General features: G+C 60.3%; 53 protein-coding genes, 1 other RNA gene, 1 pseudogene and 1 CRISPR repeat array (2 of these 56 running past the window's edge). Of the genes and pseudogenes, 23 read left to right on the top strand and 32 right to left on the bottom strand.

Going from position 1 to position 56858, the window contains the following annotated elements; all coding sequences use genetic code 11:
- The 8 genes from GZH91_RS13795 to pcnB all read right to left on the bottom strand — a co-directional run.
- Positions 1-50 carry the start of a helix-turn-helix domain-containing protein gene (locus GZH91_RS13795; protein ID WP_147072337.1) on the bottom strand. Its footprint begins 391 nt before the window's first position, so only the first 50 of its 441 coding nucleotides appear in the window; the start codon lies at positions 48-50; the stop codon falls past the left edge of the window.
- A 116-nt stretch (positions 51-166) separates the two neighbouring features.
- Complete coding sequence (locus tag GZH91_RS13790; RefSeq protein ID WP_147072335.1) at positions 167-496, bottom strand: hypothetical protein; 330 nt, start codon at positions 494-496, stop codon at positions 167-169.
- A gap of 384 nt (positions 497-880) precedes the next feature.
- Positions 881-1267, bottom strand: a complete 387-nt coding sequence (panD, locus tag GZH91_RS13785) for an aspartate 1-decarboxylase (RefSeq protein ID WP_147072333.1) — start codon at positions 1265-1267, stop codon at positions 881-883.
- Between the two features lie 46 nt (positions 1268-1313).
- Positions 1314-2153: a pantoate--beta-alanine ligase gene (gene panC, locus GZH91_RS13780; protein WP_147072331.1), complete on the bottom strand. Its 840-nt coding sequence runs from the start codon at positions 2151-2153 to the stop codon at positions 1314-1316.
- A 104-nt stretch (positions 2154-2257) separates the two neighbouring features.
- Positions 2258-3049: a 3-methyl-2-oxobutanoate hydroxymethyltransferase gene (gene panB, locus GZH91_RS13775; RefSeq protein WP_147072329.1), complete on the bottom strand. Its 792-nt coding sequence runs from the start codon at positions 3047-3049 to the stop codon at positions 2258-2260.
- A gap of 9 nt (positions 3050-3058) precedes the next feature.
- The gene (locus GZH91_RS13770; RefSeq protein WP_147072327.1) at positions 3059-3697 is read right to left on the bottom strand and encodes a deoxynucleoside kinase; all 639 of its coding nucleotides are present in this window, start codon (positions 3695-3697) and stop codon (positions 3059-3061) included.
- A 15-nt stretch (positions 3698-3712) separates the two neighbouring features.
- The gene (folK, locus tag GZH91_RS13765) at positions 3713-4249 is read right to left on the bottom strand and encodes a 2-amino-4-hydroxy-6-hydroxymethyldihydropteridine diphosphokinase (protein WP_223264531.1); all 537 of its coding nucleotides are present in this window, start codon (positions 4247-4249) and stop codon (positions 3713-3715) included.
- Positions 4246-5607 (bottom strand): polynucleotide adenylyltransferase PcnB, encoded by a 1362-nt coding sequence (gene pcnB, locus GZH91_RS13760; RefSeq protein WP_147072325.1) that lies wholly within the window; start codon positions 5605-5607, stop codon positions 4246-4248. Before pcnB ends, folK begins: the two co-directional genes overlap by 4 nt.
- A gap of 258 nt (positions 5608-5865) precedes the next feature.
- Here pcnB and GZH91_RS13755 point away from each other — a divergent pair, with 258 nt between their 5' ends.
- The 5 genes from GZH91_RS13755 (at position 5866) to GZH91_RS13735 (ending at position 10659) form a co-directional block, all read left to right on the top strand.
- On the top strand, positions 5866-6276 hold the full coding sequence (locus GZH91_RS13755; protein WP_147072324.1) for a nuclear transport factor 2 family protein: 411 nt from the start codon (positions 5866-5868) through the stop codon (positions 6274-6276).
- Positions 6277-6471: 195 nt separating this feature from the next.
- Positions 6472-7491 carry a hydrolase gene (locus GZH91_RS13750; RefSeq protein ID WP_223264530.1) on the top strand — a complete coding sequence of 340 codons (1020 nt, stop codon included), beginning with the start codon at positions 6472-6474 and terminating at the stop codon, positions 7489-7491.
- 93 nt (positions 7492-7584) lie between these two features.
- Positions 7585-8961 (top strand): phosphomannomutase/phosphoglucomutase, encoded by a 1377-nt coding sequence (locus GZH91_RS13745; RefSeq protein WP_147072323.1) that lies wholly within the window; start codon positions 7585-7587, stop codon positions 8959-8961.
- A 7-nt stretch (positions 8962-8968) separates the two neighbouring features.
- Positions 8969-9520 (top strand): molybdopterin adenylyltransferase, encoded by a 552-nt coding sequence (mog, locus tag GZH91_RS13740; protein ID WP_147072322.1) that lies wholly within the window; start codon positions 8969-8971, stop codon positions 9518-9520.
- Between the two features lie 140 nt (positions 9521-9660).
- Positions 9661-10659: an OmpA family protein gene (locus GZH91_RS13735; RefSeq protein WP_147072320.1), complete on the top strand. Its 999-nt coding sequence runs from the start codon at positions 9661-9663 to the stop codon at positions 10657-10659.
- Positions 10660-10670: 11 nt separating this feature from the next.
- On the opposite strand, the gene GZH91_RS13730 is transcribed toward GZH91_RS13735, so the two are convergent.
- From GZH91_RS13730 to GZH91_RS13715, 4 genes are read right to left on the bottom strand one after another with little or no spacing between them, the layout of a single operon-like run.
- Positions 10671-10877 (bottom strand): hypothetical protein, encoded by a 207-nt coding sequence (locus GZH91_RS13730; protein ID WP_147072318.1) that lies wholly within the window; start codon positions 10875-10877, stop codon positions 10671-10673.
- Positions 10878-10881: 4 nt separating this feature from the next.
- Positions 10882-11436, bottom strand: coding sequence for a CDP-alcohol phosphatidyltransferase family protein (locus GZH91_RS13725; protein ID WP_147072317.1), 555 nt, complete (start codon positions 11434-11436; stop codon positions 10882-10884).
- A 9-nt stretch (positions 11437-11445) separates the two neighbouring features.
- The gene (gene hrpA, locus GZH91_RS13720; protein WP_147072315.1) at positions 11446-15177 is read right to left on the bottom strand and encodes an ATP-dependent RNA helicase HrpA; all 3732 of its coding nucleotides are present in this window, start codon (positions 15175-15177) and stop codon (positions 11446-11448) included.
- Positions 15174-15836, bottom strand: coding sequence for an energy-coupling factor ABC transporter permease (locus GZH91_RS13715; RefSeq protein ID WP_147072313.1), 663 nt, complete (start codon positions 15834-15836; stop codon positions 15174-15176). The genes hrpA and GZH91_RS13715 overlap by 4 nt, the downstream gene beginning before the upstream one ends.
- Positions 15837-15913: 77 nt before the next feature.
- Here GZH91_RS13715 and GZH91_RS13710 point away from each other — a divergent pair, with 77 nt between their 5' ends.
- On the top strand, positions 15914-16582 hold the full coding sequence (locus tag GZH91_RS13710; protein WP_147072311.1) for a histidinol-phosphatase: 669 nt from the start codon (positions 15914-15916) through the stop codon (positions 16580-16582).
- A gap of 103 nt (positions 16583-16685) precedes the next feature.
- On the opposite strand, the gene GZH91_RS13705 is transcribed toward GZH91_RS13710, so the two are convergent.
- The 6 genes from GZH91_RS13705 to glnE form a co-directional block, all read right to left on the bottom strand.
- A complete protein-coding gene (locus tag GZH91_RS13705; protein WP_147072309.1) occupies positions 16686-17705 on the bottom strand; it encodes a substrate-binding domain-containing protein in 1020 nt (339 codons plus the stop codon).
- 329 nt (positions 17706-18034) lie between these two features.
- On the bottom strand, positions 18035-18502 hold the full coding sequence (locus tag GZH91_RS13700) for a YbhB/YbcL family Raf kinase inhibitor-like protein (protein WP_147072307.1): 468 nt from the start codon (positions 18500-18502) through the stop codon (positions 18035-18037).
- Positions 18503-18552: 50 nt separating this feature from the next.
- A complete protein-coding gene (gene queD / locus GZH91_RS13695; RefSeq protein ID WP_147072305.1) occupies positions 18553-18999 on the bottom strand; it encodes a 6-carboxytetrahydropterin synthase QueD in 447 nt (148 codons plus the stop codon).
- Positions 19000-19407: 408 nt separating this feature from the next.
- A complete protein-coding gene (locus GZH91_RS13690; protein ID WP_147072303.1) occupies positions 19408-19614 on the bottom strand; it encodes a zinc-finger domain-containing protein in 207 nt (68 codons plus the stop codon).
- Between the two features lie 10 nt (positions 19615-19624).
- Positions 19625-20545 carry a branched-chain amino acid transaminase gene (locus GZH91_RS13685; RefSeq protein WP_174861838.1) on the bottom strand — a complete coding sequence of 307 codons (921 nt, stop codon included), beginning with the start codon at positions 20543-20545 and terminating at the stop codon, positions 19625-19627.
- Between the two features lie 57 nt (positions 20546-20602).
- Positions 20603-23278 (bottom strand): bifunctional [glutamate--ammonia ligase]-adenylyl-L-tyrosine phosphorylase/[glutamate--ammonia-ligase] adenylyltransferase, encoded by a 2676-nt coding sequence (gene glnE / locus GZH91_RS13680; protein WP_147072301.1) that lies wholly within the window; start codon positions 23276-23278, stop codon positions 20603-20605.
- Positions 23279-23340: 62 nt separating this feature from the next.
- Between glnE and acs the strand changes: the two genes are divergently transcribed.
- The 6 genes and pseudogenes from acs to GZH91_RS13650 all read left to right on the top strand — a co-directional run.
- Positions 23341-25311 (top strand): acetate--CoA ligase, encoded by a 1971-nt coding sequence (gene acs / locus GZH91_RS13675; protein ID WP_147072299.1) that lies wholly within the window; start codon positions 23341-23343, stop codon positions 25309-25311.
- Between the two features lie 212 nt (positions 25312-25523).
- Positions 25524-29327 (top strand): YhdP family protein, encoded by a 3804-nt coding sequence (locus GZH91_RS13670; RefSeq protein ID WP_147072295.1) that lies wholly within the window; start codon positions 25524-25526, stop codon positions 29325-29327.
- Positions 29328-29381: 54 nt separating this feature from the next.
- Complete coding sequence (locus GZH91_RS13665) at positions 29382-30311, top strand: carbon-nitrogen hydrolase family protein (protein WP_371860361.1); 930 nt, start codon at positions 29382-29384, stop codon at positions 30309-30311.
- 57 nt (positions 30312-30368) lie between these two features.
- Positions 30369-31844: a metalloprotease TldD gene (gene tldD / locus GZH91_RS13660; RefSeq protein WP_147072290.1), complete on the top strand. Its 1476-nt coding sequence runs from the start codon at positions 30369-30371 to the stop codon at positions 31842-31844.
- Between the two features lie 193 nt (positions 31845-32037).
- Complete coding sequence (locus GZH91_RS18130; protein WP_147072288.1) at positions 32038-32394, top strand: DUF2934 domain-containing protein; 357 nt, start codon at positions 32038-32040, stop codon at positions 32392-32394.
- Positions 32395-32495: 101 nt separating this feature from the next.
- A pseudogene (locus GZH91_RS13650) lies at positions 32496-33485 on the top strand (3-deoxy-7-phosphoheptulonate synthase); the annotation flags it as partial.
- A 124-nt stretch (positions 33486-33609) separates the two neighbouring features.
- A CRISPR array of direct repeats spans positions 33610-34732; the repeat unit is 37 nt; unit sequence GTTTCAATCCGCGCCCGGCCGCGAGGCCGGGCGATGC.
- Positions 34733-34910: 178 nt separating this feature from the next.
- Here the strand turns inward: GZH91_RS13650 and cas2 are convergent.
- Both cas2 and cas1c read right to left on the bottom strand, forming a co-directional pair.
- Positions 34911-35201 (bottom strand): CRISPR-associated endonuclease Cas2, encoded by a 291-nt coding sequence (cas2, locus tag GZH91_RS13640; RefSeq protein WP_147072286.1) that lies wholly within the window; start codon positions 35199-35201, stop codon positions 34911-34913.
- Positions 35202-35209: 8 nt separating this feature from the next.
- The gene (gene cas1c, locus GZH91_RS13635) at positions 35210-36244 is read right to left on the bottom strand and encodes a type I-C CRISPR-associated endonuclease Cas1c (RefSeq protein WP_147072284.1); all 1035 of its coding nucleotides are present in this window, start codon (positions 36242-36244) and stop codon (positions 35210-35212) included.
- Between the two features lie 47 nt (positions 36245-36291).
- On the opposite strand from cas1c, the gene GZH91_RS13630 reads away from it, so the two are divergent.
- Together GZH91_RS13630 and GZH91_RS13625 are read left to right on the top strand one after the other, a co-directional pair.
- Positions 36292-36609 carry a ribbon-helix-helix protein, CopG family gene (locus GZH91_RS13630; protein WP_147072282.1) on the top strand — a complete coding sequence of 106 codons (318 nt, stop codon included), beginning with the start codon at positions 36292-36294 and terminating at the stop codon, positions 36607-36609.
- Complete coding sequence (locus GZH91_RS13625) at positions 36597-36971, top strand: type II toxin-antitoxin system PemK/MazF family toxin (RefSeq protein WP_147072279.1); 375 nt, start codon at positions 36597-36599, stop codon at positions 36969-36971. Before GZH91_RS13630 ends, GZH91_RS13625 begins: the two co-directional genes overlap by 13 nt.
- Here GZH91_RS13625 and cas4 read toward each other — a convergent pair.
- From cas4 to GZH91_RS13570, 11 genes are all read right to left on the bottom strand, one after another.
- Entirely contained in the window at positions 36955-37581 is a 627-nt protein-coding gene (gene cas4 / locus GZH91_RS13620; RefSeq protein WP_147072277.1) for a CRISPR-associated protein Cas4, read from the bottom strand. The two genes, GZH91_RS13625 and cas4, sit on opposite strands and share 17 nt — an antisense overlap.
- Positions 37582-37824, bottom strand: coding sequence for a type II toxin-antitoxin system HicA family toxin (locus GZH91_RS13615; RefSeq protein WP_147072275.1), 243 nt, complete (start codon positions 37822-37824; stop codon positions 37582-37584).
- Positions 37821-38027, bottom strand: coding sequence for a 2-oxoisovalerate dehydrogenase (locus tag GZH91_RS13610; RefSeq protein WP_124705901.1), 207 nt, complete (start codon positions 38025-38027; stop codon positions 37821-37823). Before GZH91_RS13610 ends, GZH91_RS13615 begins: the two co-directional genes overlap by 4 nt.
- Positions 38028-38109: 82 nt before the next feature.
- Positions 38110-39210 (bottom strand): type I-C CRISPR-associated protein Cas7/Csd2, encoded by a 1101-nt coding sequence (gene cas7c, locus GZH91_RS13605; protein WP_147072272.1) that lies wholly within the window; start codon positions 39208-39210, stop codon positions 38110-38112.
- Positions 39211-39227: 17 nt separating this feature from the next.
- The gene (cas8c, locus tag GZH91_RS13600) at positions 39228-41012 is read right to left on the bottom strand and encodes a type I-C CRISPR-associated protein Cas8c/Csd1 (RefSeq protein ID WP_147072270.1); all 1785 of its coding nucleotides are present in this window, start codon (positions 41010-41012) and stop codon (positions 39228-39230) included.
- Positions 41009-41707 carry a type I-C CRISPR-associated protein Cas5c gene (gene cas5c / locus GZH91_RS13595; protein ID WP_147072268.1) on the bottom strand — a complete coding sequence of 233 codons (699 nt, stop codon included), beginning with the start codon at positions 41705-41707 and terminating at the stop codon, positions 41009-41011. Before cas5c ends, cas8c begins: the two co-directional genes overlap by 4 nt.
- 13 nt (positions 41708-41720) lie before the next feature.
- The gene (locus GZH91_RS13590; protein ID WP_223264529.1) at positions 41721-44009 is read right to left on the bottom strand and encodes a CRISPR-associated endonuclease Cas3''; all 2289 of its coding nucleotides are present in this window, start codon (positions 44007-44009) and stop codon (positions 41721-41723) included.
- A gap of 72 nt (positions 44010-44081) precedes the next feature.
- Complete coding sequence (locus tag GZH91_RS13585) at positions 44082-45047, bottom strand: helix-turn-helix transcriptional regulator (protein ID WP_147072264.1); 966 nt, start codon at positions 45045-45047, stop codon at positions 44082-44084.
- Between the two features lie 53 nt (positions 45048-45100).
- Entirely contained in the window at positions 45101-45520 is a 420-nt protein-coding gene (locus GZH91_RS13580; protein WP_161984277.1) for a type II toxin-antitoxin system VapC family toxin, read from the bottom strand.
- A 1-nt stretch (position 45521) separates the two neighbouring features.
- On the bottom strand, positions 45522-45797 hold the full coding sequence (locus GZH91_RS13575; protein ID WP_147072260.1) for a type II toxin-antitoxin system Phd/YefM family antitoxin: 276 nt from the start codon (positions 45795-45797) through the stop codon (positions 45522-45524).
- A 132-nt stretch (positions 45798-45929) separates the two neighbouring features.
- Positions 45930-47894 carry an APC family permease gene (locus GZH91_RS13570; protein ID WP_147072455.1) on the bottom strand — a complete coding sequence of 655 codons (1965 nt, stop codon included), beginning with the start codon at positions 47892-47894 and terminating at the stop codon, positions 45930-45932.
- Between the two features lie 83 nt (positions 47895-47977).
- Here GZH91_RS13570 and ffs point away from each other — a divergent pair.
- From ffs to recR, 5 genes are all read left to right on the top strand, one after another.
- Positions 47978-48076: signal recognition particle sRNA small type (gene ffs / locus GZH91_RS13565), an RNA gene on the top strand.
- A gap of 58 nt (positions 48077-48134) precedes the next feature.
- Positions 48135-48671 carry an acyloxyacyl hydrolase gene (locus tag GZH91_RS13560; RefSeq protein WP_147072259.1) on the top strand — a complete coding sequence of 179 codons (537 nt, stop codon included), beginning with the start codon at positions 48135-48137 and terminating at the stop codon, positions 48669-48671.
- The gene (dnaX, locus tag GZH91_RS13555; RefSeq protein ID WP_147072256.1) at positions 48604-50349 is read left to right on the top strand and encodes a DNA polymerase III subunit gamma/tau; all 1746 of its coding nucleotides are present in this window, start codon (positions 48604-48606) and stop codon (positions 50347-50349) included. The genes GZH91_RS13560 and dnaX overlap by 68 nt, the downstream gene beginning before the upstream one ends.
- A gap of 4 nt (positions 50350-50353) precedes the next feature.
- On the top strand, positions 50354-50677 hold the full coding sequence (locus tag GZH91_RS13550; protein WP_198415494.1) for a YbaB/EbfC family nucleoid-associated protein: 324 nt from the start codon (positions 50354-50356) through the stop codon (positions 50675-50677).
- Positions 50678-50907: 230 nt separating this feature from the next.
- Positions 50908-51507, top strand: coding sequence for a recombination mediator RecR (recR, locus tag GZH91_RS13545; RefSeq protein WP_147072252.1), 600 nt, complete (start codon positions 50908-50910; stop codon positions 51505-51507).
- Positions 51508-51617: 110 nt separating this feature from the next.
- Here recR and GZH91_RS13540 read toward each other — a convergent pair whose 3' ends face one another.
- Entirely contained in the window at positions 51618-51896 is a 279-nt protein-coding gene (locus GZH91_RS13540) for a hypothetical protein (RefSeq protein WP_147072250.1), read from the bottom strand.
- A 195-nt stretch (positions 51897-52091) separates the two neighbouring features.
- Here GZH91_RS13540 and GZH91_RS13535 point away from each other — a divergent pair, with 195 nt between their 5' ends.
- From GZH91_RS13535 to GZH91_RS13520, 4 genes are all read left to right on the top strand, one after another.
- Complete coding sequence (locus tag GZH91_RS13535; RefSeq protein ID WP_147072247.1) at positions 52092-52565, top strand: chemotaxis protein CheW; 474 nt, start codon at positions 52092-52094, stop codon at positions 52563-52565.
- 193 nt (positions 52566-52758) lie between these two features.
- Positions 52759-54624: a methyl-accepting chemotaxis protein gene (locus tag GZH91_RS13530; protein WP_408646860.1), complete on the top strand. Its 1866-nt coding sequence runs from the start codon at positions 52759-52761 to the stop codon at positions 54622-54624.
- Between the two features lie 544 nt (positions 54625-55168).
- Positions 55169-56545 (top strand): adenylosuccinate lyase, encoded by a 1377-nt coding sequence (gene purB / locus GZH91_RS13525; RefSeq protein WP_147072246.1) that lies wholly within the window; start codon positions 55169-55171, stop codon positions 56543-56545.
- Positions 56546-56602: 57 nt separating this feature from the next.
- On the top strand, positions 56603-56858 hold the 5' portion of the coding sequence (locus GZH91_RS13520) for a thioredoxin family protein (RefSeq protein WP_147072244.1). 602 nt of this gene lie beyond the right edge of the window; the window shows 256 of its 858 coding nt (coding positions 1-256); the start codon lies at positions 56603-56605; its stop codon lies beyond the right edge, outside the window.

Raw genomic sequence — 56858 nt, 5'->3', positions numbered from 1 at the left:
CCTATACCTTGTTCGGGTGGGACATAAGCTTGTTTATTGTCATTAGTCATATGGTGTCATATAGCGTCAATTGGTGTGCTGTGACCTTGTTATCACCGCGTCAATACTTGTCTTGCAGGGTATCACGGGTGCTTGCTCATGGTGAAGGGCGCGGAAAATTTGCACATTAAAACATTAGCGTTGCGGCCAGCTCATTGTTGACCGAAACAGAACATTGTTTCTTGTGTGCGTAATATTTGGTTAGGCAATTCGCGGAAATAATGTACCCCTGATACTCTCCAGAAAAACCGCCATCGCCAGTCCATGTTGATACTTTACCTTTTGCTGCTGGCTGGCCGTTGACGAAGATGATGACTTCACCTGTGACTTCATTCCATTCGCCACTGATTTGCATAGGTGCTCCAGCGTAGTTCGCCGGTCTGTAGCCCTGGACTTGAGAGGGTGTTGCACAGGCTGCCAGGGTTGCTGTCAACAGCAAAATTGCAATTTTCTTCATGGAAAGCCTTTTTGTTTTATTGAGAGAATTCTTCAATGGTACCTGTAGTCGTGCAGGATGCGGGGAATTTGCCCCGGCGTTTAGTCTGAAATTTTCCTTTCCGTCCGATGATTTTCCATAGCTGGAGAAGCTTCGTTTTTAGGGAATAATCCTTCTACAATCCTGAATTACCCCCCACAGGCAGTGGGTTAGGGGGCGTGTACGGATTTGCTTTTGTGGAAGTTTATCTTGCTATGCTGATGATTTCTAGCTGAATGGGCTGAGACTCAAAATCCGCTGCTGGTAATAGTGTGGGGGTTCGAGTTCCCCTCCAGGCGCGGGGGGTAGCGACAAAATGAAAAAGCCAGCTCACAAGCTGGCTTTTTCATTGGTAGCGCCGTTTTGTCAGGCCTGTGCGGCCTGCACCGGGATATGGCTGCGGCTGGCGATGATGCGATTGTGCTCGTCCACATACACCAGTTGCGGGGCGAACTTTTGCAGCTCGATTTCGTTGTACACCGCGTAGCTGGCGATAATCAGCAGGTCGCCGGGCTTGGCCTTGTGCGCGGCGGCGCCGTTGACGGAAATGGTGCCGGAATCGCGCTCGGCACGAATCGCATAGGTAGTGAAGCGTTCACCGTTGGTGACGTTGTAGATGTCAATTTGCTGGTATTCGCGAATGTCGGCGGCTTCCAGCAGGGTGTCGTCGATGGCGCAGGAACCCTCGTAATGCAGCTCGGATTGGGTGACACGCACCCGGTGCAACTTGGATTTCAGCATGGTTCTTTGCATGGTCTCGCCCTGGCTCGGGGAACGAATATCAGGCCGCCATTATAAACTATAAAGTTTCTGCGACGCCGACTTCGACATTGTCGATCAGCCGTGTGGTGCCCAGATGCGCGGCGGCGAGTACGACGAAGCCGGTGTCGCCGGGCTCCGGCAAGGTGAGCGCGGGGCGACGAATGGCAATGTAATCCACGCGCCAGCCATGAACGGCGAGGGTGGCGGTCGCAGCCAGCTCCAGCGCTGCGAAATCACGCTCCCCGGCCGCCAGCCGGTTGCGAATTGCACTCAGTGTTTGATACAGACGCGGTGCCTCGGCGCGTTCCGCTTCATTCAGAAAGCCGTTGCGCGACGACAGCGCCAGCCCGTCGGCGGCGCGCACGGTCGCGCCTGCCACGATGTCCACCGGTACATTCAAATCCGCGACCATGCCGCGAATAATCGCCAGCTGCTGATAGTCTTTTTGTCCGAACAGTGCCACACGCGGCTGCGCAATGTTGAACAGCTTGAATACGATGGTCGCCACGCCGCGGAAATGCCCGGGGCGGAATGCGCCGCACAGTTCATTAGCCAGCGCGGGCGGCTCGACGTGATAGCTTTGCGGGTGCGGGAACAGTTCTTCGGTATCGGGAGCAAAAACCACATCGGCACCGGCCTCGCGTAATAGCTCGCAATCGTGAGCCAGCGTGCGCGGGTAGCGCGAAAAATCCTCGTTGGCGCCGAATTGCAGCGGATTCACAAAGATGCTGACAGCCACCCGGGCAGCATGCTGCCGCGCCAGGCGCACCAGGGCGAGGTGGCCTGCATGCAGATTGCCCATGGTGGGGACGAGGGCCAGGTCGGCGTGGTCGGCGCGCCAGCGGCGCAGGTCTGCGATCGTGTGGATGATTTGCATGGGTTTTAAAACCAAATCCGATTGCCGCAGAGATCACCGAGGACGCCGAGTGAAGCCCGGTTTGCTCGGTGACCTCTGCGCCCTCTGTGGCGGCTTTCAGGCCGTCAGAAACAATGTTCCGGTGCCGGGAATTGACCGCTTTTGACCGCTTGTACGTAAGCATTTACCGCAGCCTGAATACTGTCTGCGCCTTCCATGAAATTTTTCACAAAGCGCGTCCGCTTGCCTGGGGTGATACCGAGCATGTCGTGCAGTACCAGCACCTGGGCGGAACAGTCCGGGCCGGCGCCGATGCCGATGGTGGGTACATGCAGGGTTCCGGTGACCGCCTTGGCGAGCGCCGCCGGGACCGCCTCCATCAATACCATGCACGCTCCCGCCTGCTCAAGTGCCTGCGCATCAGCCAGCAACTGTTGCGCGGCGCTGTCGGTTTTCCCCTGCACCTTGTAGCCGCCCAGCGCGTTGACCGATTGCGGCAGCAGGCCGAGATGCGCGCACACCGGAATGCCGCGCGCGCTGAGAAATGCCACTGTTTCCACCATTACCGCGCCGCCTTCGAGCTTGACGCAATGTGCGCCTGCGGCCATCAATGCGGCTGCGGATCGTAGCGCCTGTGCAGGGCTGGCCTGATAGCTGCCGAACGGCAGGTCGGCAATGATGAAGCTGTGCGTCGCGCCGCGCGCCACGGCAGCGGTGTGGTAGGCCATGTCATGCAGGCTCACCGGCAGCGTGGAGTGCTGGCCTTGCAGCACCATGCCCAGCGAATCGCCGACCAGCAGGATATCCACGCCGGCGGCTTCCAGCAGAGTGGCAAAGGTGGCGTCGTAACAGGTCAGCACGGCGAGTTTTTCGCCCTGGGCTGCGCGCTGTTGCAAGGTGGTCAGGGTCGTCTTCATGGTGTGATTTTATACCGCCCGGTTAAAAAATTCGCGATTGCCGCGCATGGCCTGGATCTGCTGCATGAGCAGCGCAAAGTCCGCGTCGCTTTGCACAAAATTGAGGTGCTCGCAGTTGACGATAAACAGCGGCGCAGCGGTGTAGCTGTAAAAATAGCGGGTGTAGCTGTCGGCCAGCCGGCGCAGGTAATCCGTCGAGATGCTGCGCTCGTAGTCAATGCCGCGCCCGAGCACGCGCGCCTGCAGAATATCCGGCCGGGCCTGCAGGTAAATCACCAGGTCGGGCACCGGCGCCCTGGGCTGGAGTTCATCGTAGATTTTCTGGTACAGGCGAAACTCGTCGTCATCCAGATTCAGACGCGCAAACAGCAAATCCTTGTCCAGCAAAAAATCTGCCACGGTGTTGTGGCGAAACAGGTCGGACTGTTGCAGGTCTTGCACCTGGCCGCTGCGCTGGAACAGGAAAAACAGCTGGGTGGCCAGTGCGTGGCGCTTGGGATCCTGGTAAAAGCGCGGCAAAAAGGGGTTCTCACCCGCGTTTTCCAGCAGCAAGTCCGCGCGTATATGGTCGGCGATACGTCGCGCCAGGCTGGTTTTGCCTGCGCCTATCGGGCCTTCAACGGCGATATAGCGGTATTTTTCCAGCATTTGTCATTGTCTTTTTTAGGCGGTCCTGGTTTGATTGGTCCAGCTATCGGCCACCTGCGTTAGGCCATGCCCGGCCACGCCTGGCAGGTAATAGGCGGCGGCCTGCAGACCGGGAATCACCATGTCTGGCGCGATTTCCAGCAGCGGCACCAGCACGAAGGCGCGCTCGTGCATGCGCGGATGCGGCAGGGTCAGCCCGGTATCGTGACATTGCAGCGCGGCATAGCTCAATACGTCCAGATCAATCACGCGCGGCGCATTGCGGAAGGTGCGTTCGCGCCCGAATGCATGCTCGATGTCAAGCAGCGCATCGAGCAACTGGTGCGGCGCGAGGCTGGTTTCGATCTGCGCCACGGCGTTGATGAAGTCGGGCTGGTCGGCATGGCCCACCGCCGCATTCAGGTACAACGAAGAGCGCGCCAGCAGCCGGGTGTGAGGCAGCCCGGCAATGGCGTCCAGCGCTGCCAGCACCTGGCCGGCGGGGTCGGCCAGGTTGCTGCCGAGGGCGACAAAGGCATGCGCGGGCAGGGTGGAGGGCATGCATGTGTTCATGTCCCGGCAGCCGGTTCCGCACCGGCAACTAGCGGTTTTTTGCTGTGCCTGCGACGGCGTCTGGGCGCGCCCTGGGTCTCGGGCAGGAGCATGGCGGCGCGGGTTTCTTCCGAGGCATCCTGGAAGATGGTCCACCAGTCGGCCAGTTCCTGCGCCACTTCGCCGCTCTGCGCGCGCAGCAGCAAAAAATCATAGCCGGCGCGGAAGCGTGGGTGTGGCAACAGGCGGTAGGGACGGCTGCCCGAGCGCTGTTCGAAGCGCGCCTGCAGGCTCCAGATTTCTTTCATCATGCCATCCAGACGGCGCGGTACGGCCAGGCGTTCGCGCTGGCGGTCGAGTACGGCATCCATCGCTTCGAACAGCGCAGGCGCGGGTTTTCCGCCCGCAGCGACACGCGCCTTGTAGTCGCTTTGCAGTTCATGCCAGAGTAAGGTGGCAAACAGGAACGCGGGTGATACCGGTTTGCCCGCCTGCACGCGCAGGTCGGTATTGTGCAGGGCAGCCGTGATAAAGCGCTCGCCCTCGGGCTGTTCCAGGATGGTATCCAGCAACGGCAACATGCCGTGGTGCAGTCCTTCGGCACGCAGCTGGTGGACGCCGCGCAAGGCGTGGCCGGACAGCAGCAGCTTGAGCATTTCGTCGAACAGGCGCGACGGCGGCACGTTTTCCAGCAGGCCTGCCAGTTCCGCCACCGGCGCGCGCGTGGCTTCATCAATCCTGAACTCCAGCTTGGCGGCAAAGCGCGCCGCACGCAGCATGCGCACCGGGTCTTCACGGTAGCGCGTGGCGGCGTCGCCGATCATGCGCAGCGTCTTGCGCTCGATGTCGGCGACGCCGCCGCGATAGTCCCAGATTTCCTGGCTGGTGGGGTCGTAATACAAGGCGTTGACAGTGAAATCACGGCGCTCGGCATCGTCTTCCTGGCTGCCGAACACGTTGTCGCGCACAATGCGGCCGGTTGCATCGGTGGCGCGGTCATCATCGTCTTCCGTCACCAGCCCGTTGGAGCGGAATGTGGATACCTCGATGGTATCCGCCCCGCACATCACATGCACCAGCCGAAAGCGCCGTCCGATAATGCGCGAGCGCCGGAACAGCGCGCGCACCTGTTCCGGGGTGGCGTTGGTGGCCACGTCAAAATCCTTGGGGGCCTTGCCCAGCAGCAAATCGCGCACCGCGCCACCGACGAGGAATGCAGCAAAGCCGCCCTGTTGCAGGGTATCGGTCACCTTCAGCGCGCACGGCAGAACGCGCTCGCGGCTCAGGCCATGTTGCGCGAGCGGGATTTTTTGCAGGCGGGATTTTTTGGCGGCAGCGGACTTTTTGCCGAACACGCGCTGGATCAGGCGGGCGATCATTGAATCGCCAGGAACAGGCCGAAAAATGGGAGGGTAGTAAATGAGGTCATGTCAGAGAGAGAGCGCAACAATCCAAAGCGCGGATTATACACCGAGTCACATTGGCTGATGCCCGCGCTGGGAAGGCGTGCATGGCAAATCAGGCAGCGCGGGTGTGCCGGGCCAGTGACGCCTGACGAGTGCGTATAACTGACAAATCGGCTAACATCGTTTCCCCGTGACCGTGGTTAGTGCCGCTTTTTTAACGCTCAGGAAAATATGTACCCTACTGTTGAACTTGCCGAAATCGCTTTTTATCAGGCCTTTGAAGACGCCAGCGTGGAGGCCATGATGGCCGTCTGGTCGGGCACGGCAGTGATCAGCTGCATCCATCCCACCGGGCCGGCGTTGCTGGGAATAGATGCGATACGCGCGAGCTGGCAACAGATTTTTGCCGGTGGCAGCGGGGTCACGCTGCAGGTCAATGTGCTGCGCGAATACGCCAGCACCACTCAGGTGGTGCATCTGGTCGAGGAGCATCTGACCGTGGCCGGCAACACGGCGCAACAAGGGCATGTGCTCGCCACCAATGTGTATCAGCTGGAGGATGACGGCTGGCGCATGGTGTCGCATCACGGCGCACCTGCGCCGCGTCCCCAGCAAACGGACAAGGCGCCGACCTTGCACTGAGTCATGCGGTGTCAGTCCAGGCGCTGAATTGCGCCGTATCGACAGGATGGTTGGCATTCACTCCACCCGCCATAGTGCGCTTTGATATACTGGCGACAATGAATCAGGAAACGATCTCTCCCGCATCGAAACCGGCTGCCTGCTGTTTATGTGTGGCGCACGTCCTGCCCGCATGCGCGCCCGGCATTGACGTGAATGCGTTGTCTCCGTGTGTTTCTGGTTGCAGCCAGGCTGCTGTGCGCAATGCCGGCCCGCGCTGCTGAATATCAGGCGCCTGCCTGGTTGCCCGGCGGCGACCTGCAAACCGTCTACCCATACTTTTTTGCCCCCGTTCCCAAAGTGGATTATCGGCGTGAACGCTGGGAACTGCCGGATGGCGATTTCCTTGATCTCGACTGGGTGGGCGAGGTGGCGGATGCGCCGCTGGTGGTGTTGTTTCATGGCCTGGAAGGCAATTCCCGCGGGTTTTATGCGCTGGTCTTGATGAATGCAGTCAAACAATGCGGCTGGCGTGGGGTCGTGGTGCATTTTCGCGGCTGCTCGGGCGAACCGAACCGTCTGCCGCGCGCCTATTTTGCTGGCGATAGCGCGGAGATTGATTACATTCTCAAGCGTCTGAAACAGAATAACGGCCACGCTGCGCTGTATGCCACCGGCGTGTCATTGGGAGGGAATGCCCTGCTCAAATGGCTAGGTGAAGAGGGCGAAAATGCCACGGCGGTGATCAATCGCGCGGCAGCAATCTCCGCGCCGGTGGATCTTACTAGCACCGGCCATAACCTGGACAAAGGGTTTAACCGCTATACCTATACTGCGAAATTTTTAAGCACGCTCAAGCAAACCGCCCTGCAAAAACTTGACGCCTATCCGGCCTTGTATGAGCGCAAAAAAGTCGAGGCCATTTCCTCGCTGTATGAATTCGATGATCTGGTGACTGCGCCGCTGCATGGCTACAAGGGTGCAGACGATTACTGGCGACGTGCATCCAGCAAACCGGGGTTGATTCATGTGCGTGTGTCCACCTTGCTCATCAATGCGCGTAACGACCCATTCATGCCCGGTTCGGCACTGCCCCGGGCAGATGAAGTTTCCTCTGCGATCACCCTGGATTTCCCTGCGCAGGGCGGTCATGTAGGATTTCTCGAAGGGCCTTTCCCCGGCAATGTGAACTGGCTGCCGCAGCGTGTGCTGGGTTTTTTTGAGAACGGCCAGTGACAACTGCGCCACAAAGGTAGAATAGTCTGACTGCTGCAAAACAAAATTTCTTGCCGCGCGCACTTTTCCATTTTCCCGTTATCAGGAATTCCAATGACCCCATTCCCCAAAGAAATTTTCAAGGCTTACGATGTTCGCGGCATTGTTGGTAAAACGCTCACCCCGCAGATCGTCGAAGCCATCGGCCACGCGATTGGCTCGGAAGCGGTTGCGCGTCGCCAGACCGCCATCTGTATTGGCCGCGACGGGCGCTTGTCCGGCCCGGAACTGGCAGCGGCGCTGGCGCGCGGCATTCAGAAGGCAGGCATCGACGTGATCGATCTGGGCATGGTGGCAACGCCGATGACCTATTTCGCGGCCTATCAGCTCGACACCCATTGCGCCGTGATGGTCACCGGCAGTCACAACCCACCCGACTACAACGGCCTGAAAATGGTATTGGGCGGCGAGACCCTGTCGGGCGACACGATCCAGGCACTGCGACGGCGCCTGGAGAACAACGACCTCGTCCAGGGTGGCGGCAGTTACAGCCAGCACAACATCGCCCCGGCCTATCTGGACCGCATCGTCGCTGACATCAAGCTGGCGCGCCCGATGAAAATCATCGTCGACGCCGGCAATGGCGTGCCCGGCGCGTTCGGCCCGGAGCTGTATCGCCGCCTCGGCTGCACCGTGGAGGAGATGTTCTGTGACGTGGACGGCACCTTTCCCAACCACCATCCCGACCCCTCCCAGCCGAAAAATCTGGCGGATCTGATCGCCCGGCTGAAAACCGGCGACGCGGAAATCGGTCTCGCCTTCGACGGCGACGGCGACCGCTTGGGCGTGGTCACCAAGGACGGCAGCATCATCTTCCCGGATCGTCAGTTGATGCTGTTCGCCGATGATGTATTGAGCCGTAATCCGGATGCCGAGATCATCTTCGACGTGAAATCCACGCGCAAGCTGTTCGACTGGATCCGCGCGCGGGGTGGCCGTCCGCTGCTGTGGAAAACCGGTCACAGTTTCATCAAGGCTAAAATGAAGGAAACCGGCGCGCTGCTGGCGGGGGAGATGTCCGGTCATATCTTCTTCAAGGAGCGCTGGTACGGCTTCGACGATGGCCTCTATGCCGGCGCGCGGCTGCTGGAATACCTGAGCAAACAGGCCGATATCAACACGACACTGCACGGTCTGCCGGACACCGTGAACACTCCGGAACTCAATATCACCATGGCCGAAGGCGAACATTACGCGCTGATGGACAGGCTGCAAAAGAGCGCCCGTTTCCCCGATGCCCGCGAAATCATCACCCTGGACGGCCTGCGCGTGGAATACGCCGACGGCTTCGGCCTGGCGCGACCCTCCAACACCACGCCGGTGATCGTGTTGCGCTTTGAGGCGGATACCCAGGCAGGCATGGAGCGCATCCAGGCTGATTTCCGGCGTGTGCTGCACCAGGCGGCACCCGCGCTGGCGTTGCCGTTCTGAGGTGCTTATGGACGCTATTCATATCGGCCTTGTTTCCGTCTCCGACCGTGCCTCCAGCGGCGTGTATGAGGACAGGGGCATTCCTGCCCTGAAGGAATGGCTGGAGCTTGCACTGCTGAACCCGTGCAGCTTCGATGCCCGGCTTATCCCCGACGAACAACCGCTGATCGAGGCGACATTGAAAGAATTGGCTGATCAATGTGGTTGCGCGCTCATCCTCACCACCGGCGGCACCGGCCCGGCGCCACGCGATGTGACACCGGAAGCCACGCGCGCCGTGGCGGACAGGGAGTTGCCCGGCTTTGGCGAGGCGATGCGCGCGGTGAGCCTGAAATACGTGCCCACGGCCATCCTGTCGCGCCAGGTCGGGGTGACACGTGGCGGCAGTCTGATTCTGAATTTGCCCGGTCAGCCCAAGGCGATCAAGGAAACGCTGGATGGGGTATTTGCCGCTGTGCCCTACTGTGTGGATCTCATCGGTGGGCCCTACATGGAAACCCGGGAAGACATAGTCAAAGCTTTCCGTCCGAAGAGTGGCCAAAAAACAACACCTGGATGAGAGATACCCTATCTTCCCGGCCGGATTAACGATTTAGCCTGCAGACACATAGAACAAATGTGCTAAATTAACCATTGCTGTTATTACTAACAAGCAGTCCCGATTGAGAATTTCGTATCAAAATTTAAAAGGAGAGCAGTATGTCCCGCACCATTCGTACCCTGGTGGCGCTATCTTGCGCCGTAGTTGCAGGCCAGGCACTGGCCGCCGAACTGGATACGCGTTTGTATCTGACCCCGTCTGTCAACTTCACCGTTACCGATAGTGACTGGTACAAGAAGAAAGGAATCGACAACGATTTCGGCTTCGGTCTGGGTGTCGGTAAAGCGATCAGCCAGAGCTGGAACCTGGAACTGAACAGCAACTACGCCGAGTACAACATTCATAATTCGGCTGGCACCGTCAAGAACACCGGATTGGGTGTGGATGCGCTGTACTTCTTCAACCGTAATCCCGGCTTCTCTCCCTATGCGCTGGTTGGCGTGGGCGGCGTACAGACCCGTGCTCCGGGCATTTCCGAAACCAACTGGTCAGCTAACGCAGGCCTGGGCGCCATGAAGTGGATCAACGACATTGCCGTGCGCGGCGATGTGCGTTACCGCTATATCGATGGCGTGGGCGGGGTCAATCCGGGCGACTGGATTGCCACGGCCGGCCTGGTTATTCCTCTGGGCGCGAAACCGCTACCGCCGGCACCTAAGGAAGAGCCAGCTCCCCAGCCTGCACCGGCTCCCGAACCCGTCCCCGCTCCTGCCCCTGCGCCTGTGGAACAGCCAGCCATTGAGCGTCCCGCACCGCAGACCAAGATTATCCTGGAAGGTACGCACTTCGCTTTTGACAAAGCGACCCTGCTCCCCAGCGGCAAGGCCAAGCTGGATAAAGATGCGGAAATGTTGAACACCTATCCGGATATCAATGTGGACATTAATGGCTACACAGACAGCATCGGCACCCAGAAATACAATCTGGGCCTGTCCAAGCGTCGCGCCACAACCGTCAAAAAATATCTGGAAAGCAAGGGTGTTGCTGCCAGCCGTATGACAACCAAATGGTTTGGCAAGAAGAATCCAATCGCCAGCAATAAGACTGCCGCCGGTCGCGCCGAGAATCGCCGCGTGGAAATCATCATCCTCAACTAATCGGTTGCAGGTCATTTGAAGCCGGGTGGCGCAAGCCACCCGGCTTTTTTACCGCCTGAAGAAGGGATGCCCCACGCTGCAAACAGCATACCAACCTGTTTCAGCAGTCCGCCATGGTGATCGGCAACATCGCGTTTCAGGCCGCGTTCGGGCAATGTGTCGTACGCGTCGAATCCAGCCTGCGCCAGGGCAAAGTAAATTCCTGCAAATACTGCCATGCAGTCATAGCGCTGCCGCCCTGCGTCCCCACAACCACACATACTGCGCGCCAGAGGTCAGTGCGGTGACCAGCACCAGGCCGAACAGCCATTCCAGCCACGCCGCCAGCGGTAAAATTGCCGCCGCATCGGCGATGACCAGGCCAGCGAGCGCAAATTCCAGCAAGGTGTGGAATTTACCCAGCCAGGTGGGCGCGACCTCCAGATGCCCGGCACGGTGCCGATAGGCCAGCGCGCCGCCGATGATCACCGCATCGCGCAACACAATGGCGCCGAGCAGCCAGCCCGGCAACAGCGCCAGCCACACCAGCACGGCCAGCGTGGACAGCAGCATGAGCTTGTCGGCAATGGGGTCGAGGGTTGCTCCCAGCTCGGTGCGCTGGTCAAGGACGCGTGCAAGAAAGCCGTCCAGCGCGTCGCTCAGCGCAGCCGCGATGAACACCCACAGCGCCCAGTCGTAATAGCCCACGGTCAGCAGCCGTACCACCACCGGTACCAGTACCAGGCGCAGCAGGGTGAGGCTGTTGGGAATATTCAGTTGCCGGGCAATCGGGTGCATTGGACCTCCTCAGTGCAATACATTCTCCCATAGTTTCTGCAGGCGCTTAACCGATACCGGCTGCGGGGTTTTCAGTTCCTGCGCGAACAGTGAAATGCGCAGTTCCTCCAGTTGCCAGCGGAATTCGTCCAGCGCAGGGTCGTCGATAGCGGCCTTGCGCTGCTTGTCGAGGCGCGCGCGGTATTGAGTGGTGAGAGAAATGAGTGCAGTGGTGTGGCGCTGGTCGTGTTCCAGCCGTGCGGGCAGCTTGGACAGGCGCACATTGATGCCCTTGAGATAACGCGGCAGATGCTGGAGGCGCGTCCAGGGGGTCGTGCTGATAAAGCCCGCGTAGACCAGATGCGACAATTGATCCTGAATGTCCTTCACGACGTGCGGCCACGGCGCCTTGAGCTTGCCCTGAATCTGGGTGTACTCGTCCAGCACCTGTCCCACCGTGCGGGAGAGGGCATCCGCCACCGCCTTGAGTCGCGCCCGTGCCTTGGACAATTGCGCCTCGAACTGCGGTGGCGTGCGCGGCAGTTCGTCATCGCCCAGGCACGCCCGTTCGGCGATGGCGCGGATGAGCTCCTCGCGCAAACTGTCGGCATCGCCCAGGCTGCGGTAGGCCAGCGCCAGCCGGGTAAAGTCGGGCAGGTTCTTTTCCAGGAACCTGAATTGCTCGGTCAGGGTGAGGCGGAACAGGCGCGTCAGTCCGACACGGTGCGCGCGCTCTGCCGCCTGGCGCGTATCGAACAGCCGCAGCGCCACGCTGTCCTTGTCGTCGGCGAGGGCAGGGTAGCCGGTAACCGCTTGCCCGGCGCGGTCGAAGCGCAGTTCTTCCGGGACGTCGCCGAATTCCCAGCGCTTGAAACCGGTTTTTTCAAACGTCGTATCCTGCGCGCGGAAGGTCAGTTGCGCGGCTTCGCCCAGTTGCTTGCGCAGCGCGATCAAATCGCGCCCGGATGCCAGCTCGCGGCCATTGCCGTCGATCACGCGGAAATTGGCGCGGAGATGTGGGGGCGGCGCATCCGTCCAGTCCGCCGGGCTCACTTTCAAACTGCTGCGGCGGGTTAACGCATCGGCCAGCGCTTCGGTCAGTGCTCGGGTCGGGGCCAGTGTTTCCATCAACGCCGTGACGCTGTCCGGCACCGGCACGAATACGCGGCGCAGCTGCTTGGGCAGCGCCTTCACATACCAGGTGAGTTTTTCGCGCAACATGCCCGGCACCAGCCAGTCGAAGTGCCAGCCCGGCACGGTATTGAGCAGCGCCAATGGTATGGTTACCGTCATGCCGTCGAGCGGATGACCGGGCTCGAAGCGATAGCTCAGCGGTAACGCGATGGCGTCGATGGTGAGCAGCTGCGGAAACCAGTCCTCGGTCACCGACTCCGCACCGTGGCGCATCAGGTCGTCGCGGGAAAGGTACAACAGACGCGGGTTGGCGCGCTCCGCGTCGCGCCGCCATTGGTCGAAACCGCTGCCGTTGACGATCCCGGCCGGGATGCGCGCATCGAAAAACGCGAACAGGCGCTCCTCGTCCACCAGCACATCCTGGCGCCGCGCCTTGTGCTCCAGCTCGACGATTTCCTCGATGAGCTGGCCGTTGTGAGCGAAGAACGGCGCGCGCGTGTCATACTCTCCCGCCACCAGCGCGCTGCGGATGAAGATGCGGCGGCTCTCCACCGGGTCGATGCTGCCGTAATGCACGCTGCGCCGGGGCACGATGGTCAGGCCGAACAGCTGAACCTGCTCGAAGGCCGACACCTGGGCGGTTTTCCTCTGCCAGTGCGGGTCGAAATAATTGCGTTTCAACAAGTGCGCGGCGACGGATTCCAGCCACTCGGGCTCGATCCTGGCGACGGTGCGGGCGTACAGTCGTGTGGTTTCGGTGAGTTCTGCCGCCATCACCCATTTGGGCGATTTTTTCGCCAACGCGGAACCGGGGTGGATATGGAACTTGATGCCGCGCGCACCCTGGTAGCCGCCTTCGTCCATTTTCACGCCGATATTGCCGAGGAAACCGGCCAGCAGCGCCTGATGGATGGCCTCGTATTTGGCGGCTTCCTCGTTGATGCGCAGTCCCATCTCCCTGGCCATGCTGGCAAGCTGGCCGTGCACTTCGCGCCACTCGCGCAGGCGCTGCGGATTGAGGAAGTGCTCACGGCACTGGTCAATCAGCTTGCGGTTGGATTTCTTGTGTTTCAACGCCTCATCGTAAAACTGCCACAGCTTGAGGATGCCGATGAAATCGGAATGCTCATCGGCAAACGCCTTGTGGCGGTCGTCGGCGGCGCCGGATTGTGCCGGCGGACGCTCGCGCGGATCCTGCACCGACAGCGCGGCGCAGATCACCAGCGCTTCGGCGAGGCAACCCGACTGTTGCGCGGCGAGCAGCACGCGGCCGATTTTGGGGTCGAGCGGCAGCCTGGCCAGCTGTCTGCCGATCGGCGTGAGTCGGCGCTGGTCAGTGACGGCGTTGAGCTCTTCCAGTAACTGGTAGCCATCGGCAATCAGGCGCGGCGCGGGTGCGTCCAGAAACGGGAAATCCGCTGGTTCCCCCAGGCGCAATGCGGACATGCGCAGGATCACTCCGGCCAGCGAAGTGCGCAGGATTTCCGGGTCGGTGTACGCCGGGCGCGCGCTGTACTCGAGTTCCGAATACAGCCGGATGCACACCCCGGCCGCGACCCGCCCGCAGCGCCCGGCGCGCTGGTTGGCGGAAGCCTGCGACACCGGCTCGACCTGCAGCTGATCCACCTTGGTGCGCGGCGAATAGCGCAGCAGACGAACCAGGCCGGGGTCGATCACATAGCGGATGCCGGGCACGGTGAGCGAGGTTTCCGCCACGTTGGTGGCCAACACGATGCGGCGTGCGTTGCCGGGCTGGAAAATGCGCTGCTGCTCCTGCACCGACAGGCGGGCGAACAGCGGCAGGATTTCGGTGTGCGGCGGATGATGCTTGCGCAGCGCCTCGGCGAGGTCGCGGATCTCGCGCTCGCCGGGCAGGAAGATGAGGATGTCGCCTTCGCCCAGCCGCGCCAGTTCGTCGGTGGCGTCGAGGATGGCCTGGGTGTGGCGCTCCGCGTCGGTGTCGCGTACCTTGGCACCCTCTGCCGCGCGTTGCGGTGCTTCGACCGGACGGTAGCGGATTTCCACCGGGTAGGTGCGCCCGGATACCTCGATCACCGGCGCGCCGCCAAAATGCCTGGAAAAGCGCTGCGCATCAATCGTGGCCGAGGTAATGATGACTTTCAGTTCCGGCCGCCGTGCCATCAGCTGGCGCAGGTAGCCGAGCAGGAAATCGATGTTCAGGCTGCGTTCGTGCGCCTCGTCGATGATGATGGTGTCGTAGGCGCGCAGGTCGCGGTCACTGCTGGTTTCCGCCAGCAGCATGCCGTCGGTGAGCACCTTGATCACGGTGTCATTGCGCACCTGGTCGGTGAAGCGCACCTTGTAGCCGACGCCTTCGCCCAGGTTCGTGCCCAGTTCCTGCGCCAGCCGCGCCGCCACCGTGCGCGCGGCAATGCGGCGCGGCTGGGTACAGGCGATGCGGCCGCTGATGCCGCGCCCCGCTTCGAGACAGATTTTAGGGAGTTGCGTGGTCTTGCCCGAGCCGGTGGCGCCGCACACAATCACTGCCTGATGGGTGCGGATGGCCGCAGCGATTTCAGCGTGGTGCGCCGATACCGGCAGCGCCTCTGGATAGGTGAGGGCGGCCGGCTGCCAGAACCGGGGCGCGGCGGTGTCAGGCTGCTTCACTTGCGGTCAATATAGTGTCTGTCGTCAAAGGTGGCGACCCAGTGCGGGCGGTACACCACCAGTACGGTAATGATCATGCCGGTGGTCATCGCCTCCGACCAGGCCATCAGCAGATAATAGGGCAGGTAATTACCCAGCAGATAATCGAGCGGATACGCCCCCGCCAGCACCAGCGTCCAGCTCGCGGCAAAGCCCATCACCGCGATTGTCACGCCGGCGCCGAAGAAAGCATTGAAAAACACATAGATAAAAAAATGATTGGGCAGTTTGCTGTCCACCAGCCGGTAAATCCACCAGCTCACCGTTACCGGCAATACCACCATGAGCAGGCCATTCAGCGCAAACGCCTGCCAGGCGCCGTCCCAGGCGGTGGACAGCACCAGCGTCAGGGTCAGTGCGAGGATGGCAAACCAGGGGCCAAACAACAGCGTGAGCGCGGTGGCGCCCAGCAGATGCAGATTCAGCCCGGGATGGATACTGGCCTTGATCTGCCAGAATGCCAGCACGGCCACGCTTGCCCCCAGCACCAGGTTGAAAATGCCGGGTTTTTTGAGCACACTCCAGGGCGCAGCGAACAGCGCCCTGGCCAGCACCGCAGCAAATAACAGCAGCGAAATGAGCAACCAGGATTGCGGAATCAGGGCATTGGTGAGGTTCATCTGGAGTGGTCAGGCAGGGCGCAGTGAGCAAGCGATTTTACGCTATACTCGGGCGGGTTAAAATCCTGGAGCGCATTATGAAACTCATCCTGTTCGATCTCGACAATACCCTGCTGGCCGGGGATTCGGACTTCGAGTGGGCGCAATTCCTGATCGAGCGCGGCGTGCTGGACCGCGAACTGTACGCGGCGCGCAATCAGGCGTTTTACGAGCAATACCGGGCGGGGACGCTGGATATCCACGAATTCCTCGATTTCCAGTTAAAGCCGTTATCGCGTCACCCGCGCGTCCAGCTCGACGCCTGGCACACCGACTACATGCAGCAAAAAATCCTGCCTCTGATGACCCCGGCCGCGCAGGCGCTGGTCGGGCGCGCGCTGGCCGATGCCGAACTCGTTGCGATCATTACTGCCACCAATAGTTTCGTCACCGCACCCATTGCACGCGCTTTCGGCATTTCGCATCTGATCGCCACCGAGCCTGAGCAGGTGGACGGCAATTACACCGGCCGTGTGGCAGGAACGCCCAGCTTCCGTGAAGGCAAGATCGTGCGCCTGCATGAATGGCTGGGCAGCCTCGGCAAAGCCCTGGACGACTTTGACCAGAGCTGGTTTTACAGCGATTCGCTGAACGACCTGCCGCTACTCAATCTGGTTACCCATCCGGTGGCTGTGGATCCCGATGCCACCTTGCACGAGCACGCCATTCAATGTGGCTGGCCGGTCATCAGCCTGCGTGGGGAGTAGGCTGGCAAGAGGTGGTGGCTTTTGTTGGTGCAGCAGGCAGTGAGGAGGGGGCTGGGCAACTCCCTCGAAAACCGGAGAGCCGCCCAGGTTCTTTCAGGCTGCGTTACTGAATTGCGCGTACCGCGAGTTCTTCTTTTGAGGCTTTGATGAAGCCGAACTGGGCGTAGGCTTCCTGGGCTGCCGGTGTTCCCAGGAATTTAAGATATTGCGCCGCTGCCTTGCCATGCGGCGCACCGGGGACATCGCCGGCCAGATAATTGACTTCGTTTTTCATGCTGTCTTTTTCGGGGAGATTCACGACCCCCACAGGCAGGTGGTGCGTAACGGCATTCTGATATTCGGTTGCCCAGACGACACCCACATCCACTTTACCGGCCTTGATGCCGTCCGGAATTTCCCGGTGGTGCACAGCGGTGAAGTACACATTAGGTGCGCCGTAGCAGGATTGGCACTCTTTGCCGTCGGAGAGCTTGTCCCACAGTCCATTGTTTTGCAGCACTTGTTTTGCATAAAACTTCATGATCCCCTCGGTGACCGGGTTAGGCAGCATGACTTGCAGTTCGGGACGCCCCAGGTCGGCGATACCCTTGATGTGTTTGGGGTTGCCCTTGGCCACCATCAGAACCAGCTGGTTATGCATGTAGGTCACATAATCCTTGCCCTTGCCGGCTTCCTTGAGCTTTTTCATTGAACCCATGTCGACCATGCCGAATACGTCAGGGGTCATGGCATATTCCTTGTCCTTATACACCCAGCCGCCCTTCAGGACTGCATTCATGACCTTTCCGGGCGGCATCGTGATGACCCCGACCACATCCTTGTGGTGCTTCTGGAAGGCGTGTACGACCGCTTCCATGGCAAAGAACTGGTTTCCTGCCAGCCAAATATTGAATCCCGTTTTTCCGGCCTGCATCAATTCCAGGGCCTCTTCGCCCTTGACGACCTTGCCGTCAGGGTAGAACACGCGCAGATCTTCGTCCTTGTTGGCTGGAATGGGTTCGAGTTTCTGTGCAGCCGGATTTGTCTGGGCCGGTGCCTCGGCATCCGGCGCGGCAGACGCCGCGTAAGCGCCCAGGCTGAATACGGGGATCACGAATGCGGCAAGTAATTTGCTCAGTTGCATATTTTTTCTCCTTGTGAATTTGAGTTTAATAATTTTATTACCCCGAAACACCGAGGCGAATGGGGGCGCGCAGGTGGCAAGCTGTCGCAGCGTAAGACGATTGGTTCCCGTCAACACCAAGCGGCGGATTAAGGGTACCAGAGTTTCAAAAACGAGTGTACCGCGCGTGAGAAGCGCCGGCCTTCCTCATCATTGAACAGGATTGAGCGTCGATGACAGGGATGTTTTCCCCAGACGCTAATTACTTTTGGCTCATTCCCAAAATGACCTTCCCAATGGGGTGATGCGCCAGCACTTCCCGCTTGCCTGGTCTCCCGCATCAGCCCATATCAGTGGCGCTGGTACAAGCCGATGAGCTCGGTCTGCGCCAGGATGTGACCCTGCATCGCTTTTTCCAGTGCGGCCTTGCTTGGCCGGTCGAGATTGGGCAGCACCACATCCAGGGCGTAAAGCTTGTGGAAATAGCGATGGCGCCCGATGGGCGGGCACGGGCCACCGTAGCCGGTGCGCTTCCAGTCGTTGATTCCCTCCAGAGTGCCGGCCGGCAGCGCCGTGACCCCTTCCGCAAGCCCGCTGCTGGTCGGCGGCAGATTGTAGAGCAGCCAATGCACCCAGGTCCGTTGCGGGGCAGCCGGATCGGGGGCGTCAGGGTCGTCAACGATGAGTACCAGACTCTTCGCGCCGACCGGCACCCCAGCCCATGCCAGCGGCGGCGAGGTGTCCGTAGCGTCGCAAGTGTAGTGTTCGGGGATGGCACCATGGTGTGCGAATGCGGTTGAAGTCATGGTCATGCCCATTTCCGTGTCTCCTTGGAAGCTGAACCGCTCGCTGGCTGGTCGCTGCCGGACTATTCCGGTTGCCTGCAATCCGCCCAGTTGTTGGGCGTTTCATAGATGCGCACTTGTTTCAGGCGCAGCTGGTTGCCATAAGTATCCCGGTAAGCGGGATCGAGAATGTCGAAAGCGATGTGCGCGAGATTTTCAACCGTCGGCACAAGCTCGAGAATAATGGTTTTGTGATCCGTTAAGGTTGCCAGAAAGTCGCACACCGGCTTGTCGCCGCGATACGCCAGGAATGCATGATCCCATGCGTCCACCAGTTGCTCCCTGGCGATGCGTTTGACATCGGAGAAGTCCATCACCATGCCCTGTTCGGATTGCCCTTCGGCAGTAATGATGTCGCCGGACAGCGTGATTTCAATCGCGTAGCGATGCCCGTGCAAATGTTTGCACTGGCTGGCGTGGTTGGGGATGCGATGCCCGGCATCGAATTCCAGGCGGCGGGTGATGAGCATGCTGGTCGTGATCGAATGAAGGAACGCGGAGTATATCTTGTCAGGGTTCGGCTGAACCTGTCACCATAGGCGCACTTGCAGAGAGCGTCAACCGGCTGTATCCGCTTCCGCAACGGGCGATAGGAGGCTGGAATGAACCTGCCCAGGCCCATTGCTGCACGGATGGCGATGCCCAGACATGGGCGGGAGACAAAAACGCCCTCATCAGCAACGCAGGCAGCGTTTTCTTCCCCACGCCAGTGAGTGTCACGCTGCCGTAATCGATGTCCAATACTCGAAGTTCAAGCGCATGATTAACAACAAATTTCAGTCGATTTCGCCGTTATTGTTTTCTGGCCCGGATAAGCAACCCGGCATTCTGTAACGCGCCGCGCCACCCGTCCCGGCGGCGCATCGCTGTTCGGCAGGCTAATGCCCATGCGCCACCGCACCGCCCTTGAGTATGTACATGGTGCCGCAGTACGGGCACAGCGCTTCGCCTTTTACCTCGACCGGCAGGAACACGCGCGGGTGCGAGTCCCACGCGATCATGCCGGGGGTCGGGCAATGCAGCGGCAGGTCGTCGGCGGTGACTTCGATGATGCGCTGGGTGTTTTCGTGTTGCACTTGAGCCATGATTTATCCCTTAAATGTAGCTGAGCCAGCCGGCGTGTTTGGGGTCTTTGCCGGTAACGCAGTCGAAGTACATTTTTTGCAGCTGCGCGGTAATCGGGCCGCGCGCGCCGGTGCCGATGGTGCGGTTGTCGAGTTCGCGGATCGGCGTGACTTCGGCGGCGGTGCCGGTGAAAAAGGCTTCGTCGGCGCTGTACATCTCGTCGCGGGTGATGCGTTTTTCCACCACCTGCAGGCCGATTTCGCCAGCGAGCTGGACGATGGTGTCGCGCGTGATGCCTTCCAGCGCGCTGGTCAGGTCGGGCGTGATGAGCTTGCCGTTGCGCACGATGAACACGTTCTCGCCCGAGCCTTCGGCGACGAAGCCGTCCACGTCGAGCAGCAGGGCTTCCTGGTAGCCGTCCTGGGCGGCTTCCTGGTGGGCGAGGATGGAGTTCATGTAGTTGCCGTTGGCCTTGGCCTTGCACATGGCGATGTTGACGTGGTGGCGCGCAAACGAGGAGGTTTTCACGCGGATGCCGCGCTCCAGCGCCTCTGCGCCCATGTAGGCGCCCCAGGTCCAGGCGGCGACGATGACGTGGGTGGACAGGGTCTTGGCGGAAATGCCCATGGCCTCTGCGCCGTAGAACGCCATTGGGCGGATGTAGGCAGATTCGAGCTGGTTGTCGCGCACCGCGGCGAGCTGGGCAGCGCTAATCGCGGCTTTGTCGAACGGCATTTTCATGCCGAGGATGTGGGCCGAGCGGAACAGGCGGTCGGTGTGCTCCTGCAGGCGGAAGATCGCGGTGCCCTGGTCGGTGTTGTAGGCGCGCACGCCTTCGAATACGCCCATGCCGTAGTGCAGGGTGTGGGTGAGGACGTGGGTGGTGGCGTCGCGCCAGGGCACCATTTTGCCGTCGTACCAGATAAAACCATCGCGGTCGGCCATTGACATTGCAGCAACTCCAGAGACTTGTAAAAGCGAAATTGTAACCGATTCGGGGCGCGGCGGTTATCCGAACAGCGTGCGCCAGAGCCGTCTGACCGCCGCTGCATGGCCGGCAACCTGCATCGGCTCGATGCGCGCGGTTTGTATGCCGTGCAGGCGCAACGCGTGCTGGAGCCGGCGCAATTCGCGGTAAGCGCTGCGCACCGCTTCAGCGTCGCTGGCCGGGATCAGTTCCAGCTCGGCGGCGAGCCTGAGCAACGCGATGTTGCCGCTGTTGCGGGTGAGTTCGCGGTGGCGTGCGGCGTGGGCGAGCACCAGGTATTGCACCATGAATTCCACGTCCACAATGCCGCCGGCGTCGTGCTTGAGGTCGAACAGATCACTGTGATTGGGATGGCCGGCATGCATTTTCTGGCGCATGGCGAGCACGTCTTCGCGCAGTCTGGCGGGGTCGCGCGGCTGGGTGAGGATGTCGCAGCGGATGCGCTCGAACGCGGCCCCTACGGCGGCGTCGCCCGCCACGTAGCGGGCGCGGGTCAGCGCCTGATGTTCCCAGGTCCAGGCGTGGCTGTGCTGGTATTGGCTGAATGCCTCGACGCTGCTGACCAGCAGACCCGACGTGCCGTCCGGGCGCAGGCGCAGGTCGGTTTCGTAGAGTACGCCGGCGGCGGTGGTGCTGCCCAGCCAGGTGTTGATGCGCTGGGCCAGGCGCGCATAGTGCTCGGCGGCTGCGGGCGCGGGGTCCTCGTAGAGGAACACCAGGTCGAGGTCGGAGGCATAGCCCATCTCGCGCCCGCCCAGCTTGCCGTAGCCGATGACGGCAAAGCGTGGCGTATCGCGGTGGCGATTGCGCACGCCTGCCCACGCCAGCGGCAGGGTGGCTGAAAGAATCAGCGCGGCGAGGTCGGAGAGATGGTCGGACAAGGTCTCCAGCGCCAGCACGCCGGCCAGGTCCTGCGCCAGCAGGTGAAAGGTGACGCGCTGGCGGAACTGGCGCATGGCGTCCATCTGGCGCTCGGTATCGCCGCAGTGGGTATGCATCAGCGCTTGCAGCTCGTCGCCCAGTGCCGGCCAATCCGGGGTGGCGTAAAGCTGGCGGGTGTCGAGCAGCTCATCCAGCAGCATCGGGTTGCGCGCCAGATACTGCGCTGCCCACGGGCTGGCCGCGCACAGCCTGGCGACGCGCTGCAGGGTGGCGGGGTATTCGACCAGCAGCGCCAGGTAGGAGTCGCGCCGCGCCACGGTTTCCAGCAGGTCGAGGATACGCGCCAGCGTGGCATCGGGCGGATTGCAGCTGGCGGCGACCTCGATCAGCGCCGGCATCAGCGTGTCAAAGCGCGCACGATTGCTGGCGGGCAGCGTGGTGTAGCGGATGCTGGTGCGGATCTGGCGCAGGCGGTTGCAGACTTCGGCGGGGGCCGTGTAGCCAAGCCCGGCCAGGGTCGCCAGCGCATCGGCGTGTTCCAGCGCGCCCTGCCACAGCCCGGCCAGCGGGTGGCTGCCGCTGTCCGCCTGCGGGGCGGCGAATACCTGGTCGAAATGGCGCGACACCTGGGTGCGATGGGCGTTGAGCGCGGCCAGAAAAGCCGGGTAATCGGTGAACCCCATGCTGGTTGCGATGCGCGTCCGGTCATCGGGCTGCGTGGGCAGCATCTGGGTTTGCGCGTCGTCGAGGTATTGCAGGCGGTGCTCCAGATTGCGCAAAAAAACATAAGCCGCCTGCAACTCGGCCACGGCGTTTTCCGGCAACAGGCCGCGCGCCGCCAGCAGCGGCAGCACCGCCAGCAGCGAGCGGGTTTGCAGCACAGCCACCTGTCCGCCGCGGATGAGCTGGAATACCTGCGCGGTAAACTCGATCTCGCGGATGCCGCCCGGCCCCAGCTTGATGTTGTCGGCGCGGTCGCGGCGGATGACTTCGCGGCGGATCTGCACGTGCAGTTCGCGCATCGCGGCAAAGGCATTGAAGTCCAGATACTTGCGGAACACGAACGGGCGGATGATCTGGTCGAGCTCTGCCAGCCGGGTGCCGGTCAGCGCGCGGCCCTTGATCCACGCGTAGCGCTCCCACTCGCGGCCGTGGGCCACGAGATAATCCTCCAGCGCGGCATAGCTCATCGCCAGCGGCCCGGCGTCGCCCCACGGGCGCAGGCGCATGTCCACGCGGAACACGAAGCCGTCGGCGGTGAGGTCGGAAATCGCCAGGCCGAGCTTTTTGCCGAGCAGGACAAAAAATTCGTGGTGGGAGACGGGCTTGGCGCCGGTGGTTTCGCCCTGTTCCGGGTAGAGGTAGATGAGGTCGATGTCCGACGAGACATTCAGTTCGCGCCCGCCCAGCTTGCCCATGCCCACTACCACCAGTTGCATGTCGCTGCCATCCGGATTTTTGGGCATGCCGTGTTTCTGCGCCAGCCAGGTGCTGTGGTGGGCGAGGGCGCAACGCAGGGTGGTTTCGGCCAGATCGGTGCAAGTGCCCATGACTTCAGACAGGTCCGCCAACCCGCCAAGATCGCGCACAATCAGCCGTGCCATCACCGCCTGGCGCAGTTTGCGCAGCGCCGTTTTGAGCATGGCCTCGTCGCCGGGCGCGGCGGCTTGCAACTGTGCCTGCATGGCGTCCGCGCCGAATGGCTGCGCAAGTCCGCTGGCTAGGCTGTCGACGAATTGCGCATCCGCTGCCAGCAGACGCGCCAAATAACGTGAATGAGAGGCGGCGCGTTCAATCAAGTGATGTGCTGGCATGGTGCGCTTCGGGTTAAAATGGTTTTTGGTAATACGTACCAGAATATATTCAGGAGTCCTGCATGGCCAATATCGAATCCGTTTTGCAAGAAACACGCGTTTTTCCGCCTTCTGCCGCATTCCAGGCGCAGGCCAACGTATCAGGCATGGCGAGCCATCAGGCCTTGACTGCGCGCGCGGCAGCGGATTACGAGGGCTTCTGGGCGGACATGGCACGCGCTGGCATCAGCTGGAAAAAAGATTTCAGCAAAATCCTGGATGAATCCAATGCGCCATTCTACAAGTGGTTCTATGACGGCGAGTTGAATGTTTCCTACAACTGTCTCGACCGCCACCTGCCAGAAAAAGCCGACAAGACCGCGCTGATTTTCGAGGCCGACGACGGTGCGGTGAGACGTGTCACTTACCAGGCACTGTACAACCAGGTGTGCGCCTTCGCCAATGGCCTGAAATCACGCGGTGTGCAAAAGGGTGACCGCGTCATCATCTATATGCCGATGGGCGTGGAAGCAGTGGTGGCGATGCAGGCCTGCGCGCGCATCGGTGCGATCCATTCGGTGGTGTTCGGCGGCTTTTCCGCCAAGTCGCTGCACGAGCGCATTCGCGATGCGGGCGCCAGGCTGGTCGTGACTGCTGACGGCAGTATCCGGGGCGGCAAGATGTTGCCGCTGAAATCGGCGGTGGATGCGGCGATTGCGCTGGGTGACTGCGAGTGCGTGGAAGCGGTCGTGGTGTACCGGCGCAGCGGTGACGATACCGCATGGAACGCCGCTCGCGACATCTGGTGGCACGATCTGGTGAACGGCATGGCGCAAACCTGCGAACCGGAATGGGTCAATGCCGAACACCCGCTGTTCATTCTCTACACTTCCGGCTCCACCGGCCATCCCAAGGGGGTGCAGCATTCCTCCGGCGGTTATCTGCTGGGCGCGATCCTGTCGATGCAGTGGGTGTTCGACGCCAGGCCGGACACCGATGTGTTCTGGTGTACCGCCGACGTGGGCTGGATTACCGGCCACAGCTACGTGGTTTATGGCCCGCTGGCACTGGGTATGACCGAGGTGATCTTCGAAGGCGTGCCGACCTACCCCGACGCCGGGCGCTTCTGGAAAATGATCCAGGATCACCAGGTCACCACGTTCTACACCGCACCCACGGCGATTCGTTCGCTGATCAAGCTGGGCAGTGATTTGCCCAGACAATATGATCTCTCCAGCCTGCGCCTGCTGGGCACGGTGGGCGAACCGATCAACCCGGAAGCATGGATGTGGTATTACGAGGCCGTTGGCCAAAGCCGCTGCCCGATTGCCGACACCTGGTGGCAGACCGAAACCGGCTCGCACATGATCGCACCGTTACCCGGCGCGGTGGCGACCAAGCCCGGCTCGTGCACCCTGCCGCTGCCCGGTATCATGGCTGATGTGGTGGACGAGCACGGCGGCAGCGTGCCGCTGGGGCAGGGCGGCTACCTGGTGATCAAGCGCCCGTTCCCGTCGCTGTTGCGTAGCTTGTGGGGCGACCCGGAGCGCTTCCGGAAAACCTATTTTCCCGCAGAACTGGGCGGCAAGACTTATCTCGCCGGGGATTCCGCCCACCGTGATGCCGACGGCTATTACTGGATCATGGGGCGCATCGACGATGTGCTGAACGTGTCCGGCCATCGCCTCGGCACCATGGAAATCGAATCCGCGCTGGCGGCCAATCCGCGGGTGGCGGAAGCCGCCGTGGTGGGCAAGCCGCATGACATCAAGGGCGAGGCAGTGGTGGCCTTCGTGGTGCTCAAGGGTGCACGCGCCAGCGGTGACGAGGCGAAAAAAATTGTCGCGGAGCTGCGCGACTGGGTGGGCAAGGAGATCGGCCCCATCGCCAAGCCGGACGAAATCCGCTTTGGCGACAATCTGCCCAAGACCCGCTCCGGCAAGATCATGCGCCGCCTGTTGCGCGCGATAGCCAGGGGCGAGGAAATCACCCAGGACGTGTCTACGCTGGAGAATCCGGCGATACTGGAACAGCTCAAAGAAGCGGTGCGGTGAATTAGCGAGCTTGCAAATCAGCCGGCATGGCGCCAATAGAAAAGGCAAACGGGGACAGGATTGACAGGATTCTTTGCAGGATTGACAGGATTACACCCAAAATTTTGCCCGGTTCCGGTTTGGCCCTGTCAATCTTGAGAAATCTTGTTGATCCTGCCACCTTGGCCGTTTCCTGGTTGAGGTAGTGGCATGACGGTATTGGGTATTTCAGCATGATTGCATTTAGCCGCCGCTGGATCAGACGCAGCGTTGACTACGTGGTACTGCCGCTGGCGTTGGTGGTCGTGGTGCTGGTTCTGCTGCTGCGCTTGTGGATCTTGCCGGACATCGACCGCTGGCGTGATGACATCGCCGCGTCCATCAGCCACAGCGCCGGACAACGCGTCACGCTGGGCGAGATCAACGCCAACTGGCAAGGCCTGCATCCACACCTGCGCATCCGCGACATTCGCGTATTTGGTGCGGATGGGCGCCCGGTACTGTTTCTGGCCGATGTGCGCGCGACGCTGTCGTGGACATCGCTGCTGCATGGCGAACTGCGCCTGGCCGTGCTCACCATGGACGATGTGGCGCTCACCATCCGGCGCGACATGCAGGGCATCCATGTTGCGGGCATTCTGCTCAACCAGTCTGATTCATCCGGCGGGTTTGGCGACTGGCTGCTGGCACAGCGGCATATCCAGGTCAATCATGCCACGCTGGCATGGAACGACGAGCGCCGCGGTGCGCCGTACCTGGTGGCGCGCGATGTCAACCTGACGCTGCAAAATCGTGGCCACCGGCACCGTTTCCGCCTGACCGCCATCCCTCCCGAACAGCTTGCCCAGCCGCTCGATATACGGGGCGATTTTAGCGGGCGCAGCCTGGATGATCTGGCCAGTTGGCATGGTCAGGTCTACGCCCGTGTGGATCGTACCGATCTCGGCCAGTGGCGCCAGTGGCTGACCTTGCCTTATGCCATCAGCCAGGGTTACGGCGGCCTGCGTATGTGGCTGGATGTTGCCAGCAGGCAAGTCATTGCGGCAACGGTGGATGCTTCCCTGCGCCAGGTGTCGGTACGGTTCGCAGCGGATTTGCCGGTGCTGCGGCTGGCGGATGTGTCCGGGCGCGGCTTATGGAAACGGCTGGGGCCGGCACAGTCGTTTGCCGTCAAACAACTGAGTTTGCGTACGGCGAATTTTGTTTATGTGGCGCCGTTCGACCTCACGCTGCGGCTGGATCCGGCCAACGCAATCCAGCCGGGCAGCGGTCGTATTGACACTAACAGCGTGCAACTCGACCGGTTAGCCGCATTGGCGCCCTACCTGCCGCTGGATGCGGTGCAGCGCCGGCGCCTGGCGGATTTGCAACCGCGCGGCCAACTGGAAAAATTCACCCTGGCCTGGAGCGGCAACGCCGACCAGCCGCTCGATTACCAGATCAAGGGCCGTTTTACCCGGCTCGGCTGGCAAGCGCAGGGTAACTTGCCGGGTGCCGCGGGTTTGTCCGGCAATATTGACGCAACGCGTAGCAACGGCACGCTGGCGCTCACCAGCAGCGGCGTGATGCTGGCGCTGCCGCGCGTGCTGTTCGAACCGGACGTGGCACTCACGACCCTGACAGCACGAATGAACTGGCGCGCAACCCAGGCCGGCTATCTCATCAAGCTGACCGAGGCCTCGTTTGCCAATCCGGATCTGGCCGGCAGTGCATTTGGCGAGTACCAGTTGCAAGCCGGTCGGCGTGGTGTGATTGATCTGACCGGGCGACTGAGCCGCGCCAATGTCGCCAGCGCTTACCACTATCTGCCGCTGGTGGTGAAAGATCCTACCTACCAGTGGGTGCGTAGCGCGCTGCTGGCCGGGCAGGGCGGCGCGGCCAGCATTCGTCTGCAGGGCGATCTGTCACGCTTTCCGTTCCGCAAGGCGGGTGATGGGGTATTCGAAATCAGTACCCCGATCAGCAACGGCGTGCTGCAATACGCTGCAGGCTGGCCACGTATCGAGGGTATCCAGGCGCAGTTGAAATTCACCGGCACGCGCATGGAGATCAGCTCCGATGCCGCGACAATTTATGGCGCTGCACTGCGCCGGGTGAGCGCGGTTATCCCCGATCTGGTTGATCCCGACGAAATACTTGAAGTCAAAGGCGAGGCAGCCGGGCCGCTGGCCGAGTTGGTGCGTTTTGCCAATACCAGCCCGCTTGCCGCCAAACTCGACAATGTGACTGACAATCTGCGCACCACCGGCAACAGCCGGCTGGGGCTGGACCTGAAACTGCCGCTGCGGCGCGCGCATCACGCCACCCTGGTGGGCGATATCCGCTTCCTCGGCAATACCCTGATCCCGGCGCACGGCCTGCCCACGCTGGAAAACGTGCAGGGGCGGCTGAGTTTTACCGATACCGGCATTAGCGCGCAGAGCATCAGCGCGCGGCTGTTGGGAGGGGCGGCCACCCTGTCTGCTGTCACCCAGCCTGGCGGCGTGACCCGGCTGCTGGTGGATGGGCGCATGACTGCTGCCGGGCTGCGTCCTTATCTGGGCACGGCGCTGGCGGGCCACCTGAGTGGCATGGCGGACTGGCATGCGCGCGTGGATTTGCACCAGATGCAGGCGCAGGCCGATTTTGAATCGAACCTGGTGGGCATGGCATCGGACTTGCCCCCCCCGTTTGCCAAGGCGGCGGCGGATAGCCAGCCGCTGCGCGTGAAAAAAAGCCTGCGCGGCGCGGATGAATCCCTGCTGGCGATTCATTATGGCCAGGTGGCTTCGGCGTTGCTGTTGCAAAAACAGAAAGACGGTGAACCGGTCATTGAGCGCGGCACGTTGCGCTTCGGCGGCGAGGCGGTACTGCCGGAGGAGAGCGGGCTGTGGATTACGGGCTCCTTGCTGCTGTCCGACCTGGATCTCTGGCGCAATGAACTGACGGCGGCAGGAAACGGCGCGATCGGGCTGCCGCCGTTGGCCGGGGTCAACCTCAGTTTCCGCACCCTGGATCTGTTCGGTCGCCGCTTTCAGGATATCAATATCAACGCCCGCAACCAGGCCGGCACGTGGCGTGCCAACGTAGCCGGGCGGGGTGTCAACGGCGATGTGACGTGGCAAGCTGCGGATAGCCGGGCGGGCCAGCCGCAGGACAGACTCGGCGCCCATTTCAAAACCCTGGCCATTCCCGCTGCGCTGCCTGTACAGGGCGTAAAATCCTCACCGAGCGGCAGCCTGCCCGCGCTGGATATCAGCGTGGACAACCTGCAGCTGGGAAACCGCCCGCTGGGTCGGCTGAGTGTCAGCGCCACGCCGCTGGACAGCGGTCTCAATTTTGAATCCATCCGCCTCACTCAGCCGGACAGCACTTTGACCATGCAGGGTATCTGGAATCCTGACCGCATCCCGCAGACCCGGGCCAAAATCCATCTGGAGGTGAATGACGTGGGCAGGTTTCTCGCACGTTTTGATCACCCTGGCCTGGTCAAACGCGGCCAGGCAACGCTGGATGGCGAAGGTGAATGGAATGGCACACCGGCGGATATCGCCATTCCCTCGCTGTCCGGCACGTTTGCATTGAAGGCCAGCAGCGGCCAGTTTGCCAAGGTGGACCCCGGCATCGGCAAGCTGCTGGGGGTGCTCAGCCTGCAGGCGTTGCCGCGTCGCATCGGGCTGGATTTCCGTGATGTGTTTAGCGACGGGTTCGCCTTCGATGAGATTTCCGGTACCATGAGGTTGAGTCGTGGCGTGGTATACAGTGACGATTTCCGCATGCAGGGCCCTTCTGCCAAGGTGCGCATGAGTGGTATGGTGGATATCAATGCCGAGACCCAGCAGTTGCGCGTGGCCGTATCCCCCAAACTGAGCGAGAGCGTGGCGCTGGCAGGCACCCTGATCGGCGGTCCGTTCGTCGGCCTGGGCGCGCTGGCGGTGCAAAAGCTGCTCAAGGACCCCTTCGGTCAGGCCGCCACGTTTGAATACAGCGTCACCGGTGCGTGGACTGATCCGGTGGTCAAACGGGTTGCACGCATTGCCGGGGGCGGCGAGCCATGACCCCGGGCCAGAATAGATTGAGCCGTCTGCATAGATGGCAGCATGGAGAAAATCGTGAGCGATAAAACTAGCAAATCCCCATCCAGTTTTGCCAAACCCAAAAGCCGTACTACTGTGGCCAAGCCGGCACGCGCACCCGCGCCCGGTGTGATCCGCATGGCTGCCATCCAGATGGCATCCGGTCCCAATGTCAGTGCCAACCTGGCGGAAGCCGAGCGGCTGGTCGCGTTAGCCGTGGCAGGCGGTGCAAAACTGGTGGTGCTGCCCGAGTTTTTTGCCATTATGGGCAACAAGGACACCGATAAAGTCGCAGCACGCGAGGAAGAGGGCAAGGGCCCCATCCAGAAATTCCTTGCCAGCGCCGCCAAAAAACACAAAATATGGCTGGTAGGCGGCTCCGTGCCGCTGGCCTGCGACAATCCCAAAAAGGTTCGCAACAGCTGTCTGGTGTACGACGACAAGGGCAAGCTGGTGGCGCGCTACGACAAGATTCACCTGTTTGGTCTCGACCTGGGTGTCGAACACTACCAGGAAGAAAAGACCATCGAACCCGGTGATCAGATTGTGGTGCTGGACTCGCCGTTTGGACGCATCGGGCTGTCCGTCTGCTACGACCTGCGCTTCCCCGAGCTATACCGCGCCATGCCCAATGTGGACATCATCCTGGTGCCGTCGGCATTTACCGCCACCACTGGCAAGGCACACTTCGAGACCCTGGTGCGTGCGCGCGCCATTGAGAATCTGGCCTACGTCATCGCCCCGGCGCAAGGTGGCTATCATTTGTCCGGGCGCGAAACCCATGGCGATACCATGATCGTTGACCCTTGGGGGGTGGTGCTGGACCGCCTGCCGCGTGGTTCGGGCGTGGTCATGGCCGGCATCAATCCGGCCTATCAGGCGAGCCTGAGAAAAAGCCTCCCCGCATTGAAACACCGCACCCTCGATTGCAGTCATATCCAGATCAAGGACAAGGCGATTAAATAGCTTGAACGCCGGCGCTTCGTCGCCATCTAACCCGCATTCACTTCACAGGCTTATCCCATGACGACTTCCACACTCACCGGCGTACTCATCCCCAACCCGGAGATGCTGTTCCAGACCGCGCATGAAACCCTGCTGGTGCCCAACCAGCTCGAGGCCAGCCAGCTCGATGGCGTGTTCGGGCGGCTCATGGATCATCACGTGGATTACGCCGACCTGTATTTTCAATATACCCGCTCCGAGGGCTGGAGCCTGGAAGAAGGGCAGGTCAAATCCGGCAGCTTCAATATCGAGCAGGGCGTGGGGGTGCGTGCGGTATCCGGCGAGAAAACCGCGTTTGCCTATTCCGACGACATCAGCCAGCCAGCCTTGCTCGCCGCCGCCGAAGCCACGCGCGCCATTGCCAGGAGCGGCGCGGTGCGCAAGCCCCATGCGGTGGCGCGTGGCGGCGGTCATGCCTTGTATCAGCCGCTGGATCCGCTCACCACGCTGAAAGACGCAGAAAAAGTCGCCCTGCTGGAAAAGCTGGAGCGCTATGCGCGCGCCATCGATAGCCGGGTCACGCAAGTCATGGCGAGCCTGGCGTCGGAATATGACGTGGTGCTGATTGCGCGCTCCGATGGCCACCAGGCTGCCGATGTGCGTCCGCTGGTGCGGCTGTCGTTGCAGGTGATTACCGAGCAGGATGGACGTCGCGAGCAGGGCTCGGCAGGCGGTGGCGGGCGTTTCGGGTATGACTATTTCAGCGATGCCATGCTGAAAAAATACGCTGAACAGGCGGTGCATCAGGCGCTCACCAATCTGGCCGCCAGGCCTGCTCCGGCGGGCAGCATGACGGTGGTGCTGGGTGCGGGCTGGCCGGGCATTTTGCTGCACGAGGCGATCGGCCACGGCCTGGAAGGCGACTTCAACCGCAAGGGCAGTTCGGCGTTTGCCGGGCGGGTGGGCGAGCGCGTCGCGGCCACCGGCGTGACGGTGGTGGACGACGGTACCCTGATGAACCGGCGCGGCTCGCTCAACGTCGACGACGAAGGCAACCTCACCCAGTGCACCACGCTGATCGAAAACGGCGTGCTCAAGGGCTATATGCAGGACACGCTCAACGCGCGCCTGATGGGAGTGCCGATTACCGGCAATGCGCGGCGCGAATCCTTCGCCCATATTCCGATGCCGCGCATGACCAACACCTACATGCTCAACGGCGACAAAGACCCCGAGGAGATCATCGCCTCGGTCAAGCACGGTCTGTATGCGGTGAATTTCGGCGGCGGGCAGGTGGATATCACCAGCGGCAAATTCGTGTTTTCCGCCGCCGAAGCCTACATGATCGAGGATGGCAAAATCACTTATCCGGTGAAAGGTGCTACCCTGATCGGTAATGGTCCCGATGTGCTCACCCGTGTCTCCATGATCGGCAACGACATGGCGCTCGACCCCGGTGTTGGTACCTGCGGCAAGGAAGGCCAGAGCGTGCCGGTGGGCGTCGGTCAGCCAACCTTGCGCATCGATGGTTTGACTGTGGGTGGAACCGCCTGACGCGCACAAACCGTGCATTGATGCACGGGCATGGTGCGGCCCGGAGCCCGCCAGACAGGCATGCAGTGGTAACGGCGCCATGGCGCAACCTGGTATGCTAATTGCAGCTGCACAGCGAGTTCAGGGTTGTTTTTTTAATCTGACTGTCAAACACAGTCTGTAAGCTCCCAGCCTAGTTAACCGGAGAATATTCATGGCCGAGTCCAAAGCAAAATCCAAGGCGTCAGGCAAACCAGTATCCGCTGTTGCCGAAACCAAACCCAAAGCCAAAACAGCGCAGCCCGCGGCCGGCAAAGCCGCCGCCCAGTCTGCGGTGGCCGCCAAGCCCAAAGTGGCCAAGCCCAAAGTGGCGGCACCTGGCGCGAACGAACCGGCTGCCAAACGCAGTGTGAAGCTATCCAATCCCGCTGTCAGCGCCGAGCAGCGCTATCGCATGATTGCAGAAGCAGCCTACTACATCGCCGAGCGCCGCAATTTTGCGCCGGGGGATGCGGCTGCCGACTGGGCGCAGGCCGAAGTGCAGATTGTCGCCCTGCTGAATAAAAAGTAGGCTTCCGCATACGACCGAAAAAACCGAATCGAGGCGAGACGGCTAATCCACCTGGCCGGGTTAGGCTACAATCGTGCTTTTATCTGAATGGCGTGTAAAGCATGATCCTCATCCTCACTCCCAATACCCACCCGGACAGCCCTGCCTACCAGCAGTTGATGGGTTACCTGGACAAGTTGCCGGGCATTCAATATCGCGTGCATCAGGAACAGGGCGCGACACAACTGCTCACTGAAATTTATCTGATCGGTAGCACCGCCGGGCTGGCGATGGACTACATGCAAAGCCTGCCGGGGGTGGAACGCGCGGTGCGGGTATCCGAAGAATACCGCGTGCTGGGGCGCCATCAGGCCAACGATCCGCGCCCCAGCCATTTTGAATACAACGGGGTGCGCTTCGGTCAGGACAACCTCAATGTATTCGCCGGGCTGTGCGCGGTAGATACCCCCGAGCACGTCGAACAAATGATGAAGGTATTGCGCGACAACGGCCAGGTATGCACGCGCATGGGCGCCTACAAGCCGCGCACCAATCCCTACGCGTTCCAGGGGCACGGCAAGGACTGCCTGCCTTACGTATTCGAGCTGGCCGGCAAATACGGCATCAAGGTCATCGCCATGGAGATCACCCATGAATCGCACATGGCCGAGATTTTTGAAGCACTGCACCAGACCGGCGACCCCACCGGCGTGATGCTGCAGATCGGTACGCGCAACACCCAAAACTTCGAACTGCTCAAAATTGTCGGACGCCAGCAGCGCTTCCCGGTGCTCCTCAAGCGCGGCTTCGGCATTACCCTGGACGAATCGCTCAATGCCGCCGAATACCTGGCCAGCGAAGGCAACCGCAAGGTCGTGTTCGGCCTGCGCGGGATGAAAACCAATATGGGTGACCCGCACCGCAACATGGTGGACTTTGCCCACGTGCCGGTGGTCAAGCGCCTGACCCGGATGCCGGTGTGCATTGATCCCTCGCACTCGGTCGGCACCCGCGCAGCCGGACCGGACGGCATGCTCGACATCAGTCATGTTGTAGCGCAAGGCGTCATCGCCGGTGCCAACATGGTTCTGGTGGACTTCCACCCCGCACCCGCCACCGCGCTGGTGGACGGACCGCAGGCATTGACGCTGCCGGAACTGCCGTACTTCCTGGAAGACGTGGCGATCGCGCGTGAGGCGTATGAGAAACGCCTGGCGTTACGGAAAAAATACCCGAGTACCTGACCGCGCCCGGCCGCGAGGCCGGGCGATGCGCTTTGGCAAGGTGCTAATCGGTGCTACCCATGGCGTTTCAATCCGCGCCCGGCCGCGAGGCCGGGCGATGCCAAGCTACCGCAAGGCATCCATTTGGATCATGCTGTTTCAATCCGCGCCCGGCCGCGAGGCCGGGCGATGCTAAGCGGCTTGATTTTATCCAGCAAGAAATTGTTGTTTCAATCCGCGCCCGGCCGCGAGGCCGGGCGATGCTCGCGCTTCGCAGATTGACGGAACGTCCCATTATGCGTTTCAATCCGCGCCCGGCCGCGAGGCCGGGCGATGCGTCCATCGGGATAGTGTAACTGGCACCCATGACCGAGTTTCAATCCGCGCCCGGCCGCGAGGCCGGGCGATGCGCGGCGATGGACAGGCGGCACGGCGATGAACCGGTGTTTCAATCCGCGCCCGGCCGCGAGGCCGGGCGATGCCTCATCGTAGCGGCTGGCTGTGTAAGGCAGGTTAGGTTTCAATCCGCGCCCGGCCGCGAGGCCGGGCGATGCCAGCGGGATACCCGACCTTAAGCTGCCATGGGCCGTTTCAATCCGCGCCCGGCCGCGAGGCCGGGCGATGCAATTTTGCCGTGCAACGCTCTATAACCTGCGTCGTGTTTCAATCCGCGCCCGGCCGCGAGGCCGGGCGATGCCGCTGCGGTCAGGGTATTGCCGACGCTACCGGTATGTTTCAATCCGCGCCCGGCCGCGAGGCCGGGCGATGCCCCGGGCTTTTTGCATTTCGATCTCCTCCGCCAGTTGTTTCAATCCGCGCCCGGCCGCGAGGCCGGGCGATGCCCGCGGCGAGGATGTCGGGCGCGACCACAGCGGCCGGTTTCAATCCGCGCCCGGCCGCGAGGCCGGGCGATGCCCGCAGCATGACAGCCGAATCCTTGCCACCAGAAAACGTTTCAATCCGCGCCCGGCCGCGAGGCCGGGCGATGCCCGCAATCGCCCACTGGATCATGAATCCCACCATGGAGTTTCAATCCGCGCCCGGCCGCGAGGCCGGGCGATGCCCCGCAGCACAACCAGCAACAACAGGATCGCACCATGTTTCAATCCGCGCCCGGCCGCGAGGCCGGGCGATGCCCCCTACTCACGCAACGTATCGCTACGTAAGAAGATTCCTGTATTTTCCCGCGAACCTGCTCCAGAAAGCCACTGGTTTTGGCTCATGGATTTTGTTCTGCGTGAAAATGCTTTATCGGTCATCAAGTTGGTTCCTGCGCGAAAGCCTCGGGTATTGGTCATTGATAGGGGTTCGCGCTCAGGCAATGAGCGGTCCTTCAAAGTCCACCGAGCGGAAGCAGCCATGTTGTTTGACCCGCACTTCCACCGGTTCGGTGATGCGGTAGAAACGCAGATTATCCTGTGTCTCGTCGATTTCGGCGAGCAGTGTGCGCTCCAGTTGTTCAAACTGCATTTCGTTGACGGTGCATTCGAACACGGATTTCTGTACGCGCTGCCCCATTTTTTCGCAGGCTTTTGCAACCCGTCTTAGTCGCTTGCGTCCGGCCGCCGTTTCGGTGGAGACGTCATAGGTGACGATGATGAGCATGCGGTTTCCTATTTTGCCTGATAAGGCAGGTAGCCTTCCATCTCGCCCCGTATGGTACGCGCGATGAAACGTGCCTGGATGAAGGGTAGCAGGCCGATGGGGATTTTGTTTTCGGTGAGCGGATGGGTGATTTCTTCCTGTTTGCGCTCCTGCCAGGCGGTGACGACAGTGCGGCGGCCTTTGTCACCCAGCATGACGGCGCCGCCTTCGCGTTCGTCAAAATCGGCGGCGTTGATTTGTCCGCGATTGATTAGGGTGAGCGCCAGCCGGTCGGCAAGTATCGAGCGGAATTCTTCCTGCAAATCGAGTGCTAACGCGGCACGACCGGGGCGCACGGCGTGGAGAAAACCGAGTTGCGCATCCAGTCCGGCGGCCTCAACGGCGGAGCGGCAGTCGTTCATGAGCATGGCGTAGAGAAATGAGAGCAAGGCATTGAAACGATCCAGGGGCGGACGGCGGCTACGCCCATTGAGGGCAAACGATGGCCGAGCCAGGGGTTTGACAATGAGGTTGAGGGCAGCGAAGTAGCCGCGCGCGGCCTCGCCTTCCACGCCGCGCAGTTCGTCCATGGTGTTGGCAACGGCCGCTGCGCGCAGTGAGGCGGCGAGGTTGTCGGCGCTGCGCGTGAGCGTGGCGGCTTCATCCGGGTCAGCGGCTTCGCGCGCGCCGCGTTGCAGGTTGGTGCGGCTGTTTTTGAGTTTGCCCGCGACCACGGCACGCGCAACCCCCAGGGCGAAAGCGGGCTCCGAGGCTTTGCTGTGATGCGCCTGGCGCAACAGGATGTTGCCGGAGACCGGGCCTTCGAGCCGCGCCTTGAAACGGCCTGAATCATCCAGCAGCACCAGCGATTTGCCTTCATCCGCCAAGCGGTGCATGAGCGCGGGCGAGACCATGACATTACCGAAACAGACCACCCCGCCCAGGTGATGCAGCGGCACCTGGAGCTTTTTCTCCCGTTCCACGTCGATGCGCAGGGTGGCGTTTTCCAGATGCGCGTAGGCATGAGGGGTCATAACGTAGAGTGTGTTTTGAATTGTATGCATTTTTGTATTACAATATGAAATACGAATTGCACTTCACAGGAGATGACATGGCGACCCTGACTTTACGCTTGCCGGATAATCTGGACCGGCAATTAACCGCACTGGCGGCGCAGACCCACCAGAACCGTTCCGAGCTGGCGCGCACGGCATTGGAGAAATTTTTGCGCGAACTGGAGCAGGAGCAGTTGCTGGCCGAGATGGTTGAGGCTGCCCGATTTCTGGCCACCAATCCGGAAGCGCGCGCCGAGAGCATTGCCATAGCGGAAGAGTTTTTGCCCTTGGACAATGAGGCACTCGATATCGCCGAAGGCCGTAAGCCCGGCGACCCATGGCCTGAGGAACTTGGCGAGAAGTGGTGGAAATAATGCGGCGCGGAGAAATCTGGCTGGCCAGACTCAACCCAAACACTGGCGCGGAAGCCGGGAAGGTGCGCCCAGTGCTGATCCTGCTCAACGATGCGCTGCTGGCCACAGGTATGAGCCCGGTGCTGTGCATTCCACTGACCAGCAAGCTGTACAAAAATTTGGCGGGGTTGCGCATTGCCATTGCGCCGCGCGGGCTTCTGCTCAAACCGTGTTATGCCATGCCGGAACAGGCGCGTGCGCTGGACCGGAATCGCTTTGGTGAAGGCTCGCTCGCCACGTTGACGAACGCGGAAATGGCCCAGGTCGAAAAACTTTTTATCGCCGCCTGCGGCATGGCGCAATACCTTATCCCGCAGCACTGAACAATTCCTCACGCAAGCGCTCCAATCTGCCCCGTTCCGCCAGCGCCTCAGGCTGGCAAATCTCTTTCAGCGAACACTCCCGGCAGCGGGCATCGTTCACCGGCGGCGGAAGCTTGCCCGAGGCCAGCATGGCGCGAATGGCGTTGGCGGTTTCCTCCACCAGTTGCTTGAGTTCCGGTGTGATGGACACCTCCCGCCGCCGGTGGCTGGTAGCGTGAAAAATCGCGCCTTTGGGCACGGGGCGGTTCAGCATTTCTTCCAGACAAATCGCTTGCGCGGCGAGCTGTATGTCGTCGTGCAACTTCTGCCGTTTGGCTCCATGCTTGAACTCGACTGGGTACACACTGTCGTCCGGGTGAAACTCAACCAGATCGGCCTTGCCAATCAGATTGAGCCGATCACACCACACGGGCAACGCGCGCTCTACCCGCACGCCGGATTTGATCTCATAACCCGGCGTATCAACAAGATGGTGCACGGCCTGCCCGCGCGCCGTGTGTACATTGTCCTCGAACGCCTGTTCCAGATGAATCAGCCCGCACTGGCGCGGGCAGTAGATCCAGTGTTGCAGGGCGGAGAGGGCGACAATTTCGTCTGCAGAATTTGCCACTCAATCAAACAATCGTTGGATGAGTTCATCGCGCGTGAGGCCGTGATGCGCGGCTACGCTGGCGAGAATGGAGGCGAGCGTACCTAGCCTGAGCGGGTCGTGATTGGGGATGGTGATGTGATGCTCGCCACGAACGGTGCTAGTCAGCCGCATGTGACTGCCTGTCTGGCGTGTGACGCAGTATCCCATTCGCTCAAGGCGTTTGACCAGATCCGCCCCGGAGAGATCACGCGGCACTCTCATGCCGTCAGCACTTCTTCACGGGTGATGTGCAGGCGGATCAGGCCGGGCAATTTTCCTTCGTCAAAGTGGCAATGCACCGCGTCGCGGACCTGGGCGTGCAGGCTGGGTAGATCGTCGGCCTCGGTCACAATATCCACGCCAACAGCACGTGCGACATACCCGCCTTCCGGTGCTTCTTCAACAATGAAATGGATTTCGCTCATGGATACTGTCCTCCAATGACAAAGATAGCGTCTAGTATCGCCTATCCCACAGATAAAAAATATTGACCTTGAGCCGGGCTTTTCAACACTTTTGGAGCAGCGCCACACCGGATGGCATTTCCGTTTCGTCCACACTCACCTCGTAATCTTCGAAGCCACGCGGCACATCTTTGGTTTTATTGACTTTAATGCGGTCGAATAGCTTGTGTGCAGCTTCGTTGCCGAGGTGACTTTCGTGCTTGAACACGTAAAGCCCTCGCGTCGCCATCTCGCCCCGTGCTGCGGAATGGTCGTGCTCGAACATATTTTTCAGCGCCTCCCAGAGCAGTTCAAGGTCGCTCTCATCGAACTTCGTTTGGCCCGCCAAGTGAGCGGAGACGAAGCCGTGGGTGCGGTATAGGCCGTAGGGCACGGTGAACTTACGGCCCATGGTGCGGTTGTCACCACCCTGTTTTTCGGCCTCCGCCTCGGTGGCTACGGCGCAACGGGTAATGGAGTGCTCTAGTGTGACAATGGGGTCGATGGAACGGGCAAAGGTGATCTGAACCGGGCCACGCACTTGGCCGCAATTCGGTGCGGTCTTCAGTGACAGGACGGCGCCGAAGGTGCGGATGTCGTAGAAGTCTTGGCACATTTGTACACGCCCTTTCTCTGACTCTTCCTGTTTCGGTTTGCGCGCCGTGACATTCTTGAGCACCTTGCTGATGAAATTCTTCAATGGCTTGGCGGGGTTGATGTCTTTCAGCCACTTCTGGGCTTCTTTCTTGTCCAACGTGGCTCCGGATAGATTGAGGATGGAGCGCCCCTCTTCGTCGGTGTCGATTTCCATGCCTTCCGGCAGGGTCAGTGCTTCAAACTGTTCGGCTAAGTCATCGGGAATCAGTTCGGTGGCGTCTTGACCCAAGCTGATGCCAAGTTTCTCAAAGGCGGCGAAGTGGGCGCGCCCTAATACAGCTTTCTCTTTGATGTAGATATCGAAACCGGTTTCGTAAGTGCCATCCTCTTTGCATTTAGTAATACCTACGAAATTTCTGATCTTCCGCTTGATAGACACATCGGTAATCAAGCCTTGCCCGGTCTCGGTATCCAGTCGCGGCAGATTGCCTGCGTCCGGGTCACCATTCGGGTTGCCGTCCTTCACATCAAACAACAGGACAAAGTCGTAACGATTATGGATGCTCATTGTTCGCTCCCTTCGGTTTAGGATTTGGTAAATAGGTCTTGACGCTGTTGGTAGTAACCAATGACGAACCGGCCTTGGTCCGCCAAGGACAGAATGGGGCGGAAGCCCAACTGACCGTCGATACCGTCGTTGCAGATCGTTTGGATCAGCTTGTCCCGTGTGACGTAGAGACCCGGTTTCTCCTTCCGCAACTTGGTCATGTGGTGCTGATTGCGCCGCATGAGGGTAGGAAAGACCGCTGATGGCGTGCTGGAGGCGGAGCCGAAATAGCTGTCCCGGATGGTGGTGTTGAGGCCGGGGTTGGCTTCAGCCTGCACTTTCTCCAGTACGGCGAACAGGCGCCCCAGCCGGTATCCGCTGTTGATGTTGCTCTCGTCGAGTGACATGGTGATCTTCCTTTCCTGATCTGGGTTGGCATTGCGGGTTTGACGGTTGAGCCACGCCTTAATAAGCGCGGCGCGGGCGTAGGGAACGTGATCCCGGTGCTTCCCGGTTTTCTCATCTTTCTTCGCCTGTTCGGCATGGATGCGGCGTAGCGCGGCCTGCAACAAGGTCTGCGGATAAGACGTGCCATCCAGGATGGCCTTCATGAAGTCGCCAGCCAGCTTAGGCGGCAGCTTGTCGAGATCGCCCAAGGGGCTGACGGCGAGAAGTAGGGCTTTGAGGGACAGGAACGGGCGTTCCACATACTGAGGCCGGACAATTTCCAAGTCTTCGAAGTGTTGGCGGATGTGACCAGCCAGATCGCCCACTGTGGCGACGTGCCAGAAGCGGACAGCGATTCGAGCGGCGTTGGGAGCGAGACCCAAGACGTAGAAGCGGGTGCCATCATCGTAAATCGCGGGGGTTCCGGCCAAGGTTGCTTCAAGCAGTTCTTTGACGGCGTTCGTCCCTTGGTCTGGGTTGTCCTGTGGTGGCTCGTCGAAAAACTGCGAGAGGAGCGACTCCATCTTGTTGTCTTCTGCCGCCCAGAATACGGTGGAGGCATCACCGATCTGGATGCGCTGCTTCGATACGAGCAAGTGATTGAGTGCCGTGGTGTACGCAAAGGCTGCGCGCTTACCAACGGGAGCGTTTGAGCCTTGTTCGCGGGCGAATGAATTAAAAGCCGAAAGGTTAAACGAAACAATATTGGCACCGCTGGTTTGCGCACCCCATACCCCCTTGATGGGAGGATGCAGGCGTTCGACGACATCGGAATTGCCGGTGATTAAACAGATTCGTGTCTCACCTTTGTCTTCAGTTGACTGCCCGACAGAAGCCAGAATACCCGAAGCGCTGCACACAGGGCTTTCTGCTCCAGTCAGCTTGAAACTGACATTAGCGCCCGTTGCACTAACCTGTGGCCAAAGAGGGTCGGCCAGGACATGCGTGAAATTGCCACTAGATAGAAACGCCAGCACGGCGGCGACCTCTGGAGTGGATTTAACTTCACTTGGCAACTGCTCGATTTCTGTTCTGAAAGCAGAGCACATGTCTCCGAGGCGCTCCCGATAGTGCTTTTCCTTACCCTTCTTTCGCTGCTCTTCGAGCTTCTTGGAGTCGGGCTGCCCTATGACATATTCGACGTTCCCCCAAAGTAAATTGGCTGCTACGTTGACGGATTTCTTCACTCCTTGAGGAACGAGAAAAGCGTTCCCGCGCTTACGCTTACCCTCCCCCTGTCGGGTGTCTTCAATATGGAGAAAAGCCCCGTCAGGTTTCAGCACAAACAGGAATGGTAGCTCCTTCCTTTCGATGCCGTCGCCGGGCAAGCTGTCCCGCTTGCGTCCATAATATTCATGCAACGACTGAAGGATCATCGACGCACCTCCACGTCTTCCAAGTCAATGATGCCGCTCTTCATCTCCGCCCGGAAGAAGCCGGGCCTCATGGCATCGGCGAAGTCTATGTCGTGGAGCATCCAGCCCAGGCTGGGGCTATCCGAAATGGGCGGTTCGGCCAGCGAGGCAGCGGCGGCATCGTCCACCAGTTCGAAATGGGCAGAGAACTCCCGACAGCCGAGATAGGGTTGCCAGAAACATTGGCCTTTTTTGGCTCGACGCTGGAACATGGAGAGATATTTAGCCGGGTGTTCCGGCTGACTTTCCTCCGGTTCCGCCGGGAAGCGGCCCCGCAATTCCGGGTAGTGGTGGACATGCTTGGAACCGTCCACGACTTCAAATTGAGCATGAAGGCGATAGGCCACGTCACGCAGGAACAGGCCGGCGCGTTGCTGGCGATGTTCCTCAATGTAGAGACCCCGGTCGCCTTGGCCATTGTCCGCCGACGCTACCTTGCCAATCTCGTTGCGGCGCACCGAGATCCACTTGATGGGTTTGAGGACTTCAATCTTTGTGACCGTCCAGCGGATTTCTGGCTTCCACAGTATGGCCTCGAACACGGCGCGGGCGGCGGAAGGGGTAATCACGTCATAAGAGACACGCTCGACTTTCATCTCCGGTCTGGTGAAGCAGGCGAAGTCGCCCCAGACTTTGAGGCAGAGGGTTTTAGGCATCGTTATCCTTCCTTCAAAAGACGTAGTTTCCTGGTGCTACCGCGACATTGCCAGCGCACCCCAAAAAGCCAAAGGTCTCATCGTAGAGCAAATCGTTGGCTTGGGCGTAGAGGCCGGGCAGAACCTCTTCCACGTCGTGCTGGGCGATAAGCCGGTCGAGGCAATTCCGATGCACGTTGACGCTGTAGCGTTGCAGCTTGCGCATGAGCCAGCGGTCAGGGCCATCTGCTTTCAATTTGTTCAGCCATTTTTCCGCTTCGCCCCAGCGCACAATCACTGGCGCGCCATCGTCCGGAATGAGGTGGAATTTTTCAGCGGCGGTGCGAAAGCTGATCTCCATGCCCTTACCCGGCATGAGCAAGTTGAGAATGCCTTCCTTGTCCATGCTGTTGATCGAAGCAAACCACAGCCGGAAATAGTGTTCGAATAGTTTAGGAGTGAGCGCTGGGTTCGGGTCAAGGCTTAACAATTCCTTCGTGGCATTTTCTCCTTTGAGAAGCAGACTGGACGGAGCCGGTTCGGGCGGCACGAAAACATGAACCGCGCCTTTCACCTCATCCTCACCACGCATGAGCTGCCCTTCCCGGTTGCAGCGGCCCGCCGCTTGAGCGATGGAGTCCAGCCCGGCCAGCGCCCGGAATACCACTGGAAAATCCACATCCACCCCGGCCTCGATGAGTTGGGTACTGACCACGCGGAGCGGGCAGACAGGCAAACCTGCTTTTGCTCGTTCCCGGTTGGCCTCCAGCCGAATGCGGATTTCCTCGATTCGCGCGGCGCGGTGGGCGCCGCACAGGTCGGTAGAGAGGTAGAGGGAATCCGGTAGCCGTTTGGCTAGTTCTCGGGCGTGAGTCTTGCGGTTGACGATGGCAAGCGTTTGATCGTGGCAGGTGACACGCTCGGCGAGTTCGTCCCATGTTGTCGTGACACTCGTATCCGGCCAATGCACTTTGACCCGATCCAGACCCTGGTAAAGATTGTTGGCGTCTTGCACGTGGGAACCACCCTGCATCAGCTCGCGCACATCGGGCAAGCCCGCGAAGAATTGGCCGTTGATCTCGCGCGGCTGGAAGGCGGGTTGTGTGGCGGTGCATAACACGAAGGTGATGCCGTAATACTTGCTCAGGGTGCGGATAGAGGCGAGACAAGGCTCCAGGAACTCGGGCGGCAGGAGTTGCGCCTCGTCCAGGATGACCACCGAGTCCACTAGGTTGTGCAGCTTGCGGCAACGGGATGTGCGTGCCGCGAACAGGGATTCGAACAACTGCACGTTAGTGGTGACGATGAGCGGCGCGTCCCAGTTTTCCGATGCTAACCGGCTGCGGGCAGATTCCTTGTCCGGGTCGAGGTTGCTGTGATGCTCGACCACATCTTCGCCGAAGATGCCACGGAACACGTCTGCTGTCTGTTCGATAATGGATAGGTAAGGGATAGCGTAGATCACCCGCCGCTTCTTGTGCTCTTTCGCGTGATGCAGAGCGAAGGCGAGAGCCGATAGGGTTTTGCCGCCGCCAGTGGGGACGGTGAGGGAATAAAGACCATTACCGCGTTCTTCAACCGCGCGCTCAATGCACTGGTGCAGGACATCTGCACGAATTCGATTAACGGCAGTTGGTATAGCGGCAGCGGCGAGCCGCTCCATGTGTGCTCTGAAACGCGCAAGTAGATTATCGATGTTCGGGTAGGCAGCGCGCGCATCCGCCTTGCCCGAGTTCATGTAGTTCTCGGTATCGAGGAAGTCCGCGTCCACCAAGCTGGAAAACAACATGCGCAGCCACAGGTGCAGATCAGCGGTACCGCCCTTAAGGCGGCTGCTTGGACGCTGACCGCGTAGGATGGCTTCTGGTGGTTGCTGACCCAACGACTCCTTTAGAAAACCTTTCTTGCGTGCATCCTCTAACCGTTGGAATAGGCTAGCGTTATCGCCATTCCAGTCCGGTAGTCCGGCGTGGTGGCCTGCGATGAGATAGGCCAGCAGTCGGCCTGCACCCTCGCCCAATTCATCCACGGCATGTACGGCCCCTGCCGTGGAGTGGTCAACCCTTCCGGCGCTTTCGATGTGCGCATTTTCCTTCTCGTATCCGCTGGCATTTCGGATGTAGCTCTGAAATGCCGGACGGTACTTGCCCAAGTCATGCCACAACCCTGCAAGATGCGCCCAGTCCTCCGCACCAAATTTACGGGCATGACAAGCGGCTAGCGCCGCCACGCCAGCCAGGTGGTTAGCGAGGTCATGCGGATCCCGCCAGCTTCCGTCTGGATTCTGGGCTGCATGAGCGATAGGTCGTAGTGTCTCTGACATTTTCAATATTTCTGGTGAATGATGTAAATCCTACCCCCACCCAGGCTCAAAATCCGAGCCTGCTGCAAACCCTTATCCATATTGGCTTCTGGCTAGGTCAAGCTGAATTTTGACGGCTTCTTTCAACGCATCCGGCGCGATCACTTCCACATCGGCACCGTATTTGAGGATGTCCATGATGAGTTCGGTGTCGTGTGAGTAGGGGATGCTGAGTTCATAGCGGCCGTCTTCGAGCCAGCGGGATTGTTGCTCGGGGTGCCAGGTTTCATCGGCGACCCAGCGGGCGCGGTGGGCGGTAAAGCGCAGGATGGCGGTGGCGACGGGCTGGCCTGCAAAGATGCCGTAGGCGCTGGCGAGCTGGCGGTTGAGGGTGGTATCGGGCAAGGTTTTGGCGGGCTTGTCCAGCGTGGTTGCCTGGCGGATGCATTCGACGGCGAAGATGCGTAAGTCTTTTTTCTGATGGCACCAGGCATCGAGGTACCAGTTGTCGCGGTAGTGGGTGAGGCGTTGGGGCGAGATTTCGCGTGCGCTGGTCTGGCTGCGGTCGCGGTTGTAATACTGGATGATGAGCCGTTTGCGTTGCAGTACGGCGCCGGCGACGATCTGAAAGTGGCGCATGTCTTTGGCGCGGGCGGCCATGGCCAGGATGCGGATGCGTTTGCGGGCTTCGCCGCTGCCGAGGTGTTCGGTCTGGAGGAGCGCGTCGATGCGGGTGCGGATGGGCGCAAGCGCGGAATCCAGCAGGCCGGGTTGGAGGGTTTGCAGCAGGTGATTGAGGGTGATTAGAGCATGCAGTTCCGCGCTGGTGAACCACAGGCCGGGCAGGGGGTGGTGGCCGTCTGCGGTGTCGTAGCGGTAGCCGTTGTGTGCGGTGTCGAAGATGAGGGGCGCGCCGAGCTGGTTGCGCAGGCCGGCGATGAGGCGGGTGAGTTTGGAGCGGGAAATTTCCAGCTCGTCCAGCAACGTTTGGCGGCTGATGGTGCTGCGCCGCCCATCGAGCAGGCGGTGCAACCGGTAGAGGTCGTCGGGTCTGCTCACGGTGGCTTGCTCACTTCACACCCGAAGTGATTGGCAAGTTTGCCGGCGGCCGATCAGGTCGGCAGAACTTTGACGTGTCCGGCGGCGCCATAGTCGAGAATCTTCTTGTCGTGCGTGACGAGCACGGCGTTCTCGCTGCGGGCGGTGGCAACCAGCAGGCGATCCGCCGGATCGGGGTGAAAGCCGCCCGGCAAGCGACAACTGTCGATGACTGTGCGGGGGCGCTCCAGGCCGATCAGGCGGATGTCGGGGCGATCCAGGGCGCGTTCGACCCAGGCCTCCACTGTCATGGGCAGGCTCAAGCGTTGCTTCGCCTCCAGCAGGGCAACTTCCCAGACGGAAATGATCGAGATGAGCAGTGGTTCGTCCGCGCTGGCTTGCTCCAGCGCCTTGCGTGTGCCTGGCTTGATTTTTCCAGGCGTGCCGAAAGCCAGCCAGAGCCAGACGTGGGTATCCAGGAGCAGACTGCCCATTTCAATTCTTTTTCTTGGGCTTGAAACCGGCGTAAAAGCCGTCCTCTTCTCCGCTTTCGGCAGCCAAGGGCTCATGGGGTACATCCACGATGTCACCCAGAATCTGGCCGGTGTTTTTCATGTAGCCGAACAGGCTGGGCGGCGTTTCGTCCTCAATGGGCACCAACCTGGCCATGGGTTTGCCGCGTTTGGTGATCACCAGCGGTTCGTGGGTGGCGGCGACTTCGTCGATCAGTTTCAGGCATTTGGCTTTGAATGCGGCGGCGTTGACGTTCATGTCGGCTCCTTCGTGACCATTTAATATGGTCATATTAGTCGCGTCTTTCATTGGAAGCAACTCTGGCGCTGGCAGGCATGGGATATAAGGGCGTACCTTGAGTATAGAGGTGCCCTATACACCATCGATTCCCTAAATTTTCATCGGTAGTATCACCATCTGCATGCCCTGCAGATGCAGCCGGCGTTGCAGCACGTCGGCGGTCTGATTGTGCAGCAGGCGCGTGCCCCAGTTGTCGTGCACGAAAATCAGCTTGCTGGCGAAGAATACGCAGTTGGCATAGTCGGCGTGGGTCTGCTGCGCCAGCCGGGTGAGTTCCTGCGCCACGTCGCTGCCATAGGCCAGCCGGGCTTCGGCGGCCAGGCCGTGGTGGTGGCAGAAATTGACGAAATACTGGAGATTTTCGCCCACCTCATCGCGCAGGTGTTCGAGGGCACCGGAGCCGCCGTAGCTTTGCGTGTCCACTTCGCCCACGCTCAGAAAAATGAAATTCCTGAAATGGTCCGGGAACAGGCGTTGTACCCAGAGCAGGGTGTGCATGCCGCTGCCGCGGCTTTTGCCCACCAGCAGCGCGGCAGTGGGCAGGGCGAGGTCGAGTGCGGGCGGGTTCGGCACGGGCGCCATCTGCTGCCCGGCGAACAGACTGTCCACCTGTTTGAGCTGGGTGCGGGTTTCGTCATAATGGCGGCGCACCAGCAGGCAGGCGCCGATCACCAGGCTGGTGATCAGCACCGTCATCCAGCCGCCCTGGCCGAATTTTTCGACAATCAGCACCACCAGTATCCCGCCGGTGACCGACAGCCCGGTGCCGGACAGGGCCAGGCGCCATAGCCATTTCTGTTCCACGCCGCGGTTGCGCCACCAGTAGATGCACATGCCCGCCATCGACAGCGAAAAGGTCAGGAACACATTGATGCCATACAGCACCACCAGCAGCGTGACGCTGCCGCGGGTCCACAGCAGCACGCCGATTGCCGCCAGTGCCATCAGCACCACGCCATTGCGTGTGACCAGGCGGCTCGACAGGTAGCTGAACTGGTGTGGCACCCAGCGATCCGCCGCCATGTTGGCGAGCACCGCCGGGCCGCCGAGAAATCCGGTGTTGGCCGCGACAAACAGCAGCCCGGCCTCCAGCGCCAGGACCACCGGCAACAGCCAGCGCGCCCAGTCCACGCCGCCCAGTGTCCAGCTGCGCAGGATGTCTCTGAACACCACCGCATTGAGCGTTTCCCCGGGCACATGGTGCACATTCCACAGCAGATACAGCATGATGATGCCGCTGGCGGTAAATGCCAGTGAAATAGCCAGATACAGCATGGTCCACTTGCCGGTACGGGCACGCGGCTCGGCCAGCGTGTTGACGTTGTTGGATACCGCCTCCAGCCCGGTGTAGGTACCGCCGCCGGTGGAGTAGGCCAGCAACAGGTGGGAGATGATAAACGCCCAGCCCATCTGCGTGCTCAGGGTAAGTGTCTCGGTAGCGGTGTCGTGCAGCAGGGTCGGCAGGCGGCTGCTGTGGAACAGGATGCCGTACACGATCAGCACCAGATGGATGACGACAAAGCCGAGAAAAATCGGCAGCAGAAACTTGATGGATTCCTTCAGGCCGCGCAGATTCAGGATCACCAGTATCAGCACAAATATCAGTCTCGTTGCCAGCTTGAAAGGCTGCGCCGCCATCGGCAGCAGCGAAAACAACGCATCGGCACCGCTCGCTACCGAAATGGCAATGGTGAGTACATAGTCCACAATCAGTGCCGCGCCCGATACCAGCCCGGCATAGGGGCCAATGAGTTTGGTGGCGACCTTGTAGCCGCCGCCGCCGCTCGGGAACAGCTCGATGACCTGGTTATATGAAAACGAAATCACGAACACCGTAAGCGCGGTGGCAATCGCCAGATACAGCGCCAGATGGGTATGCTGGCCCAGGGCAAGGAAAGCCTCCTCCGGCCCGTAACACGACGACGACAAACCGTCCGCGCCCAGCCCGACCCAGGCAAAGAATGCAATCAGCGCGATATGCTGGCGCGTTTCGGGTTTCATCGGATCGCGCGGGGCGCCGAAAACCTTGTCTCTGAGCACTTGCAGGGTGGGCATTGCCGTGATTTGCATCAGGTATTGGTAATATCCGCGCACTATAACGCTTTGCCGCACCTGGCGGCTAGCGTAGAATACACGGCGGCGGGCCTCCCCGCATTGCAAGGCGGTGAACCTGGTCAGGTCCGGAAGGAAGCAGCCACAGCCGTTTATTGCAAGTGCCGGGGGTCGGGCTCGCCACTCTCTAAATCCATTTATTTGCTCGAAGCAGTGTTCACATCAGTTGGCGAGGGAAGTGACATGAATCCGAACCTGACAAAACTTGCGGGCGCCCTGCTGTTGTTGTGTGCGGCCTTGCCGGCCCATGCGGTGGACAGCGTGTCGCTTGAGCTGGGTTCAGGCAATCATACCGATATGGGCCGTGTCGGCCTGCAATGGGACTGGAACAAAAAATGGCCAGTGGGCGATGCCTGGGCCCTGTCCGGCTACTGGGATGCGAGCCTGGGCTATTGGCACGGTGACAGCAGTGTGAGCGGCGCGCGGGATATTTACGATATTGGCTTCACCCCCGTATTCAGGCTGAGCCAGAACAAACCCACAGGGTGGTATGCCGAGGCTGCAATCGGCCTGCATCTGCTGTCGAGAACCCGGATCAATGACCGCCGCAAGTTCGGTACTGCTTTTCAGTTCGGCGATCATATTGGTGCCGGCTACAGATTCGGCGCGCGCGGCGAATACGATCTGGGTTATCGTTTCCAGCATCTGTCGAATGCCGACATCAAAAAACCCAACAACGGTATCAACTTCAACCAGATCCGGTTTTCCTATCATTTTTGACGCGGCGCATAAACCAGTGACCCAAGTTCTCGCCCGCAAGTGGCGCCCCCGCGTATTCGCCGACCTCAAGGGTCAGGAACACGTGGTGCGGGCGCTGAGCAACGCGCTTACCCAGAACCGGCTGCATCACGCTTATCTGTTCACCGGCACGCGCGGCGTTGGCAAGACCACTGTGGCGCGTATTCTTGCCAAATGCCTCAACTGCGAAACCGGCATTAGCGCGACGCCTTGCGGCCAGTGCTCCGCGTGCACGCAGATCGATAGCGGGCGCTTCGTCGATTTGCTGGAGCTGGACGCCGCCTCCAATACCGGCATCGACAACATGCGCGAAGTGCTGGACAACGCGCAATACGCCCCCACGGTAGGCCGGTTCAAGGTCTACATCATCGACGAAGTGCACATGCTGTCCAGGGCGGCGTTCAACTCCATGCTGAAAACGCTGGAAGAACCGCCCGAACATGTCAAATTCATTCTCGCCACCACCGATCCGCAGAAGATTCCGGTCACCGTGCTGTCGCGCTGCCTGCAATTCAACCTCAAGCAAATGGCGCCGGAGATGGTGCGCGAACATCTGGACAAGGTGCTCGGGCTGGAAGGTATCGCGTCCGAGCCCGCCGCATTGCGTCTGATTGCGCGCGCCGCCAGCGGCAGCATGCGCGATGCGCTGTCGCTGCTCGATCAGGCCATCGCTTACGGCAGCGGCCAGGTGCACGAGGACATGGTGCGCAGCATGCTGGGTGCGATTGACCAGCGTTACCTGTTCAGCCTGCTGAATGCGCTGGCGGCGGGTGATGGCGCAGCGCTGCTGGACGAGGCCGATCAAATGGCGGTGCGCAGCATCGCCTTCGACGCGGCCTTGCAGGAACTGGGCACGCTGCTGCACAAAATCGCGCTGGCGCAGACCGTGCCGGCTGCGCTGCCGGATGACCTGCCCGAACGCGATGCCATCCTTGATCTGGCGCAACGGTTCGATGCCGAGACAGTCCAGCTTTACTACCAGATTGCCATTCTCGGGCGGCGCGACCTGGCGCTGGCGCCGGATGAATATGCCGGCTTTACCATGACGCTGTTGCGTATGCTGGCTTTTATGCCCGCCACGGCACCAGCCCTCACAGCAGCGCCGCGCCCTGCGCCCACTGCGAGCCGTGCTGTCCCCGCTGCAGCGCTGGTTGCGCGTGAACCCGCAGCGCCAAAGTTGGCCGCCGCGCTGCCCGTTGCGGCTGCCGCTGCAATAGATGTTTCTGAAACCGTGCCTGAACCCGCTCCCGAACCTGCGCCTGGCGCATCCATCGCCTTTGACGGCGATTGGACGGCATTGGTGACCAGCCTCAGGCTGGGCGGACAAGCGCGCATGCTGGCGGTACACAGCGAACTCGAGCTCTGCGCCGGCGACTGCCTGCAACTGCGCGTGCCGATCGCCCACAAACACCTCGCCGACAAGTCCTATCAGGACAAGCTGCGCGAGGCGATCAGCGCCCATTTTGGTCGTCCCATGCGCCTCCAGGTCAGCCTGGCGGAAGGTGAAGCCAACACCCCCGTGCGCCAGCAAAACGAGGCCCGCGCGGCACGCCAGAGCGAGGCTGAAGCCGCCATCGCCAGCGACCCGTTTGTACAAGACGTGGTGCAGCAGTTCGACGCCCGCGTTGTCGAAATTAAATCTATCGCAAAGGAGCAGTGAAATGATGAAAGGCGGTTTGGGCAACATGATGAAGCAGGCCCAGCAAATGCAGGAAAACATGAAAAAAATGCAGGAAAAGCTGGCCGAAGTCGAAGTCGAGGGCGTGGCCGGTGCGGGCATGGTCAAAGTGCTGATGACCTGCCGCAACGACGTGCGCCGGGTGACGATAGACCCAAGCCTGATGGGCGACGACAAGGACATGCTCGAGGACCTCATCGCCGCCGCGATGAACGACGCCGTGCGCAAGGCCGAAGCCACCACCCAGGAAAAAATGGCGGGCTTTACTTCCGGGCTCAACCTGCCGCCGGGCTTCAAGCTGCCGTTCTGATCCTCATGGCGGTGAAAGCCTTGTATCCTGCAAAAATGCACACCACGGGAGACACGGGGATAAAATCAATACGTTGCGTGGTTTGGCCATATCACCTGCTGGGTGAACGAGCCTGGGTTTCAAAGTCTTTGGTTTTGCGAGCAGGGCGACGCGTCGCCCATCCCTGGGAACCCCGCTTCCCCGTGATCTCCATAATGGTTCAATAGCCGTTTTCAGGTTTGTCAGCTTCCATGAAATCCCCCACCAGTCTTGAGCGCCTGATCGAAGCCCTGCGCGTGTTGCCCGGCGTCGGGCCCAAGTCCGCCCAGCGCATGGCCTACCACCTGCTGCAGCGCGACCGCAACGGTGCGCTGCGGCTGGGGCAGGCGATTGATCAGGCGCTGGTCAGGTTGCAGCATTGCGAAAAATGCAATGACCTGACCGAAGGCGAGCTCTGCGCAGTCTGTGCCGCGCCCACCCGCAATCCCGCCCAGCTCGCAGTCGTGGAAATGCCCGCCGACCTGATGATGATGGAGCAGACGCAGAGCTACAGCGGGCTGTATTTTGTGCTGATGGGCCGGCTGTCGCCGCTGGATGGCGTGGGGCCACGCGAAATCCATCTCGACCGCTTGATCAAGCGCGCGACCGATGGCGTGGTGACTGAAGTCGTCCTGGCCACCAATTTCACCACCGAGGGCGAAGCCACCGCCCACGCCATCGCCGAGTTGCTGCGCGCGCGCGGCCTCAAGGTCACGCGCATTGCTCGCGGCGTGCCAGTGGGCGGTGAACTGGAGCATGTGGATTCCGGCACGCTGGCGCAGGCGGTGCTGGATCGGCGCGACTGGGTCTGATGCGGAATCGGAAGTTCGTCGATGAATCCTGCCGAGAAACGCAGTATCCATTGTGGCGGTGATTGCCGGGCTCCTGGTCTACGGCTCTGCAAAAACCCGGGCGCCGGCCTTCACTTTTTCCATGCCGCCTTGACCACTTGCTCGTGCCGCTTGTCCGGCACGTCCGCCCAATTCCCATAACGGCCAGCCATGCAAACCAGCAAGCCGGCCACTTGTAATAAACGACTGTGGTGCGACTGGGTGAAATACACCGTATCAAGCAACCGCCCCAACGGACGGCCAAAATATAAGGGCGTTTTCCCCTGCGACTTAAACTCCGGGAAATCTACTGCTGTTCCGGTAACCTCGTCCGCCTCGTGATCTCCAAATGCCAGCCCGGGATTATTCATTGTTTCCAGAAAGGCGTGCAATTTCCACCCACTCGAAATTCAAAAGAGCCGAAAATTTAAAGTGGGCTGATTACTCCACTCAGCAACAAACCGTTTGGCAAGAAAAAATATCTGGACACGTTAAAGTTTACATGGCCGTTGTCGTAACAATTGTACTGGGATCACGCAGGCGCATTCATTTTTAAGATAACTTTTATGCAAGCTGATAACACTATCCCGATCAATGGTGCCATGGAAGCCCTGGCCTTTACCCTCGGCAACGAAGAATACGGCATCGACATTCTGAAAGTGCAGGAGATTCGCGGCTACGACACCGTGACCAAGATTGCCAATGCCCCGAAGTTCATTAAGGGCGTGGTGAATCTACGGGGCATCATCGTGCCGATCATCGATATGCGGATCTGCTTCAATTTCGGCAATCCTACCTACGACCAGTTCACGGTAGTCATCGTCCTCAATATCGCCGGCCGGGTGATGGGGATGGTGGTTGATAGCGTATCCGACGTGACGATAGTGTCGCCGGAGCAGATCAAGCCGGCGCCCGAGATGGACACCACGTTCAACAACGATTATCTGATCGGTCTGGGCACGCTCGACGAGCGGATGCTGATCCTGGTGGACATCGACAAGCTGATGTCCAGTGCCGAGATTGGGTTGATTGAACAATGAGCGCCCCAGGAACTGCCGGATTTAACCTGGAAACCGCAGTTGGACGCGACCGGACGTACCGGCGGGTGCGTAGCGATGTCACCCAAAAGGTGAATGCGAACGAAGGCAGAACACTCAGTATTCATGCGCCTCCCATGAGGCGAAATGAACGGTCAGCTACGGTTTTTAGGTTAAAAGGAAATCGGCTGCAAATTTGTCTGTCCGGCGCATATTTCACCGCTTCCAAAATCGGCAAAGCCTGCCCCCGGACAGCCAAATTTTGCGAGCATCTGCTGCGCTGATTGCCTGCATGAATCTTTTTGCTTTGAATTTTAAAAAGGGGAAAAAAATGAAATTGTCAGATCTAAAAATCAGCACCAGACTCTATATCGGTTTTGGCGCCATCGTTGCGGTAATGGTGATACTGGTATCGATCGCTTACATGAATTTTTCGAGGCTGGGGCAAGCCAATGATTTGAATGTCCACACTTATCAGGTCCTCGGTGAAGTAAGCAACATGCTGGAGGCTCTGATTAACATCGAAACCGGCGAACGAGGCTTTGCGCTGACTGGCAACGATGCTTCTCTGGAGCCGCTCACTGCTGGAAAGGAAGCATTTAAAAAGCATTTCGATGCCGTAAAGTCCTTGACTGCCGATAATTCCGGACAGCAGGAGCGGCTGCAAAAACTCGAAGCCGAGCAGCGCAAATGGCTGGCAACAGCGATCGACCCCGTGATTGCAATGCGACACGATGTCGTTGAAGGAAAAGATAAAATTGAGAGCGTAATCGCCCTTGAGCAGGCCGGAAAAGGCAAGCAAGGCATGGATGCCCTGCGAGCGTTATTGGCGGAGATGGGCGATGCCGAATCTACCCTATTGAAACAGCGTTCCAAGGATGTGGCTGCACTGCAATCCTTGACTGGTGCGACCTTGATTGCCGGCGGTATTGTTGCCGCGATATTGGCAGGACTTCTGGCAATATGGCTGGGACATAACATTACCCGCCCGTTGAGCTTGGCGGTCGATTTGGCGAAGCGGGTTGCGCTAGGTGATTTAACGTCCAGGGTAGAAATCACATCAAAAGATGAAACCGGCGAATTAATGGGGGCGTTGAAAGACATGAATGAAAGCCTCGTACGAATTGTCGGACAAGTGCGCACCGGCACCGACATGATCGCCACCGCATCGAGCCAGATCGCTTCCGGCAACCTGGACCTGTCATCACGCACCGAGCAGCAAGCCAGTTCGCTGGAAGAAACCGCCTCCTCGATGGAAGAGCTGACCTCCACCGTCAAGCAGAATGCCGACAACGCGCGTCAAGCCAACCAGCTCGCCGTATCGGCTTCCGACGTCGCCGTCAAGGGCGGCAACGTCGTCTCGCAAGTGGTCGACACCATGGGCTCGATCAATGAGTCGGCTAAAAAGATCGTCGACATCATCAGCGTCATCGACGGCATTGCCTTCCAGACCAATATCCTGGCACTGAATGCCGCAGTGGAAGCCGCCCGCGCCGGCGAACAGGGCAGAGGCTTTGCGGTCGTTGCTACTGAAGTACGCAGCCTGGCGCAGCGCAGTGCAGCCGCTGCCAAGGAAATCAAGACCCTGATTGGCGACTCGGTGGAGAAAGTCGACATCGGCGCCAAGCTGGTCGACCAGGCTGGCGCGACGATGGAAGAAGTGGTAGCCAGCGTCAAGCGGGTGACCGACATCATGGGCGAGATCACGGCAGCGAGCCAGGAGCAAAGTGCCGGGATCGAACAGGTGAACCAGGCGATTGCACAGATGGACCAGGTGACGCAGCAGAATGCGGCCCTGGTGGAAGAGGCAGCGGCGGCGGCCGAGAGCTTGCAGGATCAAGCAGGCAATCTGGCGCAGTCGGTGTCGGTGTTCAAGTTGGACAATAACCAGACCGACCGAATGGCAGTAACCGAACAACCGGCAAGGATAAAAGCAGGCACCCCAGTACTTGCGAATAACGCGCATGTCGCAGTGAAAAAGACTCTGCTGGCGCGTGCGCCAGCACGGAAACAGTTGGCCCAGATGGGCACAGCGACCGGGGGAGATTGGGAAGAGTTTTAATTGCTTCCATCGGTTACAGGGAAAGAAGAGCTGCATGAGCGGCCCTTCTTTATTTACTGCTTTGCTGCACCATAAATTTCGGGATGCCAATAAGTTATGCCGACACTATCAATAACATGGAATGGAAACTTACCTTCAGCTCCGCTGATGCGATAGCTCATGACATTTTAATAAGTGCGTTTGCAAAGGAAATTTATGCAAGTATAGCCTTCTAGCTTACGGCCTTTGGCATAGCCCTTGCGGTGAAACAATTCTTTTCCATGAAGTTCGTTATGTACAGCAAGAGTGCGCGATCCGGAAAAATTGAAGACAATGTGCGAAAGCGTGCTCGCGAATTCTGAATCATTTCCTCCTTGCTTTTATGGAACCCAAACAGGATGCCGTCCTGTCTGGACTGGATTGAACGATTTATCCGGTAGTTTGACCGGCGCAGTGCAGCGATTACCGACAGCCTGATCCCGCATTCAAAGACCGCCACCCGTCGACTGCGGTGGTGTGCTGGTTTTCCGGGTAAAATCGGGCTTTTGCCTTAGCGGAAATCGTCATGAGCCTTTCTTCCCTTACCGCCCTGTCTCCCCTGGATGGCCGCTATGCTGCCAAAGTCGAAGCGCTGCGCGCGCATTTCAGCGAATTCGGCCTGATCCGCAACCGCGTCAAGGTGGAGATCGAATGGCTCAAGGCCCTTGCCGCCGAGCCTGCTTTTAGCGAAATACCTGCCTTTTCCGCCGCCACTAGCGTGGAGCTGAATGCCGTCGCCAGCGGCTTTTCGGAGACCGACGCCGAGCGCGTCAAGGAAATCGAGCGCACCACCAACCATGACGTGAAGGCGGTGGAGTATTTTCTGCGCGAGCGCTTCGCCGGCAATCCCGAGGTGGCAAAGGTGGGCGAATTCATCCATTTCGCCTGTACCTCCGAGGACATCAACAACCTGTCGCATGCGCTGATGCTCAAGGCGGCGCGCGAGACGGTGTTGCTGCCTGCGTTGAATAACGTTAGCGCCAGGCTCACCGCTCTGGCGCATGAACACGCCGCGCTGCCCATGCTGTCGCGCACCCACGGCCAGCCGGCCTCGCCCACGACACTGGGCAAGGAAATGGCCAACGTCGCCTACCGGCTGCAGCGTCAGACTGAGCAAATCTACAGTGTGCCGATGCTGGGCAAGATCAACGGCGCGGTGGGCAATTACAATGCGCACCTGTCCGCCTATCCCGATTTCGACTGGGAGGGTTTCGCGCAGCGCTTCGTACAGGGACTGGGTTTGAGCTTCAACCCCTACACCATCCAGATCGAGCCGCACGACTACATGGCCGAGCTGTTCGATGCGGTGAGCCGCGCCAATACGGTGCTGATCGACCTCAACCGCGACGTATGGGGCTATATCTCGGTGGGCTATTTCAAGCAGAAAGTGAAGGCGGGCGAGGTCGGCTCCTCCACCATGCCGCACAAGGTCAACCCCATCGACTTCGAGAATGCCGAGGGCAACCTGGGACTGGCCAATGCGCTGCTGCGCCATCTGGCGGAAAAGCTGCCGGTGTCGCGCTGGCAGCGCGACCTCACCGACTCCACCGTGCTGCGCAACATGGGAGTGGCGCTGGGCTACGCGCTGCTGGGCTACGACTCCTGCCTGCGCGGCCTGAACAAGCTGGAAGCCAACCCGCAGCGCCTGGCCGAAGACCTGGATCACAACTGGGAAGTGCTGGCCGAGCCGATCCAGACCGTGATGCGCCGCTACAACGTGCCCAGCGCCTACGAGCAGCTGAAGGAACTGACGCGCGGCAAGTCCGGCATCAACCGCGACAGCCTGCATGCATTCATCAACGCGCTGCCGATCCCCGACGCCGACAAGGCGCGCCTGCTGGCCCTGACGCCGGGTAGCTATATCGGCAAGGCAGTGGAACTGGCGCGGCGCAGCGGCGCTTGAAAAACCATGCCGTAGCCGCGATTTCAACGGTGTTGAAAATGACAAGGAAAGACAGACATGGCTGATTACTCCCTCGACGTAGGCGCGCATGATTTCCAGGAAGTGGTGATCGAAGGCTCGAAACAGGTCCCGGTGATCGTGGACTTCTGGGCGGAATGGTGCGGCCCGTGCCGCGCGCTCAAGCCGGTGCTGGAAAAGCTCGCCGCCGCTTATCAGGGCAGGTTCATCCTCGCCAAGGTCAACTCCGACGAGAATCAGGAACTGGCTACCAGGTATGGCGTGCGCGGCATTCCCAACGTCAAGGCGTTTGTCG

This window comes from Sulfuriferula plumbiphila (genome assembly GCF_009938015.1).
In the GTDB taxonomy this organism is placed as follows: Bacteria; Pseudomonadota; Gammaproteobacteria; order Burkholderiales; family Sulfuriferulaceae; genus Sulfuriferula; species Sulfuriferula plumbiphila.
Note: the sequence above shows the minus strand (reverse complement) of the source record. Positions and strands in the feature narration are given on the sequence as shown.

What these genes read in the sequence shown, in the direction of transcription:
- GZH91_RS13610 (WP_124705901.1), bottom strand. Translation starts at nt 38,027, where the DNA reads ATGAGCGAAATCCATTTCATTGTTGAAGAAGCACCGGAAGGCGGGTAT.
- mog (WP_147072322.1), top strand. Translation starts at nt 8,969, where the DNA reads ATGGACGCTATTCATATCGGCCTTGTTTCCGTCTCCGACCGTGCCTCC.
- cas5c (WP_147072268.1), bottom strand. Translation starts at nt 41,707, where the DNA reads ATGCCTAAAACCCTCTGCCTCAAAGTCTGGGGCGACTTCGCCTGCTTC.
- acs (WP_147072299.1), top strand. Translation starts at nt 23,341, where the DNA reads ATGGCCAATATCGAATCCGTTTTGCAAGAAACACGCGTTTTTCCGCCT.
- GZH91_RS13560 (WP_147072259.1), top strand. Translation starts at nt 48,135, where the DNA reads ATGAATCCGAACCTGACAAAACTTGCGGGCGCCCTGCTGTTGTTGTGT.
- panB (WP_147072329.1), bottom strand. Translation starts at nt 3,049, where the DNA reads ATGAAGACGACCCTGACCACCTTGCAACAGCGCGCAGCCCAGGGCGAA.
- GZH91_RS13700 (WP_147072307.1), bottom strand. Translation starts at nt 18,502, where the DNA reads ATGGGCATGACCATGACTTCAACCGCATTCGCACACCATGGTGCCATC.
- GZH91_RS13540 (WP_147072250.1), bottom strand. Translation starts at nt 51,896, where the DNA reads ATGAATAATCCCGGGCTGGCATTTGGAGATCACGAGGCGGACGAGGTT.
- GZH91_RS13575 (WP_147072260.1), bottom strand. Translation starts at nt 45,797, where the DNA reads ATGAACGTCAACGCCGCCGCATTCAAAGCCAAATGCCTGAAACTGATC.
- GZH91_RS13730 (WP_147072318.1), bottom strand. Translation starts at nt 10,877, where the DNA reads ATGGCAGTATTTGCAGGAATTTACTTTGCCCTGGCGCAGGCTGGATTC.
- pcnB (WP_147072325.1), bottom strand. Translation starts at nt 5,607, where the DNA reads ATGATCGCCCGCCTGATCCAGCGCGTGTTCGGCAAAAAGTCCGCTGCC.
- dnaX (WP_147072256.1), top strand. Translation starts at nt 48,604, where the DNA reads ATGCCGACATCAAAAAACCCAACAACGGTATCAACTTCAACCAGATCC.
- GZH91_RS13580 (WP_161984277.1), bottom strand. Translation starts at nt 45,520, where the DNA reads ATGGGCAGTCTGCTCCTGGATACCCACGTCTGGCTCTGGCTGGCTTTC.
- cas1c (WP_147072284.1), bottom strand. Translation starts at nt 36,244, where the DNA reads ATGCATACAATTCAAAACACACTCTACGTTATGACCCCTCATGCCTAC.
- GZH91_RS13745 (WP_147072323.1), top strand. Translation starts at nt 7,585, where the DNA reads ATGACCCCATTCCCCAAAGAAATTTTCAAGGCTTACGATGTTCGCGGC.
- cas8c (WP_147072270.1), bottom strand. Translation starts at nt 41,012, where the DNA reads ATGATCCTTCAGTCGTTGCATGAATATTATGGACGCAAGCGGGACAGC.
- GZH91_RS13705 (WP_147072309.1), bottom strand. Translation starts at nt 17,705, where the DNA reads ATGCAACTGAGCAAATTACTTGCCGCATTCGTGATCCCCGTATTCAGC.
- GZH91_RS13755 (WP_147072324.1), top strand. Translation starts at nt 5,866, where the DNA reads ATGTACCCTACTGTTGAACTTGCCGAAATCGCTTTTTATCAGGCCTTT.
- GZH91_RS13590 (WP_223264529.1), bottom strand. Translation starts at nt 44,009, where the DNA reads ATGTCAGAGACACTACGACCTATCGCTCATGCAGCCCAGAATCCAGAC.
- cas7c (WP_147072272.1), bottom strand. Translation starts at nt 39,210, where the DNA reads ATGAGCATCCATAATCGTTACGACTTTGTCCTGTTGTTTGATGTGAAG.
- GZH91_RS13710 (WP_147072311.1), top strand. Translation starts at nt 15,914, where the DNA reads ATGAAACTCATCCTGTTCGATCTCGACAATACCCTGCTGGCCGGGGAT.
- GZH91_RS13615 (WP_147072275.1), bottom strand. Translation starts at nt 37,824, where the DNA reads ATGAGAGTGCCGCGTGATCTCTCCGGGGCGGATCTGGTCAAACGCCTT.
- GZH91_RS13685 (WP_174861838.1), bottom strand. Translation starts at nt 20,545, where the DNA reads ATGTCAATGGCCGACCGCGATGGTTTTATCTGGTACGACGGCAAAATG.
- GZH91_RS13790 (WP_147072335.1), bottom strand. Translation starts at nt 496, where the DNA reads ATGAAGAAAATTGCAATTTTGCTGTTGACAGCAACCCTGGCAGCCTGT.
- GZH91_RS13670 (WP_147072295.1), top strand. Translation starts at nt 25,524, where the DNA reads ATGATTGCATTTAGCCGCCGCTGGATCAGACGCAGCGTTGACTACGTG.
- GZH91_RS13535 (WP_147072247.1), top strand. Translation starts at nt 52,092, where the DNA reads ATGCAAGCTGATAACACTATCCCGATCAATGGTGCCATGGAAGCCCTG.
- cas2 (WP_147072286.1), bottom strand. Translation starts at nt 35,201, where the DNA reads ATGCTCATCATCGTCACCTATGACGTCTCCACCGAAACGGCGGCCGGA.
- folK (WP_223264531.1), bottom strand. Translation starts at nt 4,249, where the DNA reads ATGAACACATGCATGCCCTCCACCCTGCCCGCGCATGCCTTTGTCGCC.
- panC (WP_147072331.1), bottom strand. Translation starts at nt 2,153, where the DNA reads ATGCAAATCATCCACACGATCGCAGACCTGCGCCGCTGGCGCGCCGAC.
- GZH91_RS13715 (WP_147072313.1), bottom strand. Translation starts at nt 15,836, where the DNA reads ATGAACCTCACCAATGCCCTGATTCCGCAATCCTGGTTGCTCATTTCG.
- glnE (WP_147072301.1), bottom strand. Translation starts at nt 23,278, where the DNA reads ATGCCAGCACATCACTTGATTGAACGCGCCGCCTCTCATTCACGTTAT.
- GZH91_RS13690 (WP_147072303.1), bottom strand. Translation starts at nt 19,614, where the DNA reads ATGGCTCAAGTGCAACACGAAAACACCCAGCGCATCATCGAAGTCACC.
- GZH91_RS13770 (WP_147072327.1), bottom strand. Translation starts at nt 3,697, where the DNA reads ATGCTGGAAAAATACCGCTATATCGCCGTTGAAGGCCCGATAGGCGCA.
- GZH91_RS13735 (WP_147072320.1), top strand. Translation starts at nt 9,661, where the DNA reads ATGTCCCGCACCATTCGTACCCTGGTGGCGCTATCTTGCGCCGTAGTT.
- tldD (WP_147072290.1), top strand. Translation starts at nt 30,369, where the DNA reads ATGACGACTTCCACACTCACCGGCGTACTCATCCCCAACCCGGAGATG.
- panD (WP_147072333.1), bottom strand. Translation starts at nt 1,267, where the DNA reads ATGCAAAGAACCATGCTGAAATCCAAGTTGCACCGGGTGCGTGTCACC.
- queD (WP_147072305.1), bottom strand. Translation starts at nt 18,999, where the DNA reads ATGCTCATCACCCGCCGCCTGGAATTCGATGCCGGGCATCGCATCCCC.
- GZH91_RS13630 (WP_147072282.1), top strand. Translation starts at nt 36,292, where the DNA reads ATGGCGACCCTGACTTTACGCTTGCCGGATAATCTGGACCGGCAATTA.
- GZH91_RS13750 (WP_223264530.1), top strand. Translation starts at nt 6,472, where the DNA reads ATGCGTTGTCTCCGTGTGTTTCTGGTTGCAGCCAGGCTGCTGTGCGCA.
- GZH91_RS13725 (WP_147072317.1), bottom strand. Translation starts at nt 11,436, where the DNA reads ATGCACCCGATTGCCCGGCAACTGAATATTCCCAACAGCCTCACCCTG.
- GZH91_RS13550 (WP_198415494.1), top strand. Translation starts at nt 50,354, where the DNA reads ATGAAAGGCGGTTTGGGCAACATGATGAAGCAGGCCCAGCAAATGCAG.
- purB (WP_147072246.1), top strand. Translation starts at nt 55,169, where the DNA reads ATGAGCCTTTCTTCCCTTACCGCCCTGTCTCCCCTGGATGGCCGCTAT.
- GZH91_RS13570 (WP_147072455.1), bottom strand. Translation starts at nt 47,894, where the DNA reads ATGCCCACCCTGCAAGTGCTCAGAGACAAGGTTTTCGGCGCCCCGCGC.
- GZH91_RS18130 (WP_147072288.1), top strand. Translation starts at nt 32,038, where the DNA reads ATGGCCGAGTCCAAAGCAAAATCCAAGGCGTCAGGCAAACCAGTATCC.
- recR (WP_147072252.1), top strand. Translation starts at nt 50,908, where the DNA reads ATGAAATCCCCCACCAGTCTTGAGCGCCTGATCGAAGCCCTGCGCGTG.